At 63.0% G+C, this 57,671-nt stretch carries 47 protein-coding genes, 1 tRNA gene and 1 other RNA gene (1 of these 49 cut by a window edge); 33 read left to right on the forward strand and 16 right to left on the reverse strand.

Features of this window, described 5'->3' with window-relative positions; genetic code table 11:
- Window positions 1-144 precede the first annotated feature (144 nt).
- Genes V7116_RS04155 through V7116_RS04170 form a run of 4 tightly spaced genes read left to right on the forward strand, consistent with a single transcriptional unit; the run spans window position 145 to window position 3,473 of the window.
- On the forward strand, window positions 145-1,104 hold the full coding sequence (locus V7116_RS04155; RefSeq protein ID WP_324390621.1) for a hypothetical protein: 960 nt from the start codon (window positions 145-147) through the stop codon (window positions 1,102-1,104).
- Between the two features lie 34 nt (window positions 1,105-1,138).
- On the forward strand, window positions 1,139-1,915 hold the full coding sequence (locus V7116_RS04160) for an enoyl-CoA hydratase-related protein (protein ID WP_324390622.1): 777 nt from the start codon (window positions 1,139-1,141) through the stop codon (window positions 1,913-1,915).
- A 27-nt stretch (window positions 1,916-1,942) separates the two neighbouring features.
- Window positions 1,943-2,584, forward strand: a complete 642-nt coding sequence (locus V7116_RS04165) for a hypothetical protein (RefSeq protein WP_324390623.1) — start codon at window positions 1,943-1,945, stop codon at window positions 2,582-2,584.
- Window positions 2,571-3,473 carry a Nif3-like dinuclear metal center hexameric protein gene (locus tag V7116_RS04170; protein ID WP_324390624.1) on the forward strand — a complete coding sequence of 301 codons (903 nt, stop codon included), beginning with the start codon at window positions 2,571-2,573 and terminating at the stop codon, window positions 3,471-3,473. Before V7116_RS04165 ends, V7116_RS04170 begins: the two co-directional genes overlap by 14 nt.
- 106 nt (window positions 3,474-3,579) lie before the next feature.
- On the opposite strand, the gene V7116_RS04175 is transcribed toward V7116_RS04170, so the two are convergent.
- Both V7116_RS04175 and V7116_RS04180 read right to left on the reverse strand, forming a co-directional pair.
- Window positions 3,580-4,896, reverse strand: coding sequence for a carbohydrate ABC transporter permease (locus V7116_RS04175; RefSeq protein WP_324390625.1), 1,317 nt, complete (start codon window positions 4,894-4,896; stop codon window positions 3,580-3,582).
- Window positions 4,889-7,384 carry an ABC transporter permease subunit gene (locus tag V7116_RS04180; protein WP_324390626.1) on the reverse strand — a complete coding sequence of 832 codons (2,496 nt, stop codon included), beginning with the start codon at window positions 7,382-7,384 and terminating at the stop codon, window positions 4,889-4,891. The genes V7116_RS04175 and V7116_RS04180 overlap by 8 nt, the downstream gene beginning before the upstream one ends.
- A gap of 719 nt (window positions 7,385-8,103) precedes the next feature.
- Between V7116_RS04180 and V7116_RS04185 the strand changes: the two genes are divergently transcribed.
- The 3 genes from V7116_RS04185 (at window position 8,104) to leuS (ending at window position 11,661) form a co-directional block, all read left to right on the forward strand.
- Window positions 8,104-8,179, forward strand: a tRNA-Ala gene (locus V7116_RS04185).
- A gap of 192 nt (window positions 8,180-8,371) precedes the next feature.
- Window positions 8,372-8,506, forward strand: coding sequence for a hypothetical protein (locus V7116_RS04190; protein WP_324390627.1), 135 nt, complete (start codon window positions 8,372-8,374; stop codon window positions 8,504-8,506).
- Window positions 8,507-8,865: 359 nt separating this feature from the next.
- Window positions 8,866-11,661, forward strand: coding sequence for a leucine--tRNA ligase (leuS, locus tag V7116_RS04195; RefSeq protein WP_324390628.1), 2,796 nt, complete (start codon window positions 8,866-8,868; stop codon window positions 11,659-11,661).
- 348 nt (window positions 11,662-12,009) lie between these two features.
- On the opposite strand, the gene V7116_RS04200 is transcribed toward leuS, so the two are convergent.
- From V7116_RS04200 to V7116_RS04230, 7 genes are all read right to left on the reverse strand, one after another.
- Complete coding sequence (locus V7116_RS04200) at window positions 12,010-12,561, reverse strand: hypothetical protein (protein WP_324390629.1); 552 nt, start codon at window positions 12,559-12,561, stop codon at window positions 12,010-12,012.
- Between the two features lie 101 nt (window positions 12,562-12,662).
- Window positions 12,663-13,388, reverse strand: coding sequence for a class I SAM-dependent methyltransferase (locus V7116_RS04205; RefSeq protein WP_324390630.1), 726 nt, complete (start codon window positions 13,386-13,388; stop codon window positions 12,663-12,665).
- Between the two features lie 90 nt (window positions 13,389-13,478).
- Window positions 13,479-14,225 carry a Type 1 glutamine amidotransferase-like domain-containing protein gene (locus tag V7116_RS04210; protein ID WP_324390631.1) on the reverse strand — a complete coding sequence of 249 codons (747 nt, stop codon included), beginning with the start codon at window positions 14,223-14,225 and terminating at the stop codon, window positions 13,479-13,481.
- 48 nt (window positions 14,226-14,273) lie between these two features.
- An RNA gene (rnpB, locus tag V7116_RS04215) (RNase P RNA component class A) lies at window positions 14,274-14,643 on the reverse strand.
- Between the two features lie 46 nt (window positions 14,644-14,689).
- Window positions 14,690-15,184, reverse strand: a complete 495-nt coding sequence (locus tag V7116_RS04220; RefSeq protein ID WP_324390632.1) for a mismatch-specific DNA-glycosylase — start codon at window positions 15,182-15,184, stop codon at window positions 14,690-14,692.
- A complete protein-coding gene (serS, locus tag V7116_RS04225; protein ID WP_324390633.1) occupies window positions 15,184-16,626 on the reverse strand; it encodes a serine--tRNA ligase in 1,443 nt (480 codons plus the stop codon). The genes V7116_RS04220 and serS overlap by 1 nt, the downstream gene beginning before the upstream one ends.
- Before the next feature lie 129 nt (window positions 16,627-16,755).
- A complete protein-coding gene (locus V7116_RS04230) occupies window positions 16,756-16,899 on the reverse strand; it encodes a hypothetical protein (protein WP_324390634.1) in 144 nt (47 codons plus the stop codon).
- Between the two features lie 735 nt (window positions 16,900-17,634).
- Here V7116_RS04230 and V7116_RS04235 point away from each other — a divergent pair.
- The 21 genes from V7116_RS04235 to V7116_RS04335 all read left to right on the forward strand — a co-directional run bounded on the left by V7116_RS04235 (window position 17,635) and on the right by V7116_RS04335 (window position 47,224).
- Window positions 17,635-18,642 (forward strand): ABC transporter ATP-binding protein, encoded by a 1,008-nt coding sequence (locus tag V7116_RS04235; RefSeq protein WP_324390635.1) that lies wholly within the window; start codon window positions 17,635-17,637, stop codon window positions 18,640-18,642.
- Window positions 18,623-19,660, forward strand: coding sequence for an ABC transporter ATP-binding protein (locus V7116_RS04240; protein WP_324390636.1), 1,038 nt, complete (start codon window positions 18,623-18,625; stop codon window positions 19,658-19,660). The genes V7116_RS04235 and V7116_RS04240 overlap by 20 nt, the downstream gene beginning before the upstream one ends.
- Before the next feature lie 109 nt (window positions 19,661-19,769).
- Window positions 19,770-20,918 carry an ABC transporter permease gene (locus tag V7116_RS04245; RefSeq protein WP_324390637.1) on the forward strand — a complete coding sequence of 383 codons (1,149 nt, stop codon included), beginning with the start codon at window positions 19,770-19,772 and terminating at the stop codon, window positions 20,916-20,918.
- 34 nt (window positions 20,919-20,952) lie between these two features.
- Window positions 20,953-22,611, forward strand: a complete 1,659-nt coding sequence (locus tag V7116_RS04250; RefSeq protein ID WP_324390638.1) for a hypothetical protein — start codon at window positions 20,953-20,955, stop codon at window positions 22,609-22,611.
- Between the two features lie 155 nt (window positions 22,612-22,766).
- Window positions 22,767-23,885 (forward strand): ABC transporter permease, encoded by a 1,119-nt coding sequence (locus V7116_RS04255; protein ID WP_324390639.1) that lies wholly within the window; start codon window positions 22,767-22,769, stop codon window positions 23,883-23,885.
- 216 nt (window positions 23,886-24,101) lie between these two features.
- Complete coding sequence (locus tag V7116_RS04260) at window positions 24,102-26,174, forward strand: FHA domain-containing protein (RefSeq protein WP_324390640.1); 2,073 nt, start codon at window positions 24,102-24,104, stop codon at window positions 26,172-26,174.
- Between the two features lie 173 nt (window positions 26,175-26,347).
- Entirely contained in the window at window positions 26,348-28,861 is a 2,514-nt protein-coding gene (locus tag V7116_RS04265) for a DUF7408 domain-containing protein (protein WP_324390641.1), read from the forward strand.
- Window positions 28,858-29,832, forward strand: coding sequence for an ABC transporter ATP-binding protein (locus V7116_RS04270; RefSeq protein WP_324390642.1), 975 nt, complete (start codon window positions 28,858-28,860; stop codon window positions 29,830-29,832). Before V7116_RS04265 ends, V7116_RS04270 begins: the two co-directional genes overlap by 4 nt.
- Complete coding sequence (locus V7116_RS04275; protein WP_324390643.1) at window positions 29,829-30,770, forward strand: ABC transporter permease; 942 nt, start codon at window positions 29,829-29,831, stop codon at window positions 30,768-30,770. The genes V7116_RS04270 and V7116_RS04275 overlap by 4 nt, the downstream gene beginning before the upstream one ends.
- Window positions 30,771-30,801: 31 nt before the next feature.
- A complete protein-coding gene (locus tag V7116_RS04280; protein ID WP_324390644.1) occupies window positions 30,802-32,712 on the forward strand; it encodes a hypothetical protein in 1,911 nt (636 codons plus the stop codon).
- Between the two features lie 33 nt (window positions 32,713-32,745).
- Window positions 32,746-33,438, forward strand: coding sequence for a hypothetical protein (locus tag V7116_RS04285; RefSeq protein WP_324390645.1), 693 nt, complete (start codon window positions 32,746-32,748; stop codon window positions 33,436-33,438).
- A gap of 63 nt (window positions 33,439-33,501) precedes the next feature.
- The gene (locus V7116_RS04290) at window positions 33,502-34,491 is read left to right on the forward strand and encodes an AAA family ATPase (RefSeq protein WP_349258425.1); all 990 of its coding nucleotides are present in this window, start codon (window positions 33,502-33,504) and stop codon (window positions 34,489-34,491) included.
- A gap of 5 nt (window positions 34,492-34,496) precedes the next feature.
- Entirely contained in the window at window positions 34,497-35,117 is a 621-nt protein-coding gene (locus tag V7116_RS04295) for a hypothetical protein (RefSeq protein WP_324390647.1), read from the forward strand.
- 4 nt (window positions 35,118-35,121) lie between these two features.
- Window positions 35,122-36,051 (forward strand): ABC transporter ATP-binding protein, encoded by a 930-nt coding sequence (locus V7116_RS04300; protein ID WP_324390648.1) that lies wholly within the window; start codon window positions 35,122-35,124, stop codon window positions 36,049-36,051.
- Window positions 36,044-36,928, forward strand: coding sequence for a hypothetical protein (locus V7116_RS04305; protein ID WP_324390649.1), 885 nt, complete (start codon window positions 36,044-36,046; stop codon window positions 36,926-36,928). The genes V7116_RS04300 and V7116_RS04305 overlap by 8 nt, the downstream gene beginning before the upstream one ends.
- Window positions 36,929-36,934: 6 nt before the next feature.
- A complete protein-coding gene (locus V7116_RS04310; protein ID WP_324390650.1) occupies window positions 36,935-37,831 on the forward strand; it encodes a DUF58 domain-containing protein in 897 nt (298 codons plus the stop codon).
- Window positions 37,780-40,491 carry a glycosyltransferase family 39 protein gene (locus tag V7116_RS04315; protein ID WP_324390651.1) on the forward strand — a complete coding sequence of 904 codons (2,712 nt, stop codon included), beginning with the start codon at window positions 37,780-37,782 and terminating at the stop codon, window positions 40,489-40,491. The genes V7116_RS04310 and V7116_RS04315 overlap by 52 nt, the downstream gene beginning before the upstream one ends.
- A gap of 3 nt (window positions 40,492-40,494) precedes the next feature.
- On the forward strand, window positions 40,495-42,519 hold the full coding sequence (locus V7116_RS04320) for a VWA domain-containing protein (protein WP_324390652.1): 2,025 nt from the start codon (window positions 40,495-40,497) through the stop codon (window positions 42,517-42,519).
- The gene (locus V7116_RS04325) at window positions 42,516-45,416 is read left to right on the forward strand and encodes a VWA domain-containing protein (RefSeq protein ID WP_324390653.1); all 2,901 of its coding nucleotides are present in this window, start codon (window positions 42,516-42,518) and stop codon (window positions 45,414-45,416) included. Before V7116_RS04320 ends, V7116_RS04325 begins: the two co-directional genes overlap by 4 nt.
- A 99-nt stretch (window positions 45,417-45,515) precedes the next feature.
- Window positions 45,516-46,334 (forward strand): phosphodiester glycosidase family protein, encoded by an 819-nt coding sequence (locus tag V7116_RS04330; RefSeq protein ID WP_324390654.1) that lies wholly within the window; start codon window positions 45,516-45,518, stop codon window positions 46,332-46,334.
- Window positions 46,335-46,387: 53 nt separating this feature from the next.
- Window positions 46,388-47,224, forward strand: coding sequence for an aminotransferase class IV (locus V7116_RS04335; RefSeq protein WP_324390655.1), 837 nt, complete (start codon window positions 46,388-46,390; stop codon window positions 47,222-47,224).
- A gap of 6 nt (window positions 47,225-47,230) precedes the next feature.
- Here V7116_RS04335 and ilvC read toward each other — a convergent pair whose 3' ends face one another.
- Entirely contained in the window at window positions 47,231-48,232 is a 1,002-nt protein-coding gene (gene ilvC / locus V7116_RS04340; RefSeq protein ID WP_324390656.1) for a ketol-acid reductoisomerase, read from the reverse strand.
- Between the two features lie 226 nt (window positions 48,233-48,458).
- Between ilvC and V7116_RS04345 the strand changes: the two genes are divergently transcribed.
- From V7116_RS04345 to V7116_RS04355, 3 genes are read left to right on the forward strand one after another with little or no spacing between them, the layout of a single operon-like run.
- On the forward strand, window positions 48,459-49,049 hold the full coding sequence (locus V7116_RS04345) for an RNA polymerase sigma factor (protein ID WP_324390657.1): 591 nt from the start codon (window positions 48,459-48,461) through the stop codon (window positions 49,047-49,049).
- Window positions 49,049-49,609, forward strand: coding sequence for a hypothetical protein (locus V7116_RS04350; RefSeq protein ID WP_324390658.1), 561 nt, complete (start codon window positions 49,049-49,051; stop codon window positions 49,607-49,609). The genes V7116_RS04345 and V7116_RS04350 overlap by 1 nt, the downstream gene beginning before the upstream one ends.
- 59 nt (window positions 49,610-49,668) lie before the next feature.
- A complete protein-coding gene (locus V7116_RS04355) occupies window positions 49,669-50,664 on the forward strand; it encodes a polymer-forming cytoskeletal protein (protein WP_324390659.1) in 996 nt (331 codons plus the stop codon).
- A gap of 120 nt (window positions 50,665-50,784) precedes the next feature.
- On the opposite strand, the gene priA is transcribed toward V7116_RS04355, so the two are convergent.
- Window positions 50,785-53,721, reverse strand: a complete 2,937-nt coding sequence (gene priA, locus V7116_RS04360) for a replication restart helicase PriA (protein WP_324390660.1) — start codon at window positions 53,719-53,721, stop codon at window positions 50,785-50,787.
- Between the two features lie 57 nt (window positions 53,722-53,778).
- Complete coding sequence (gene amrB / locus V7116_RS04365; RefSeq protein WP_324390661.1) at window positions 53,779-54,621, reverse strand: AmmeMemoRadiSam system protein B; 843 nt, start codon at window positions 54,619-54,621, stop codon at window positions 53,779-53,781.
- A 120-nt stretch (window positions 54,622-54,741) separates the two neighbouring features.
- On the opposite strand from amrB, the gene V7116_RS04370 reads away from it, so the two are divergent.
- Window positions 54,742-55,743 carry an alpha/beta fold hydrolase gene (locus V7116_RS04370; protein ID WP_324390662.1) on the forward strand — a complete coding sequence of 334 codons (1,002 nt, stop codon included), beginning with the start codon at window positions 54,742-54,744 and terminating at the stop codon, window positions 55,741-55,743.
- 61 nt (window positions 55,744-55,804) lie between these two features.
- On the opposite strand, the gene V7116_RS04375 is transcribed toward V7116_RS04370, so the two are convergent.
- Together V7116_RS04375 and pdo are read right to left on the reverse strand one after the other, a co-directional pair.
- Complete coding sequence (locus V7116_RS04375) at window positions 55,805-56,077, reverse strand: GroES family chaperonin (protein ID WP_324390663.1); 273 nt, start codon at window positions 56,075-56,077, stop codon at window positions 55,805-55,807.
- Window positions 56,078-56,163: 86 nt separating this feature from the next.
- Window positions 56,164-56,814: a protein disulfide oxidoreductase gene (gene pdo / locus V7116_RS04380; RefSeq protein WP_442891760.1), complete on the reverse strand. Its 651-nt coding sequence runs from the start codon at window positions 56,812-56,814 to the stop codon at window positions 56,164-56,166.
- A gap of 239 nt (window positions 56,815-57,053) precedes the next feature.
- On the opposite strand from pdo, the gene V7116_RS04385 reads away from it, so the two are divergent.
- The gene (locus V7116_RS04385) at window positions 57,054-57,296 is read left to right on the forward strand and encodes a hypothetical protein (RefSeq protein WP_324390665.1); all 243 of its coding nucleotides are present in this window, start codon (window positions 57,054-57,056) and stop codon (window positions 57,294-57,296) included.
- 31 nt (window positions 57,297-57,327) lie between these two features.
- Here V7116_RS04385 and V7116_RS04390 read toward each other — a convergent pair whose 3' ends face one another.
- Window positions 57,328-57,591, reverse strand: a complete 264-nt coding sequence (locus V7116_RS04390; protein WP_324390666.1) for a helix-turn-helix domain-containing protein — start codon at window positions 57,589-57,591, stop codon at window positions 57,328-57,330.
- A gap of 22 nt (window positions 57,592-57,613) precedes the next feature.
- The coding region annotated (locus V7116_RS04395; protein ID WP_324390667.1) for a M23 family metallopeptidase crosses the window boundary (this coding region is incomplete at its 5' end): on the reverse strand, window positions 57,614-57,671 show 58 of its 399 nt. Its footprint extends 341 nt past the window's final position.

The raw sequence follows: 57,671 nt of genomic DNA on the forward strand, positions 1-57,671 counted from the left end.
GCCAGTCGATCGTCGTTGATGGCGGCGAGTGCATGTCATAACAGGGCAGAGCCGCCGGGAATTGTGGCGGCGGCGGAGTGTCCTGTAGAATACCCTTGGCAGGGTCTGGAATAGGGGGATGTGGCAGCGTGATAGTGAGGTCTAATGGCACGATCGCAGATTAAAATTATCGTAGACGATCGCGTGCGGCTGCTTTCGGCAGCGCTCGCTGCGACGAATTGGCCTGCGGATGAGCAGGCTGTGCACCGCCACCGAGCACATCTGCATGCCCGGCAAACAGGGGAGTGGGCCAAGCCCTACGCCGGACACCGTGCCGTCCGGCAGCTTGAAGCGCTGCTCGCAGAAGGGTACACGCTGGACGATTTGTACGGCTACGTCCTCGACCTGAGCTACCCCGACCTTGAGCCGCAGATCGTCTATCCGGCGTCATTCAACGGCTGGAGCGAGGCTCTGCTCGATTTCGCGCTGACGTCGGATCTCACCGGGTGGTGGGCCGCGAACGAAGTGCCCTGGCAGGCTGCGTGCGAGCAGGCGGAACAGGTCATCGGGCGGACGTCGGTTGCGGCGCTGTTGGACGCTTTCTGCGGGACCGTCCCACAGCATTTGTGCTTCATGCCGAACGTTTCTTATCCAAGCGAGCGGCAGATCGGCGTGCTCACGGGGGATACCCTGCTGTGTGTCGTGCCGCCGCCGGTCGCCTGGGGCGACAACGAGCCGTGGCCGTTTGATGACGACGCCGTGTACGTGCTGCGCTGCGCGTTCTCCGAGTACGCCCGCGTGCTGATGATGCACTCCATCCGTGACGCTCGGCTGAACAACGGCCAGCCGGTTGTCTGGGATGACATGCAGCTGCGGCTGTTCGTGGCGGGCGCGGTGGCCGTATTTCTCGATCAGGCGGTCAGCCCGCGCGAAGCTGGAGCCTACGTGCTTATGGAGCGCCGGGTAAATGGGCTGACGGCGCTCCCGCAGGTGGTCGAACAGCTCAAGCATTATCTGGCTGAGCGCGAAGCGGGGCACTACCGGCACTTTTTGGAGTACCTGCCGCGTTTTTCAGCGTTTGTCGAAGGTGTTACCAATAGGGCAGGCTCGTCCGGTACATCTTAAGCCGCGCGATGTGCGCTGTGAGGAGGGAACCGCGATGGATGAACAGGTTGTCCTGGTAGAACGCCCCGCCGACGGGGTTGGGTTGGTCCGGCTGAACAGGCCGCGCGCGCTGAATGCGCTCAACGGGCCGCTCATGTATGCGCTGATGGACGCACTCGACGCAATGGACCGCGATCCCGCGATCCGCTGTATGGTGATCACGGGTAGCGACCGCGCGTTTGCTGCCGGGGCCGATATCAGCGAGATGGCCCAGGCGACACCCGCCGAGATGGTCGAGATGGCCTTTATCGCCCGGTGGGAGCGCCTGCGCGCGATTCGCAAGCCCGTGATCGCGGCAGTGAGCGGTTTCGCGCTGGGCGGTGGCTGCGAGTTGGCATTGGCCTGTGACCTGATCGTCGCTTCCGACACGGCGGTTTTCGGCCAGCCTGAGATCAACCTGGGCGTGATTCCCGGCGCAGGTGGCACACAGCGGTTGGCGCGCACGATCGGCAAGGCGCTGACGATGGAAATGGTGCTCAACGATCGCCGCCTGACTGCCGCTGAAGCCGAGCGTTTTGGTCTGGTCAACCGTGTGGTCCCGCTCGCGGACTACCTCGATACCGCGATCACGATGGCGGCCCAGATCGCGGCGCGCGCCCCTGTCGCGGCGCAGGCGGCGAAGGACGCGGTGAACGTGGCCCTCGAAACGTCTCTCACGGCTGGATTGGCCTACGAGCGCAACCAGTTTTACGCGCTTTTTTCCACCCAGGACCAGAAGGAAGGCATGACCGCGTTCCTAGAAAAGCGTTCCCCCACCTGGAAAGGGAAATGATGCGCTCGCCCGCTGTGAGGGATCGCTGTGCCTGAACCGGACCGCATCCTCCTTCTGTGCACGGCGCACCTTCAAGCTGACTTTGATCGCTTCGCACGCCTCGGCACGCTGCTCCGTCGTGAGCGGCAGGCTGCGGCAGGTGCACCCGTATTCGTGCTGGATCTGGGCGACAGCGGTGCAGATGGCGTATGGCTCTGTCAGGCGACGGAAGGCCGCGCGCCGTTCGTCGTGTTGGACGCAGTGGGTTACGATCTGGCAGTGACGGGTAAGCTGGAAGGGAACGATCTCACGCCAGAGGCGCTGGAGATGCTGCGCGACACCGTGGCAATGACCCTGCTGCCGTGGCAGGCATCGGCGCGGCTGGCACGTGGCGATGTGGCATTCGAAGTCACAACAGGCGGCGGCGAGCGCAGCCCATTTGTGCGCCTGGATCTCGATCGCGCCACCGTGCCGGAACAGGGTTCGCCGCTGTCTGAGATTGGCGATGTGCCGCCGAGATCGCTGTTGCGTCTGGTGGTCGCATGGCCTGAGTGGCAGGGCAGAGACGTGGCGCTGCTTGACATCGACGCCGCGGCGCCCGATCCGGTGGTGCAGGCCGCCATTGATTTCGTGATGAGCGAAGCTCGTGCCTATGCGCAGCGCAAGGGGGAATCTCATGATTCAGGCTGATCTGGTACAGCGGTTGGACGACTTTTTCGACACGGCGGCGTACGACGAGCGTGGCCTGTGGACCGGCTTGTTGTCGCCCTCCGACGTGCAGATCTACGAAGCATTTGCTGAAACGGAGTTTCTTGAAGGTCCCTGGAACGGCCTGATGCTGGACAGCACCCAGGAGATCGACCGCGTGTACCTGTGCGTGTTCCCCGACGAGCAGGTGCTCGATGTCGTGCTGGCCACGGAACTGGAACGCGCCGCCCCGGGATCGCTCATCTTCGCCCACTATCCCGCCGATCTCGAAGAATCGGGGCGTGGATTTGTCGGCGTGCAGGAAGCCCAGATGGAAGCTCTGCGCGAGCACAACATCAGCTACTACTGCTGTCACGCCCCGCTGGACTGCCATCCTGAGATCAGTACGGTCGCGGCGCTGGCGAAGGCGCTCAAGCTGTCCGATATGGAACCGTTCGCGCCCGATGGAGGGCAGGTGCGTGGGCTGCACGGCAGGCTGCGTGATGCGGATTTTCCGGCGCTGGCGGAGCGTGTGGCCGAGGTCACGGAGCTGCCCGCGCTGCATTACAGCCAGGTGCGGTTTAACGCGATGCCGGTCGAGCGTGTCGCGGTGATTCCCGGCAGTGGCGAGCGCGCCGATTATCTGTCGTCCGTGCGGGATCTGGGCTGCGATACGTACATCACCGGGAGCTGGTGGCCGCGCGGAAATACGCCTGATGTGGCATCGCGCCAGTCCGACTTGCGCGAGCTGGTGCCTTCACTGCCGATGAACCTGTTGGGGACGTCGCTGTACGCCAGTGAAATGGTGGTCCTGCGCGACCAGATGCCGGCCTGGTTCCGCAACGCTGGAATTGAGGCGCGCTTCGTCCGCCAGTCGGACCCCTGGCGCTGATCTGCCTCGCCTCCCTGCGACAAAAAGAGCGGGTTCGCGCCCGCTCTTGAATATCACAAAATCTGTTTCTCTCCCGCTTGTTCGGGGCCCCGTTTTTCCCTCCGGCTTACCCCTTCAGCCCGGTCGTGGCGATGCCCTCCGTGAACTGGCGCTGCGCGATGAAGTAGATCACCAGCACCGGTACCAGCGTGATTACCGACGCGGCCATCAGCAGATGCAGATTGGCCCCCGCTTCCGAGGTGAACGCATACAGCCCGTAGGAGATGGGCCGCCACCTGTCGGAGAACGTCACCAGCAGCGGCCATTCCAGCGCGTTCCACGTGCCGATGAAGGTGAAGATCACCGTGGTCACGATGGCCGCGCGCGAAATGGGCACGACGATTTGCAGCAGGAACCGGAAGTGTCCTGCGCCGTCGATGCGCGCGGCATCCCAGAGTTCTTCGGGAATTTGCAGGAAGAACTGCCTCAACAGGAAGATGCTGAACGTGCTGGCGAGGAACGGCACGACCAGCGCGGGCCAGTTATCCATCCACGGCCAGGAGATCGGCCCGTCCACGGTCAGCGCATCGCCCAAACCCAGCGTGTTTTCCAATCCAATCGCGTCCACCACGTCGTACAACGGCTCCGCGATGGCTTTGCGGGCATCCGTGATGCCCCAATCGTCTTGTTTGGCCGGGAAGTCCTTGGTGAAGAAGTTGTGCATGTTGCTGACCGTGATGCGGTTGGGGATCAGCACAACCATCGTCGGAATGAAGATGGTCGCCAGGAACAGGCTGAACAGCAGGCTCCTCCCCGGGAACTCGATCTTGGCGAATGCATAGGCCGCCAAAATGGAGGTGAAAGTTTGCCCGATGATAGTCAGCGCCGCGATCTTCACGCTGTTGGTGAAGTAGCGCGAGAAGTTCGATTCGTCCCAGGCTTCGATATAGTGCGCCGCGCCGCCGACGACCACGTAGTGTTGGTCGGCAGTCCAAATCTGGTTGAGCAGCGGGAGATCGATGTGCAGGTACAGCTCCGCATACCCGATCTTCTGCGTGCGCAGGTATTCGTGCAGTGTCATGGCCTGCTGCCGCTGGCTGGACTCGATCTGCGAGCGCACCGATTCGAGATACGAGGGTAGATCGTCGTTTTCGAGGTAGCTGCCCATAGTGCGTTCGAGATTGGTCTGGGTCGTCGTGTGGAAGGAGATAAACTCGCCGCTGGGCAGGAACCGCCCGCGCACGATATCGCCCGTGCTTTGCAGCGACGTGCTGACCATCCACAGGAACGGCCACACGAAGATGATGGCCCCAAACGTCAGCAGGGTATACACCAGCACGCGGAAGGGATTGAAGCGCACCTTGCGGCGGACCGGCACGGTCGTCGCCAGGGCATTGGGCTGGCGGTCCTGAGCGGCCTGTTGGGTACGGGTTGTGCTAGCCATAGAACACCTGCCTCTGCGAGAGCCGGTTTTGCGTCATGGTCAGGACCAGAATCACGGCAAACAAGATGAACGCCAGCGCGGCGGCGTAACCGGGATCGTTCGCCGCGTAAAGCTGGTTGAAGATGTAGATGCTCATGGTGTCAACTTCCTGGCCCACGGCCTGCCCGCGCAGCACGTAAATGTGCGTGAAGGCCTTGAACGTGCCGATGATGGACAGCATGGTCAGGAAGAAGGTTGTTGGAGAGAGAAGGGGGATCGTGATGTTGCGGAAGCGCGACCAGCGTCCCGCCCCATCGACCTCTGCCGCTTCGTACAGCTCGCGGGGGATGGCGCCCAGTCCTGCCAGGAAGATCACCGCGTTGTATCCTGCGAAGACCCAGATGTTGTACAGGATGACCGTGAACAGCGCGAGGCTTGGCCCTTGCAGCGCGCCCGGAATGTGCAGCGGGTCGCCGCCCAGGATCTTCTCGTAAAACAGCCGCACGATGCCCGAAGGTTCGTTCAGCCACAGCAGCGGATCGACGCCGAAGATTTTGAGGACTTCGTTGGAGAGCGCGTTGGGCTTGCTGCTGAAGATGACCAGGAACACGGCGGCAGTCGCCACGCTGGGCGCGATGTAGGGCATAAAGTAAATCACCCGGAACATCGACTTGCCCCACGAGATTTCCGAAAACAGCAGGTGCGCCAATCCCAGGCCCAGCGCCAACTGGACCGGCACGGTTCCGATGGCGTACAGTGCCGTTCGCACAAGTGCGTCGAGTGTGTCCTGCGTGTCGCGCCCGGACATCGTGACCGTGCGCGGCAGCTCGCTGATCGTCAGCCAGCCGCCGACCATGAGCATCACCGCCAGTAGCAGCATCACACCGAAGCCGCGCTTGGTTTCCTGCTTCTGCAGGTTCTGCCACACGAGATAGGCCGCGCCAATGAGCAGCATGCCCGTGCCGATCAGGAACACCTGCGGCCAGTACATCAACTGCGCGGCGAGCGTATCGGTGCGCAGGTTGGCGCGGGGGGATTCGCCGGTTGCGGCCTGATACGCCAGTTTCAACTGGTCGTCGGTGAGCAGGTTGAGCGCGCTGGCAGCCTGCCGGTTGAGCTGGACGGCGCTGAACAGGTAGAGGAACAGGCCGATGATGGCGGCTCCCATCAAGACGCGTGTGATGCCCAGCCAGCGCCGCGCCTTGTGCTCTTCCTCGTCTAGCTGGTGGCGCGTGTGGTTGATGACCAGAATGTTCGCCAGCGCGACCAGAACGCCCAGCGCAGCCAGCATCTGGTTGCGCAGCGGCTGCGTATAGCCGCGTGCCAGAATGACGTTTTCACCGATATTGAGCGCGCTGTAGATTTGCTGTGTCGTCACCGACTGAGGATCTTCGGCCAGCAGGCTGAGATCGAGCGTTTGTCCCATCGGCAGCCCGGTGAGGGTGCCTTCTGTTTCGGTCCCATCCGGCAAAATGACCTTGATCGGCTGGTTGTTCGACAGCGCGACGGACAACTGTGATACCCGGTCTACGGCGACGTCGGGGAAGGCATCTGGCGCGACGGTCGCCTCGACCGTTTCGTCCCCGACTTTGACCTCGACGGTCACGTCGCCATCCACCACCAGCCCTGCGATGCGCGCGTCTTCGGCAGCAAGATCGACTTTGGTGTTCAGAATGTCCTGGTTGAAGATTTGCCCTGCGATGCGCTGTGCCTGCGCGACATCATCCTGCATCTGGTTGGCGGCGTAGACCGTCAGCAGGGTTGCCAGCACGATGAATGTGCTGGTCAGCAGGCTCGCCATGATCAGCGGCCCGCTTTGAATGCGCGCGAGACGGATAGCGAGGTAGTAGAGCAGCGCTGCTGCGGGAACTGCCAGCAGCAGCCAGCCGATCGTGCCCAGGTCCAGCTCGTGAATGAGCGCCGGACCGCCGATCCATACCACGCCAAAGGCAGCCAGCAGGCCCGCTGTGATGGCGAGACTGCGCTCGTGTCCGGCGAAGGCCCGGCCCTGCGTCTGATCGGCGGCGAAATACCCCGCCAGCGCCGTCAGCAGCAGCACGATCGTCACCCAGCCGATGCCCTCCGCGCCGGTCACGAGGTCGAAGGCCATGACCATCAGCCCCAGCGCGCCCAGCACGCCGCAGGCTACGTAATACCACGGGCGCGGACCGCCCGTTTGCCACGCGGCATACAGCGTGCGCCAGCTCCGGTAGCCCGCATAGAGCAGAATGAGGGCGACAGCGAACAGGATGATATAGGTCAGGCTGCCCATCGAGCGCACGTAGTTGCTCAGCCCAACGTAGCGGTTGGTCAGCGGCGAGCCGGATTTGAGGCTTTCGTAAAAGCCCATGATCACCGGCCACAGGCCGAACACAAACGTGACAATGGCGGCGGGCAGCACAAAGGTATAGCCGATTATCGCCTCGCTCAGTCTGCGACGGCGTTTGCCTGCGCGCAGATTGGCGTCGATCGCAGCAGGCGTGGGCGTGTTCCTGGTTTCGTCGGTCATTGGCGTCTTACATCCACTTAACGGCTCAGGCGCAGTTGTGCCACAGAAACTGGGTGGAAGGGCGGATGAATCTCTGGTGTGATTGTCTTTATGGAACAGTAAATTGACCTAAAACATGCATTAAAGATTTTTAAGCCGGGTAAAGAAGATTTAATGTACGGGGATAGAGGTAGAGTTTTGCAAACAGGTGAGGGCGGGGGAGTCGGCGTAAGTCGGGGTGCAAGGGAGCGGATCGGTACAGGCATGCGATGTCCCGTGCAAGTGACGGAACTGGGAGTCGTGTCGCAGCACTGCGCGCGTGGTTTAAGCATGAAGGGTCGCACCATGAATGGGACTAGGCCGCTTTCTGTGCTCCAATGTTACTGACGGACCCGCGCTTATGCAACCGTTTCTGTGCGTCCTGACCAAAATTGCGCTTTTCGCGGCGCTTCCAAAACTGGGCCGGAGAGAGGTATTTCAGGCGAAGCTGAGGCTTGACAATCGCCTGTGCTGCCGCTAGAATGTTTCCTACTTAACAATTGAGTTGTTCGTGCAAAAAAGCGCTGAACGGAAGTAGTAGGCCATCGTCGCAGTGAGCCGGGAGCAGTGGAAACCGGTGAGCGCCCACGACGAGCGCGAAGGCCGAACTCGTCCGGAAGCTGCGCGGCTGAACCCCAGTAAGCCGTGCCGGTAACGACCGTTATCCGTTATGAGTGGGTGGCACGCCACATAACACACCTGGGCCCGTAGCTCAATTGGGAGAGCGCCACAATGGCATTGTGGAGGTCAAGGGTTCGAACCCCTTCGGGTCCACCACTTTTTCATATCGCCACCAACCAGGGTGGTACCACGGAGTCCTCTTCGTCCCTGAATGTCAGGGATTAGTACGAAGAGGATTTTTATTATTTTCTGACAGTATTGTAGCCGATTTGGGGTTAGTCTCTTTATTATAAAGTAAAGCAGGTGCACTTTTCCGTACTGTAATGCTAGGCGCGAAAGGGATCATTGATGACCAAAAAGAAGCAGCCGACGCTTGCGGAACGTCTTCAGGAACTGCTTGAGTCGCTGAAAGGTGCGCTTACGCCGCGCCAACTTGCTCCTGTGCCGATCCCGGTGCGCGAGGATCCCTACCGCCGCCGCTGAGTAAACGCTCGACCGGCTGCGGTGCGATCGGTACCGCAACCAGGCACAGGCAGGGTGGGTTGGCGCTGAGCTGCCAGACCTTGCCGCAATATGCCTGTGCCCATTCACTGAAAGCCTACGGCCCAGCATCCCGGTAAGCATATGTTGATCGGGAGCCTGGGCCGTTGTGTTTTTTACGCCTGTTGCAAATGGGGAAGGAGCTGTGCATGATGAAAACGACCCTGTACAATTATGAGCCGCACTGCTTCTGCCTCCTCGCGGGCCGCCGGACTCACGGCGTTGTAGGCTGTATGTTGGCTGACGTTTCCCGGTGTGTTCGCTTCGATTAGAACTTAGCTGACTGGAGCACGAAAACAAGCATGGCAGACAAGTATACGCCGCAAGAAATCGAACCCCGCTGGTCAGAGCGATGGGAGCGCGAGGGCAAGAACCGTTCGGTGGTCGATCCTGACCGCGAGAAGTTCTACGCCCTGACGATGCTGCCCTATCCCAGCGGCGACCTGCACATCGGTCACTGGTACGCGATGACGCCATCGGATGCGCGGGCGCGGTGGCTGCGGATGCGCGGCTATAACGTGCTGTTCCCGATGGGCTTCGACGCGTTCGGCCTGCCCGCCGAAAACGCAGCGATCCAGCGCGGTATTCACCCGAAGATCTGGACGTATCGCAACATCGACAACATGCGCCGCCAGCTGCGTACGATGGGCGCGATGTTTGACTGGGAACGCGAGGCCGTTTCCAGCGATCCCGAATACTACAAGTGGACGCAGTGGTTCTTCCTGCAGTTCTACAAGTACGGGCTGGCCTACCGGCAGCGCGCGGCGGTGGACTTCTGCCCGCACTGCAACACGACGCTGGCCCGCGAGCAGGTCTGGGGCGACGACCGTCACTGCGAGCGGTGCGGCACGCCCGTCATCAAGAAGGATCTGGAGCAGTGGTTCTTCCGCATCACGAAGTACGCCGACGAGCTGATCGACGATCTGGACTGGATCAAGTGGCCGGAGCGCGTCAAGCTGATGCAGAACAACTGGATCGGGCGCAGCGAAGGCGCGCACGTCACGTTCCACACGGAGCAGGGCGATCCGATCACGGTCTTCACCACGCGGCCCGACACGCTGTGGGGCGCGACGTTCATGGTGCTGGCGCCGGAGCATTCGCTGGTGGACAAGATCACCACGCCGGAGCAGCGCGCCGCCGTGGACGCCTACATCGACGAGGCGTCGCGCAAGACTGAGATCGACCGCACCGCCGAAGGAAAAGAGAAGACGGGCGTCTTCACAGGCGGCTACGCGATCAATCCAGTCAACGGCGAGCGCATCCCGATCTGGATCGCGGACTACGTGCTGATCAGCTACGGCAGCGGCGCGATCATGGCCGTGCCCGCGCACGACCAGCGGGACTTCGAATTCGCGCGCAAGTATGACCTGCCGATCCGCATCGTCATCCAGCCGGAAGGCGAAACGGACCTGGACCCGTCCAAGATGACCGAAGCGTGGCCCGGCGAAGGCGTGATGGTCAACAGCGCTGAGTTCGACGGCACGTCCGCGCACAAGTCGAGCGACGGCAAAAAGAACGAGGCCGTGGGCGTCGTCACCAAGTGGCTGGAAGCGCGCGAGATGGGCCACGGCGCGGTGAACTACCGCCTGCGCGACTGGCTGATCAGCCGCCAGCGCTACTGGGGCGCGCCGATCCCGATGATCTACTGCCCGGACTGCGGCGTCGTGCCGGTCCCCGAAGAGGATCTGCCCGTGCTGCTGCCGGATGACGTGGACTTCCGCCCGACCGGCGAAAGTCCGCTGCGCTATCACGAGGGTTTCCTGAACACGACCTGCCCGGCGTGCGGTGGCCCCGCGACGCGCGAAACGGACACGATGGACACGTTCATGTGCTCGTCGTGGTACCCGTACCGCTACCTGTCGCCGCACTACGACGGCGGCCCGTTCGACCCCGAAGAGGGTGCGTACTGGCTGCCGGTGGACCAGTATACGGGCGGCATCGAGCACGCGACGATGCACCTGATGTACACGCGCTTCTTCACCAAGGCCATGCGCGACTGCGGGATCCTCGAGCCGACGGAAGCGATCGCCAAGGCTATGGGGCGCGACACGGAAGGCATGTACGACGAGCCGATGCTGGGCCTCTTCAACCAGGGCATGATCCTGGGCGAGCCGCGCGATGGCAATACGATCGTGGCCGAGGGTACGTTCGAGGGCGGCAAGCTGAACGCCGCCACCGTGCGCGTCGTGCCGAATATCGAGGATGCGCCCACAAGCAACGGGACCGACCGCGTGGTGGGCGAGGTGATCTCGCGCAAGGAACTGATCCTGAACGTAATGACGCCGGACGGCGCGTCGGTGGTAGTCGATACGGACGATAACACCACGTTCGAGGTCCCCGGCGTGGGCGCGAACGCGACCGTGGAGAGCATCCGCTATCACCTGGACGTCGAGAAGATGTCCAAGTCAAAGGGCAACGTCATCGCGCCGGACCAACTGGTGCAGGAGCATGGCGCGGACACGGTGCGCGCGTACCTGATGTTCGCCTTCGAGTGGGAAAAGGGCGGCCCGTGGAACAGCCAGGGCATCCAGGGGCCCAAGCGCTGGTTGAACGACGTGTGGGATCTGACGCTGAACGGCGCGCCGCAGGGCACGCCTGACGAGAAGGCCGACCGTGACCTGCGCCGCAAGGTGCACCAGACGATCCAGCGCGTCAATTACGGTCTGGAGACGTTCGGGTTCAACACGGCGGTGTCGGCGCTGATGGCCCTGCGCAACGACCTTCAAGCGGCGTACCGTGCGGCGAACGTCAGCGAGGGCGTGTGGAACGAGGCGATCGAAACGCTGCTGCTGCTGATGGCTCCGTTCACGCCGTTCGTCACCGAAGAACTGTGGACGAAGACCGGGCACGAGTACAGCATCCACGACCAGCGGTGGCCCGTCTACGACGAGGAAATCGCCGCCGAGGACGAGATTACGCTGGTAGTGCAGGTAAACGGCAAGGTCCGCGACCGCATCACCGTTCCGGCGGACGTGAGCGAAGAGGATGCCAAGCGGCTGGCGCTGGAAACCGACGGCGCGCAGCGGCACATGGACGGCAAGCCGCCGCGCAAGGTGATCTACGTCGCGCAGCGCGGCATGGTGAATATCGTCGTGTAGCGTTCGCGCTTCGCGTAGTCAAGAGCACAAGTACAAGCCGGGGCATCGTGGCGGAAACGTCACTGTGCCCCGGCTTTAGTTTGCTCCTTTTTTACATCAATGGGGACTCTACGCCGCTCAGCCCGACGATTTAAGTGTTTGATGGTCCAGTACGTCAGGGGCATGGCGCCGATAAAACCACTTACGGAACCGCAGTAGAAAGACAGGATTGCGTTCGCGATATTGCCAAATTCGGACGAAGGGTCTGTCAATTGCGTGAAAAGCAATATTAGCGCTGCTGAAAGCGCGATAGCGAGGATAAGGTATATCACCGCCGACTTAAAGATAAGGCTCATTTTCATTCACAGTCTAAAAATCATCGATGTAGTAACTGTAAATAATCAGCGTTCCGTACACGGGCATTGAGGCCAAACCGGGTGGATTCTCGCTGCGCCTGAAACTAGATGTCGAACTCACGCCAAGCCGGTAGATATCTTTTTGACTGGCATCAACCAGCGAAATGGTGATGCACTTATAATGATTTTTGTAGTGACAGAAACTCCTGTGCCCAATATTCCGTCCCTCAGACGCCGTGGGTATAGTATCCAGGTGCCCTAGCCCAGCGATTCGCCATGCTCCATATTCGTCTCCAGTTGTCAAAAACGGCGTCGCGAAGTCCTGATAGTAACGCGTGACTTCATCCAGCGATTCGGCACTCCAGTAATACACGCTCTTTTGTGCGGAATTCGCACCGTATGTTGACATGTCGCTGAACACCATCCGGGCGCCATCTATTACCTTGAAATTTTGCTTTATTTTCCATTCCCTGAAGGTGGGGATTCCCCAAAACGTGCCAAACAAAGCCACACAAGGGGCGAACATGATAGCTATGATGACAAATCTTGGAAGCCATTTCCGCATGCCGCCAATCCTCATGCTGTCAACTTACCTGGGGGCGATTGCAGTTTGCGGGGTGGAGTAAAAGCGGGCAGTCCTGCGACCGCCCGCCGCGTGAAGCGTCTCTACTTTTCCCCAATCGCAAACAGCATCGTCGCGCCGTGGATGCCGACCTCATCCAGCCGCCGCAGAAGCATGTCCGCTTCGGCCTGGATCGCGTCGAAGTTGGGCAGGTCTTTTGCTTTGTCCAGGTAGCGCGTGATCTGGCGTTTGGTGAACTCCGTGCGCGCGATGTCGGTCGCCTCGCCGTCGAAATCGGCATAGTCGAAGTACTCGACGCGGCTTAAACCCATGTTTTCGACAAGGACGACGATCTGCTGGCGGGTGAACGTCTCGGTGTGATCGATGCCCAGCGCGGCGTCGATGCGCGCCCACCAGTGATGCGCCAAAACGTGGGTCATCTGCGTTTCGGTCTGGTTGTCGGAATACATATCCCCGATCAGAACGTGGCCACCCGGCCTGAGCACGCGCATGATCTCGTCCATCACCTGCGCGGGATCGGCAAAGTGGTGCAGGGAGCGGGTCGTCGTCACCGTGTCGAAGCTGGCGTCGTTCAGTTCCAGGTGATGGGCGTCCATCCGCTGGAATTCCACGTCGTCGCTCTCAAAGACATTCTCGTCCTCGAAGGTGCGCAGCGTGATGTCCACGCTGTCCACTCCCAGGAACCACTCGTAATCCTTGAGCGTCTCCATCATCCACTGGATTGTGCTGCCGGTCCCTGTGGCGATGTCGAGCACGCGCCCGCCGGAAATCGCGCCGATGGCCTGATCGATCTGTTCTGCATCGTTCATCGTGCAAAGCCTCCACGGTAGGGTACAAAAATGCCCACGACTATTGTACGTGGGCAGCGGTGATTTCGCGTCAAAGTGGGGGAAACTGAGTTATTCCGCGTCGGCGTCCGGTTCGGATGACTCGTCCGCTGAGTCGTCAGGGTCGGCGGGGGCATCCAGGGCGAATTTGTGTCCTGAGCGGTGCTCACGCTCGTCGTCGGGGCCGCGCACGATGGTCACCGTGCCGTGGCCGAGGACGGAGTAGTAGCCTTCGGGATGGCACACCAGCGCCGTATTTTCCTCGATGCCGATCAGCGTGACGCCGTCGGGCAGGTCGGCCAGCAGACGCTCCGGTGTAAAGCGCATCCGCATGCTGTCATAGCGGGGCATGATCGCCAGATGGGGCGCGAGGGCGAGGCCCGGCTCCCATCCACCGTCCAGCCAGTACACCGCGCCGGTTACCATCGCAGTCGCGCCGACGCCGAACAGCGCGCCCTGGCGGTTCAGCATGTTTTGCAGCGACTTTTCGGTGTGCGTGCCGTGAATCTGCTCGACGAAGTAGACCGGACTGCCGTCGGTCAACACGATCGCGTCGGTTTTATCCAGGCCGCCATAGTTCGCAGCAGTGTTGGCCGAGAGCTGATCGGTGATCTCGACGTATTCGGGGAAGGTGGCGACACTCTGGAAGAAACGGCTGGTTTCCTGCGCGACCAGGATCGGTTTGCGCAGCTCCGCCAGCGGCACGATCGAGACACGCGGGCGGTGCTCGCCGCGAATCAGGCGCAGCCAGTCATAATGAAGCTGCTTATTTTTGGGCGTAAAGGCGTCGCCGCCGTGCAGGATGAGCGTGCCTTCCATCGAGGCTCCTTCATGTGGGGTCTGTGGTCGTCGAACACTGCTGGGTGAGACCCAAGTCGATCTATAAGCCGCATTCTGTACCCACCGCGCGTGCGGCGGGCGGCGATCATCTATCTGGGACGCCGGTTGCCCGGCGACTCAAGCGACCTACCCGGAACTGGTAGCGGGGCGGGCAGCCCCTCATTCCTGCTTGGTCTTGCTCCCGGTGGGGTTTGCCTGGCCGCTCGTGTCACCACGAGCGCCGGTGCGCTCTTACCGCGCCGTTTCACCCTCGCCCTGCACACGGCAGGGCAATACACTTCTCTGTTGCACTATGCCGTCGGGTCGCCCCGCCTGGCCGTTAGCCAGCACCGTGCCCTGTGGAGTACGGACTTTCCTCAGCCTGCACATGGCAGGCCGCGATCACCCAATCGACTTGAGCCTCGACGGGCTATTATACCATAGGCGGCAGGGCGCGTCGCCGGTCAGTCGTCCGCGACGAAGGCGGCGAGGGCGTGCCACGGGGATTCGTCCCAGAAGGCACGCGCCGCGCCTGAGGTGGAGGGCAGCACCCAGATCCGCGTCACCGCGACCATCTCCGGCTGCAAGCCATACGCGGGGATGCGGTGACCCAGGAATTCCTGCGCGGCGCGTTTTCCGGCGAATGCGACCACGCGCGGCTGGAACTGCTCGATCTTGGCGCGCAGGCCCGCCGCGTCGAAGTCTTCCGGGCGCAAGACGTCGTCGTTACCGACTGCGTTGGGAGCCATGCCGGTTAGGCCGAGGCCGTACTGGGTCACAGTCTGGAATTCGGTGGCGTCCAGGCGGCGGGGCGTGAACCCCGCCGCGTAGAGGATGTTCCAAAAGCGGTTGCCCGGCCCGGCATAAGGTGCGCCAACAGCAGCCGCGCGGGTGCTGGCGGCGGTGCCGACGAAGACGACCTTGAGGCCGGGCGCGAGCACATCGGGCAGAACGGGCATCAGTCGCTTTTCGCCCCCGGCTCGATGACTTCCAGCCCGCCCATGTACGGCTTGAGCACGGTGGGAATCATCACGCTGCCGTCACGCTGCTGGTAGTTCTCGATGACGGCGATCAGCGCGCGGACCATGCCCAGGCCGGAGCCGTTGAGCGTGTGCACGAAGCGCGGACGCGCGCCCGGCTCCGGGCGGTAGCGAATGTTGGCGCGGCGGGCCTGGAATTCCTCGGTGTTGCTGCATGAGGACACTTCGAGCCATTCCTGGCTGCCGGGGGCCCACATCTCGACGTCGTACTTCTTCGCGGCGGAGAAGCCCAGGTCGCCGGTGACGATTTCCAGGCGGCGGTAGGGGATCTCCAACATGGCGCAGACGTGCTCCGCCGCTTCGGTCAGGGACTCCAGCTCGGCGTAGCTCGTCTCCGGCGTGGTGAACTTGTACATTTCCACCTTTTCGAACTGGTGGACGCGCTTCAGGCCGCGCACGTCTCGTCCGGCGCTCATCTTTTCGCGGCGGAAGCAGGGCGTGTGGGAGACGTAATAGAGCGGAAGCTGGTCCGGGTCGAAAATCTCGCCCGCGTGCATGTTGGTCAGCGCGACTTCCGCCGTGGGCAGCATGTACAGCTCGGATTCCTGGTCGAAGTACACCACGTCACGGAACTTGGGGAACTGCGCGGAGCCGTACAGCGCGTCCTCGTGCACCATGAACGGTGGGTAGATCTCAGTGAAGCCGTGCTGTGTGGTGTGCACGTCGAGCAGCCACGCGATCATGGCGCGGTAGAGACGCGCACCCATGCCCTTGAGGATGTAGAAGCGCGTGCCGGACAGCTTAACGCCGCGCTCGAAGTCGATGATGTCCAGCGCCGGGCCGAGATCCCAGTGCGGCAGCGGATCGAAATCGAAGGCGCGCATTGTGCCCTGCGGCGTCCAGATCTTATTTTCCTCTTCGCTCGCGCCCAGCGGGACGGACTCGTGGGGCAGGTTGGGGATCCACAACTGCTGTTCGGTCAGGCTCGCCTCGACCTCTGCGATCTCCGCGTCCAGTTCTCCGACGCGCGTCCCCAGGCGCTTGAGGCGTTCGGTGAGGATGTCGAACGCGGCGGCAACGTCTTCCTTCGTCGCGTCGGGCAGATCGGCTTCGGCGGGTGGATTGGTCATGCCATCGAGTGCGGCGTCGATGTCGCCTGCTTCGAGCGCGGCGATCACGCGGTTCACAGCGGCGACGGTTTGCGCGGGGGTGAGCTGCTTGTTGCCCCGGAAGCGGCCCATCTGCTTGTTGAGCTGGTTGCGGTTGGCCTTGATGGCTTCCGCTTCGGTCAGCAGCTCGCGGCGGCGCTTATCGAGCGCGACGATCGTGTCGATGCGTGCGAGCGCGGTTTCGTCGTGCAGCTTGTTGATTTGTTCTTTGACCCACTCGGGTTTCTCGCGGATCAGGGCGATATCGATCATCGAAATGACTCCTGCTTGGTAGCTGGCAAGGCAAAACGCAAAAGATACGTGTGATGGTTCAGGTTCAAACGCGCGCTGCGGCTTACGACGGTTTGGCGGGCCAGAGAAAACCGGAGGCGCACGAGGTGGTCAGTCGCGCGAGTCGTCGCGGTGCGAACTGGGCGAGCGCGAGAGGTCCGCGTACAGGCGCAGCGCGGCCAGCGCCGACCCGATGATAATCGTGGCGAGCACGAGGCCGTCCCAGATTTCCGGTTTCATAAAGTCGAAGTGCATGGTGTACGCTCCTATCCAACCAACAAAAAATCCCCGCGCCTGGGCTCAAAAGCCAGGACGAGGGGACTCGTGGTGCCACCTGGATTTGTCCGCACCTCACGGCGCAGACCTCGGGGAGTCGCTGGGACTCACGCGCGGTAACGGGCGGACCCGGCCAGCCTTAGCGCACCTCGCGGTGGGGACGGCGGCAGCATATTGGGAGTGGACGCTGGCCTGGGGGCACTGCCGCCTCGCACCATCCGGCGGCTCGCTGAAAGTTGCCCAACAGGGGTGGCTCCATCAAAGCTGATGCAGTGCAGTGTAGCAAACGCGCCGGGCGCTGTCAAGACGGTTGAAACCGGTGTGAAGGTGCGAGTTTATGAGATTTGAAAAGAAAATTGAACCGATTGAGCACCTTAGCGATATGTGTAGTATGGGGGACGGTGAAACCAACGGTGTATGTGCTACACAGCCCTGCTGCGTGCCTGTTGGGCGAGTGCAGGCTGTGCCCTCAAAACAGGTAAAACATCATTGCCTGACAGGATGGATAAAGGGTACTCTCAATGGTCGGCGTGCGTTCGTCTGTCCGTGACGGAAAAGCTGGCGGCGAACGAGCGGTAACCTGGGAAAATCACGGCGGAATTTGCGGGGGCGGTGGCTTTCGCACATAATTTCGCCGTTTTGAGCGGCCTTGTTTCGAAGTGTGGCATCTCTTGTTGGTTCACCCTGCTAGAGTGCCAAGGGAGAGATTGCGTTTTGACCGTCTTAATGGAGGTCAAGAACCTCAGTACACGTTTCCATACTGAAGACGGGATCGTCCATGCTGTCAATGGGATCTCGTACGCGCTTCACGAAGGGGAAACCCTGGGTGTCGTGGGCGAAAGTGGCTGCGGCAAGAGCGTGCACGCCCTGTCTATTATGGGCTTGATCCCGCAGCCGCCGGGTGAAATCCCGACGGGTGAGGTGATCTTCCGTGGGCGCGATCTGCTGAAGCTGTCCAAAAACCAGCAGCGACTGGTGCGCGGTGCGGAAATCGCCATGGTGTTCCAGGACCCGATGACGTCGTTGAATCCGGTCCTGACGATTGGCCGCCAGATCACCGAGGCGCTGAAGCTGCACCTGGGCATGGACAACGAACAGGCGCGTGCCCGTGCCGCCGAACTGCTGACGATGGTCGGTATTCCTTCGGCCAGAGAGCGCCTGGACGATTACCCGCACCAGTTTTCGGGCGGTATGCGCCAGCGCGTGATGATCGCCATGGGTATTTCGTGCAACCCGCAGCTTCTGATCGCAGACGAGCCGACCACGGCGCTTGACGTAACGATCCAGGCACAGATTCTCGATCTGGTTCGCCGTCTGCGCGACAAGATCGGCATGGCGATGATCTGGATTTCGCATGACCTGGGCGTGGTGGCTGGTCTGGCCGACACGGTTCAGGTGATGTATGCGGGCTATATTGTCGAGCGTGGCCCCGTGAAGGATGTTTACGCCGACCCGCGGCACCCGTATACCATCGGCCTGCTCGGATCGCTGCCCCGCCTGGACCAGAAGAATGACCGGCTGTACTCGATCGAAGGTGCGCCGCCGGACATGCGCTATCTGCCCAAGGGCTGCCCCTTTGCCGCCCGCTGCCCGTATCGTATCGCAAAGTGCGATGAAAATCCGTCGCTGCTGCCGGTTGCTGGCGGTTCACCGGAGCATATCTCAGCTTGCTGGGTTGATGTTCGTAATAAGGAAGTAAAACATGAGTCAAGCTACGCCTAGTGTGCGCACGGCTACTGCCGCCGGTCCATCCGCGTCCACTAAACGGGAAGTCCTGGTTGAAGTCAAGGATCTGAAGAAACATTTCCCGATCAAGTCGGGCATCCTCGTCCAGCGCGAAGTCGCCGCCGTGAAGGCGGTGGACGGCGTATCGTTCCACATTTTCCGGGGCGAGACGCTGGGTCTGGTGGGGGAGTCGGGCTGCGGGAAATCTACCACGGGCCGCACGATCCTCCAGCTTTACCGCCCGACGTCGGGAAGCGTGAAGTTCGAAGGCCAGGAGATCAGCGATCTGAAGGGCGAATCGCTGCGCAAGCTCCGTCGTCAGATGCAGATGGTGTTCCAGGACCCGTATGCGTCGCTGAACCCGCGTATGTCGGTTGGGCGTATCGTGTCCGAGCCGCTGGTCGTGCACAACATTGGGTCCAAAAAAGAACGTGACGATCGCGTGGCGGAACTGCTCGAACTGGTGGGCCTGAACCCGTACTTCGTGAATCGTTACCCGCACGAGTTTTCGGGCGGCCAGCGCCAACGCATCGGGCTGGCGCGCGCGTTGGCGTTGAATCCCTCGTTTATCGTGGCTGACGAGCCGATCTCGGCGCTGGACGTGTCCATTCAGGCGCAGGTCGTGAACCTGCTCCAGAAGCTTCAGGACGAACTCGGCCTCACGTACCTGTTCATCGCACACGACCTGAGCATGGTTCGCCACCTGTGCGACCGTGTCGCCGTGATGTATCTGGGCAAGGTCGTCGAGGTTGCGGAGAGCGAGGAACTGTATACCAACCCGCTTCACCCGTATACGCAGGCGCTGCTGTCGGCAGTGCCGGTTCCCGATCCCATGGTGGAAGAGACGCGCCAGCGCATCATCCTGAAGGGTGACGTGCCCAGCCCGCTCAACCCGCCCAAGGGCTGCAACTTCAATACCCGCTGCCCGGTGTCCGTCGATGTGTGCTTCGACGAGGATCCGGAACTGTTGGAAGTGCTGCCCGGTCACTGGGTGGCCTGCCACCGCGTGATTTAGGGTCAATAGGGCCCACTTCTGCAGGAGCTACGAGCTTCCCGGAATAGTTATGAAGAGAGCCAGCAGTGGCTCTCTTCGAGCCGGGCTCGCAACTAGAAGGAGAGATGATATGGCTGTTGCCGAAGGCGCAGAACCAATCTCATTGCACGAAGAAGTTAAGCCGAGCGCGAGTCCTCTGCGGGACGGGTGGCGGCTGTTCAGCCGTAACAAAGCATCGGTTGTGTCGCTTATTCTTTTGGCGCTCATTTTTGGCGTTGCACTTACTGCTCAATTGTGGACCAAAGTCGGGCTGCTCGATGGACGCACAGGAGCCAGCGCGCGCCATACGATCAACCCGGCCAATGTCGCTTCACAGGACCAGTTCCCCGATCCGGGCATTTGCGCCCGCGACAATCAGGATCGCAATCCGTACTGGTGCAACTGGCTGTCGAAAGACGTGCTCGCTACGGTGCAGGATTCGTACTGCTACTATCCTGAGCCGGATACGACCCAGAAGCAGTGGTGCTATTTGCTGGGCGGCGACAGTCAAGGTAAAGACTGGCTGAGCCAGACGATCTACGGCGCGCAGATTTCGCTGGCCGTGGGTGTCGTTGGCGCGACGATGAGCCTCGTGCTGGGCTTGATTTATGGCCTCATTGCGGGCTTTTACGGTGGCCGTCTCGATAACCTGATGATGCGCATCGTGGACTTCATGTACGGTATTCCGTACCTCGTGCTGGTTATTTTGCTCCAGGTCTTCTTCACCCAGATTGCGCGTGAATATCAAGATGCCGGACGGAGCGGCTTTGTCGGGTTCGTGCTCGATCTGAACCAGGACATGGGCGGGCTGCTGTTCCTGTTCTTCGCGCTTGGGTCGTTGAGCTGGATCGGCATGGCGCGTCTGGCGCGCGGTCAGGTGTTGGCGTACCGCGAGAAGGAATTTGTTGAGGCGGCGCGCGCCGTGGGGGCCAGCGATCGCCGGATCATCTTCGTGCACCTGCTGCCGAACGTGATCGGGCCGCTGATTGTGTCTGAGACGCTGGCGATTCCCGGCTATATTTTCACTGAGGCGTTCCTGAGCTTCATTGGCCTCGGCGTGCAGCCGGGCGTGCCAAGCTGGGGCGCTATGATCAGTGAAGTGCGCGAGCGTGGTGCTTACTATTCCAACCGTCACCTGTTGATCGTGCCCAGCATCGCGCTGGTTCTGACGACCCTGGCCTTCAACTTCCTGGGCGACGGTTTGCGTGACGCCCTTGACCCCCGCCTGCGCGGCACGTAGGTCGAACATTCGCGTAATGAGGAGAACACTTAACGTGACCAAACAAACGACGCGTATTACCGGGGGACTGCTGCTGGTGGTGGTATCGATGCTGCTCGCCAGCCTGGCTTGCTATTCCGGGCAGATCCCCGGCGTATTCGAGCTGACTCCCTACTATACCGAAACGCCGCTGCCGCCGGTTGAGGGTGCACGTTTCCAGGTGGGCGACACGGCCCTGACGTCTCAGGAAACGCAGTCCCTGTTTAACCTGACGACGTATCCTGAGCCGCTGCAGCGCAGCCTGATCAACTCCAAGTCGATGTGCCTGCCGAATACCCCCGCGCGTGTGCTCTATGCGGGGCAGGGCGGAGACGGCAATGTGTACTATCTGGTGGAGTGCGGTGGGTCTGCCGGGTGGGCCGTCGATCAACGGCTGGCTGGGCCGCTGGAATTCACGACGGGCGAGCTTGCGCTGACGGTGGCGTCTGAAGGCAAGACCCAGATCCAGATGCTGGACAAGACGACCAACTTCCAGCCGGTTATGTTCCCGGCCTGTACGCCCGGTGCTGTTGTTTCGATCCTGGGGATCGAGGCGGTGGACGTGGATGGCGACGGCATCAAGGACGTGTTCTATAACGTGGACTGCGGTGCAGGTGCTGCTTATTTGACGGCGGAAAACCTGGCTGGCCCGTTGGAACTGAACAAGGGCGACCGCGCGCTGGCGATCCCGGCAGAGGGCGTGACCGACAACACGTACGATCTGGCGAGCGAACCTGCTCCTGTGACGAGCGAGAACGCCGTCGAGGGCGAGTGCAACGTCGGCTCGATCCTCACGACGGAAGGCATCCAGCTGGTCGGGGACACGGTGTACTACCAGATGGCGTGCGGTGAAATCGAAGGCTGGACGACGCAAGATGACTTTGTCGGTCCGCTGCTGTACGACGCGGGCGACAACGTCGTGATTTATATGCCTGCGATCCCGATCTATGAAGACGAGCTGCCGACGGCTGATACCGGCGACGAGGCGGCCAGCGATGAAACGACCGGCGAGGAAGCCGTGGTCGAACCGACGCCAGTTGAAGATACTACCGGGGACGGCACGACGACCACTGGTACCGAAGATCGCGTCGTGGTGCAGTACACGCCGCCGCTGGAACTGACCGACAACCCCGCTCCGGCTGTGTCGGATGGCGACGACGCGAATGTCGTGGGCCAGTGCCCGTCGGGCACGGCGGCGAACATCGAGGACTACACCGGCGCGGATACGGTGTACTACAAGATCACGTGTGAAACCTGCGCCGAAACGACGACCGACGAAAACGGTAACGAAGTCTGCGCGCAGTCGGTGACGAATGAAGGTTGGGCTCCGCAGAGGTATCTGCAGGGACCGCTGGCGTTCATGCCCGGCGATCACGTGATGTTCAAGGATGCAGGCGATACGGATGACGAGGGCAACCCCGTGGCACGTATCCCGCTCCAGCCGACGTACATCGTGGGCGCGAATACGCAGCTTGCGGGCCGCTGCCCGCTGGATGAAGGCGTGGACATCGTCGGCCTTCGTACCGAAAAAGACCGGACGCGCAACGCATTCAGCTTCTACTATCAAGTCCAGTGCCAGGGCGATCTCGCCACGGCGGATGGGTTTAATACGGGCGGCGCGGACACCGTTATCGGGTGGGCCAGCGAACGCAGCCTGGAAGCTCCGGCAGAATAAACTTGCGCATGGATAGCCCGGCGCGGTGTGTGCATCGCGCCGGGAAGAGGATATGAGAGATGAGTGCAACCGTATCAGAAAAACAGCAAGTGGGGACGCGGAATAGTATTTCCAGTGCCCTCGACTCGCTCTTCCGCTCCCTGGGTGGCGCGAGCATGCTCAAGTTCCTCATCCGGCGGCTGCTGGCGGCGATCCCGGTGTTGTTTGCGATCACCCTGGTTACTTTTGCGCTAACACACCTGCTGCCGGGCGGCCCGTTCGACGCGGTCGGCCAGCGCCGGATGCCCCAATACATGGTGCGCCAGCTCGAAGAAAAGTTTGGCCTCAACAAGCCGCTGTTCTTCAATACCTGGAACGATGGGTACTATCCCGACGGCGACAACTGGAAGATCATCGGCTACCATACCGAAACCAAGACGTTGGGTGGCAGCGAATCCGGCCAGGTGAACGAGGTTGACGAGAGAGTTCTGCGGATCGACCTGCTGGACTCGCAGTTCTTCAACTACGTGTGGGGCGCGCTGCACCTCGACTTCGGCCCATCGCTGAATATCGCGCTGCGCGACCAGGGTGTGATGGTGCAGGAGGAGATCGCGCGGCGGCTGCCGGTGTCGATGCAGGTCGGCGTGTTCGCGGTGGTCCTGGGCTTCCTGTTAGGCATTCCATTGGGCGTGCTGGCTGCTGTATACCACAACTCGTTTGTAGACTACTTCGCCATGTTCTTTGCAGTGATCGGACAGAGTACGCCTGCCATTGTGCTGGCGCCGCTGCTGATTATTATTTTCGCGGTCGAGCTGGGCTGGGTCCCGGTTATCGACCAACGAAACGTGTGGAGCAACGGGCCGGAGTTCACGCTCTACTACCTGCAAATTCTGGCGCTGCCGGTGATCACGCTTGGCGTGGGCATGAGCGCAGGCATCGCACGCCTGACGCGCGCCAGCTTGCTCCAGGTGCTGCATGAAGACTATGTGCGCACGGCGCGGGCGAAGGGTCTGCGCGAGCGCGTGGTGATCTACGTGCACGCGCTGAAGAACGCCCTGATCCCCGTGGCGACCATCCTCGGTCCCATGCTGGCGGCGGTGCTGACCGGTACGTTCGTGGTCGAGCTGATCTTCAGCATCCCTGGCCTGGGGAAAGTCTTCGTCGACAGCGTGACCGCCCGCGACTACACCATGATCATGGGCGTGTCGCTACTGTACTCGGTGTTCCTGATCATGGGGAACATTCTGGTGGACATCATGTATACGTGGCTCGACCCGCGTATCCGTTTCGACTAAACCGATCTACCCAACTTAACCTTGTGACAAACAAAGAGCGCAGGCGGCCGCCCGCGCTCTTTGCGTTGATCCTCCGCAGGGGAGCGGTGCTTGTGCATTTCACCCTTGCCGTTACAATTAACTTGGGTGCAGGCGTGTGATCGCACGATCCCCCTGGAACAGAACGGGTCGTGATGGTGACGGGGTGTTTCGTGGGTGGCTGAGGAGCAAACCAGGATGTTCTACGGCAGGATGGACATTTATTGGCCTGATGGTCCGGTCGAGAGCTACCGGCTCGAAAAACCGACTGTCGCCATTGGACGTTCAACCGGTAATGACATCGTGCTCGATACCACGGCGGTGTCGCGGTATCACACCACCATCTCATTCCGAGGCCAGCAAGCGGCGCTGGAAGATCTGGCGTCGGTCAACGGGACGTATGTGGACGGCGTGCGGCTGGCCGCCAACGAGCCTTATTCGCTGCGGGGCGGCGAAGAGATTCAGATCGGCGACGTGCGTCTGATCTTCCACCCGGCGGCGGAAGAAACCCTGGCTTCGGGCGATACCACACAGCGCATCGTGGTCACCCAGCCGACCTACCGCGTCGAGCTGGAAGGCCCGGACATGGCCGTCGCGCCCGGCGCGCACACACAGGCTACGGTGCGTATCGAAAACCTGGGCGACGAAGAAGATCACTATTTCCTCGAAATCGACGGGCTGCCTAAGGGCTGGGCGCGGATCGATCAGGTTGAACTCGAAGTGTCGCCCGGTGGTCAGAATCAGGCCGTTATCAGCTTCAAGCCCCTGCGCCGCAGCGAAAGCCTGCCCGGCGATCACCGTTTTATGGTGCGCGTGCGGTCCCGCTCGAACCCAGCGTATACGGTCGATGCTCCGACGACGCTGCACGTGCTGCCGTTCAGCGGGTTTGGCATGGCGCTGGGAACCACACAGCTGGTCGCTGGCGAACCTTTCAAGCTCTACGTGCACAATCAGGGCAACGCGCCGCTGCCGATCACCGTTCAGGGTGCGGATCGGGCGCGGCAGCTTCGTTTCCGCCCGCCAATGTCGCGGCTGACGCTGGCTCCGGGCGAGCGGCAGACCCTGAACGGTGTGGTGGGGTTGCGCCGCAGACGGTGGTTCGGCGCAACCCGCGAGCATGAATTTGCTGTTGTGGCCCGGTCGCATGATGCGGCGGGCTTTTCGGCGTCCGTGCCCGGCACGATGACCGAGGCGGGCGTTTTGCCGGGGTGGGTTCCCGTGCTGGCGATCCCGGCAGTGCTGCTGCTGGCGGCGCTGTTGATCGGCTTCGTCGTGCTGGTGCTCGATCGCGCGGGCGAACCGGAACCGACGCCCGTGCCGCCCGCGATCAACCGGTTTGAAGTGTCCAATGCGGCGCTGACGCTGGGCGACGTGACGGACGTGATCTGGGACGTGACGGGCGCGGAGGATCTGGTGCTGATCGTTGCGCAGGGGAATTCCGAGCGGCGGGTTCCATTGACGGCGGAAAACGCGCCGCTGCCGCTGACGTTCGACCAGACCGGGCAGTTCCACCTGACGCTGCATGCAACGCGCGGCGAGATGGAATCGACGGCTGAGGCTACCGTCGAAGTGCGCCCGGCGGTGACTCTGACCCTTCAGGCGGGCGAGACATCCACCCTCATTCGCAATGCGGAGCAGACGGTTACCCTGACGTGGACCGTCAACGGCGCACAGTCGGTGGAGGGCGGGGTGAATGTGCAGATCGAAAGTTCCGATCCGTCGCTGGCGCTACCGACAGGGGCGCTGCCTGCCTCCGGCTCACAGGATCTGACGGTCGTGCCGCAGGCTGGCGCGGTCGAGTGGCTGGTGACGCTCAACGCGACGGGGCAGGATGGTGTCGTCGCCAGCGTGACGCAGAAGCTGCCGATCGCCGATCCGGTTTGCGAGCTGACCGTGGCCCGCACGCTCGTGCGGCGTGGCCCAGGAGAGAGCTATCCCGCCGCTGCGCCGACGTTGGAGCGCGCCGCCAACGGCACGGCGCTGTCGCCGCTGGCACGCGATCCCTCGGGCGAGTGGCTGCTGGTTGAACTTGGCACGAGCGGCGAGGCGCGTACCGGGTGGGTCGTCGCTGTCGATTTTAACTGCACGAACGTCGATCCCGGCCAGTTGGTCGTCTCCGAGAACTACCCCGAGCCGCCTGTTCTGACGCCTTCTCCTACTGCCAGCCGCGTCCCGACCGGCACACCCGCTTCGGCGACGGCGACTCCGACGGGCGCAAGTGCGACGTCTACTGCGCGCCCCGCAGCTTCCCGGACGCCGACGGGGCCCTAAAAGCGGTTTTACGCGCGACCTTCTGTTAAAATATAGAACATCCGTTGTGTTTGTCCCCGGCGGCGAGCGTGCGTAACGCCGGGCAGCAAGTGGGTAGACGGTGAAATAAATCGACGTGCGCCGCGTATCATAGTGTAAACCGGATCTTGCGCCCACCGATGGAACCCTGACCGTTGAACCAACGTCTTAAGACCGTGAACCGTCCACTGACTGTCTGGCTTTTGCTCGTGATTCTGGCCCTGCCGATCCTGGTTGGGTTTGCACCCTCGCGCCAGGATCAACTCAGCGTCGATCTGTCGGTTAGCGCCGGGTACGATGGTTATTTCCGGCAGGGGCAGTGGGTCGCCGTGCGCGCGGAGATGGCGAATAACGGCCCAAGCCTGGACGGAATGCTGCGCGTGCGTTCCGGCGGGATCGGCGGGCTGGCGGAAACGATCTACCAGACGCCCGTATCGCTCGCTCAGGGTGTGCGCAAACAGGTTTTCCTGTACGTGTCGCTGGACACCACCGCGCAGCGCATTCAGGTGGAAGTGGTTGACGATAAGGGCGAAGTCGCCGGACGTGCGGACGTGCGGGTGCTGCTGGTCAACCGCAGCGACGTGCTGTACGCGGTTGTGAGCGAGTCGCTGCTGGGCGCGGTCGATATGACCGGGCTGATTCCGGGTACGGGCGAAGCACACCAGACCAACTGGCGGATCGAGCAGATTCCGCCGCTGGCTGATGCGCTGGCCGGGCTGGATGTGCTGATGTTCCACGATGTGGACACGGGTACGCTCAGCGCCGATCAGGTAGAGGCGATCCGGGCGTGGGTGCTGCAAGGCGGCCATCTGATCGTGGCCGGGGGCGAGTTCTGGCAGCGGACCACGGCGGGTTTTTCCGACTTGCTACCTGTTACATTGGAAGGCACGCGGCCCATCGAGTCGCTGGTCGGGTTGGCGGATTATCTGCGGGCGGACAGCGCTCCGCTGGACGGGGGCACGACGCTGACCCGCGCCACTGTGCGACCGGGGGCGCGAGCGCTCGTGACGCTCGACGGCGAGCCGCTGATCGTGCGCGACATGGTAGGCAGCGGAACGGTGGACTTTCTGGCGGTCGATCCGCAGACCGAGCCGCTGCGCTCGTGGGCGGATATGGACCGGCTGTGGTATACGCTGGTGGCAAGCGCCGGGCAGCAGCCAAGCTGGTTGGCGGGTAACGAAAGCTGGACGATGGCGCGCGAGGCGACATTGACCGCCTCCAATACGGCTCTGCCATCTTTTACGCAGTTATGCGGCTTTCTGGCTTTGTATATCGTGCTGATCGGCCCGGTCAACTATCTGGTACTGAAGCGGTTGAACCGCCGCGAATGGGCCTGGGCGACGATCCCGGCGCTCATTCTGATATTCAGCGTGCTGGCGTACACCGTAGGCTTCAATCTGCGCGGCAACGTGCCCTCGCTCAACCGTCTGGCGACGGTGATGGTGTGGCCCGATGCGGAGCAGGCGCGGGTCAACGGGCTGGTTGGCGTCCAATCGCCGCGCCGCACCACGTATGATCTTGCGGCGGCGGAAGGGGACACCCTGCGCACGCTGCCGGACGTGGGCACGGGGCTTGGCGTGGCCGCGACCGTGACCGAAGGGCAGCGTACCGTGGCGGAAGATGTGCCGATCGATGCGGGCATGTCGGCCAGCTTTGCGATGCGCGGCAGCATCCCCGCGCCGACCGTGGAAGGGCAGGCCGTGTGGCGGCTGAACGATGCAGGCACGGCACGGGTGCGAGGCACGGTGACCAACACGCTCGATTATCCGCTCGAAGGCGCGGCGATTCTGGTCAAAGGCGAGAGCCGCTATTTGGGCACGCTTGAGCCGGGAGAAACACGCAAGTTCGATATCTCGATTGGCCCGCAAGATCCCGGCCCGCTGGGATTGGGCCAGGACAGTTGGCTGTCCACGGTTTCCGCGCTGCCGTGGGGCTACAACGGCCTGGGGTGGTGCTTTACGGCGGACGGTATCGGGCTGACGATGTCGGACGTGATGCGCGGCGAGCCGTTCCCGTGCGAATCGAGCGGGATCGCCCGGCAACAGCAGGAACTCCGGCGGCGCTACCGGCTGTTGGGGGCGTTCGTGGTCGATTACGACGTCAGCGGCGGGCGCGGCAGCGGGGTGTATTTGTTCGGGTGGACGGATAATCTGCCGCTCGATGTAAACCTGCTGGACCGCCAGCAGAAGCAGGAAGATACCGCGCTGCTGATGGTGTCGCTGCCGGTGACGGTCGAGGGGACCAGCCAGCAGGTGGTCGTCCCGCCGGGATTGACGACGTGGAGCGTGGTGCGGGGCGGTGACGCGCGTACCGCGATCGATTTGACGCCAACCGGCTTCCAGCTTAACAACAACGAGCGCGCCGTGTTCGAGTTCATGCCGCTGCCCGACATGCGGCTGGCGCAGGTCGATGAGCTGACGATCGGTTTTTCGGCGCAGGGCGCGCTGAGGTTGGACGTGTGGGATTGGGATACGGATGCCTGGACCGAGGTGGAGGTCGATCCCAATACGAACAGCGCGACGATTTCGAACGCGGCGGCTTTCGTAGGCCCTGAAAACGCGGTGCGGATCAGGGTGCTGCTCGAAGATCCGACCTTGTTCAACGAGGTGGATTACCTCAAAGTGGGCTATCGCGGTGTATTGGCCGCCGCGCAGACGGAGCTGGAATGACGGTGGGCGCAGGCACAGCAGAAGAATTCATCATCGAGACTGATAATCTCGTCAAGACGTACGGCAAGCTGACGGCGGTCAACGGTGTGTCGCTGCGCGTGCCGCGCGGGGCGATTTACGGCTTCGTGGGGCCGAACGGCGCGGGTAAGACGACCACGATGCGCATCCTCACTACGCTGATTACGCCAACTTCCGGCACGGCGACGGTCGCTGGGTATTCGGTCACGCAGAACCCGCGTGAGGTCCGGCGCGCGATCGGGTATATGCCCGATTTCTTCGGCGTGTACGACGACATGAAGGTGTGGGAATACCTCGATTTCTTCGCGGCGTGTTACGAGATCCCCGAACGGGAGCGCCCGGCATTGGTGAACGACCTGCTGGCGCTGGTCGATCTGTCGCACCGCCGAGACGATATGGTGGAAAAGCTCAGCCGGGGTATGAAACAGCGGCTCAGCTTGGCGCGGACGCTGGCGCACGACCCGGAAGTGCTGATTCTGGACGAGCCTGCTTCGGGCCTCGATCCGCGCGCGCGCATCGAGATCCGCGAGCTGCTGGTCGAAATGGCGCGCATGGGCAAGACGATCTTTTTCTCGTCGCACATCCTGGCGGACGTGGCGGAGATCTGCACGCACCTCGGCATTATTGAGAGTGGGCAGATGGTGGCGCAGGGAACCGTTTCGGAGATCCGGCAGCAGCTTCTGCCCACGCGCGAGATCATCATCACGCTGCTGAACCGCACCGAGGAAGCCAAAGAGACGCTGATGAAGGTGGAGGGCGTCACGGGCGTGACCGATCTGCCGACCGAGCAGGGGCGCGGGCGCATTCGTGTGGACTTCAGCGGAAGCGACGAGGCGGTGAGCCAACTGCTACTGGCGCTGTCGAGCCAGAGCATCCCGGTGGTCAGCTTCTCGGAAGAAACGCGCGACCTTGAATCGGTCTTCATGCGCGCGACGAAAGGCATTGTGTCATGAGCGCCGACGTTGGCGTGACGCCGCCCGCCCCGGCGCGGCCCCGGCTGCTGCACGGGCTGACCGATAACCCGGTCATTCTGAAGGAACTGCGCGGGCGGATGCGCGGCGCGCGCGCGTTCGTGGTGATGACCATCTACCTGCTGCTGCTGGGGGCGTTTACGGCGCTTGTGTACGTCGCGGTGGCCGAATCGACGTTGACGGTGGGCGCGCAGGTCAACGTGGGCGAGATTGGGCGCACGCTGTTTACGGGCGTCGTCGGGATCGAGATGATGCTGGTGGCGTTTATCGCACCCGCGTTCACGGCAGGTGCGATCAGCGGCGAACGCGAGCACCAGACGTACGATCTGCTGCGCACGACGCTGCTGGCGCCGTCGCGGCTGGTGCTGGGCAAGCTGCTGTCGGCGCTGTTGTACGTGCTCCTGCTGCTGCTGGCGGCGATCCCGCTGCAAAGCATCGCGTTTTTCTTTGGCGGCGTGGCCGAAACCGAGGTGATCCTCGCGTTCCTGATCCTGTTCATGACGGCACTGCTGTTTTGCACGATGGGGATCTACTTCTCGTCGCGGACGAAGCGTACCATGTCCGCGAGCGTGCTGACCTATTCGGTGGCGAGCTTCATCACGTTTGGACTGCCGCTGATCCTGGGCAGTATCGTGCTGGTGCTGGGCATTACATCGGGCGGGGCCGTGCCGTCGAGCAGCGAGGCTTTGCTCGTTTACCTGTTCGGCTTTTTACTGTGCACCAACCCGGCGGTGACCGCCGTGCTGACCCAGTACGTGCTGCTCAACGAACACACCCTCGGCTTTTTTTCGTATACATTATCAGGTGGCGAAACGATCCCGCTCATTTCGCCCTGGATTCCCTTTGTGCTCATTTACGCGGGGCTGACCGTGCTGTTCTTCGTGCTGTCCGTGCGACGCGTCCGCATGATCGAAAACTGATGCCGCGCCATGCGGCCTTGAGGTAAGCGTCATGGCGATCAATGCTGCCACCCTGGAACAAACCGGGACCTACCTGGAACGCCGCGTCCGGCGGTGGGATCGACGCCTGCGGCTGGTGCAGAGCGCGATCTGGCTGCCGCGCGGGCTGATCGCGGGGTTGATCGTGGCGGTGGCGCTGGCGTCCGTGGCGCGGACGCGGGTCTGGCTGCTGCCGCGCGACGTTGCGCTGCTTTCCGGTGCGGTGATCGCGGCGGCGGGACTGCTGGCGCTGCTCGGCGTGTGGCTGCGCCCCCAACCGCTGCCGCGCCTCGCGCGGACGTTCGACCGGCGCTTTGGCCTCAAGGACCGGGTAAGCACCGCGCTGGAACTGGTCAGTGGATCGATCCTGGCGGTCGAGTCGATGGCGGAGCGCCAGCTTGACGACGCCGTTCGTACGGCGTTGGGCGTGAATGCGGCGGCGCGGCTGCCGATCCGCGTGCGGTGGCGGGAGTTGATCGTGCTGGTGGCGCTGGCTGGGGCACTGGCTTATTTGCTGTTGGCTCCCAATCCGCGTGCGGACGAACTGCGCGCGCAACAGGCGCTCGATGCCGCGCTGGCCGAACAGGCGCAGGCGCTGGACGCGACGATCGAGGAGATCGAGCAGGACGGCCAGCTTACTCAGGCGGAAAAGGACGCGCTGACCGAACCGCTGAAAGAAGCGCGCGATACGCTGAACCAGCAGGACGTCACGCAACCGGAAGCGGTCGCGGCGCTGGCGGAAGCGGGACAGTCGCTGAAGGAACTATCTGATGGGATGCTGCCGGAGCAGCAGCAGGACTACGAACAGGCGGCGCAGTCACTCGATGGGTCGCAGATGACGCAGCCGCTTTCGGATGCACTCAGCGCGCCCGATCTCCAGCAGGCGGCGCAGGCCTCGGATCAGTTGGGAGAGGCCGTCGATCAGAACGAACTCAGTGAGGCGGAACGTGAAGATCTGGCGAACCGTCTCGATCAGGCCGCGGATGCTCTGGAGCAAAGCAATCCGGCTCTGGCCGAGCAAATGCGCAAGGCCGCCGACGCACTGCGCGAGGGTGATACACGCGCAGCGCAGGACGCGTTGAGTCAGGCGGCGGAAGCACTGCGCGAACAACAGCAGCAGCTTGACCAGTCGTCGCTTTCGGAGCAGGCGCAGTCGGCGCAGCAGCAGACCTCCAACAGCCAGCAGCAGATCGCGCAGGCGGGGCAGACGCCGCAAGATGGCCAATCCGCGCCGGAGACCGGACCGGGGCAGCAGAGCGCCCAACAGCAAGGCAGCCAGACCGGGCAGCAGCAGGGACAGCAGCAAGGCCAGAGTGCCCAGGAGGGTGAACCGGGCGCAGAAGGTCAGGCGGGGTTGCAGTCTGAGGGTCAGAACGGCGACGCGCAGGCGCAGGGTGAGAGCGGCCAGTCGTTAGGCAATGAAGCGCAGGGGGGCGAGGGCGAAGGCCAACCGCAGGGCGCCGAAAGCGAAGGCCAGGGCAGCAGCGGCGCGCAGCAGGGCGCACAGTCGGGCGAGGGCGCGTCGGGAGATGCGCAGCAGAGTGCGTTCGGCGCGGGGCAGGGCGAAGGCGGCGCGGGCAACGACGACACCTCGGGCGTCCAGCAAGATGGCGCGATGCAGCCCGGCGGCGGATCGGGCGACACGAGCGGCGACCCGGGCGACTACGAGTCGCCGTACAATCCATCCACGATTGGCGGGCAGAGCAGCGATCAGGTGGACGTGGGCGGCGAGGTGACCGATCCCAACGCGCTGCCGGTGCAGCAAGGGGAGTTCGGCCCGAACCCCAGCGGCGAATCGTCCCTGTCGTATACGGGTGTCTACGGGAATTACCAGGGCGCTGTGAGTGACGCGCTCACCAGCCCGCGTATACCGCTCGGTCAGCGGGACGTCATCCATGATTATTTCTCAGCGCTGGAGCCTTGAGGCCCGGCACACAGCACAGAAAGAACAAAACCCGTGAGTAGTAGGTCAGTCCGGTGGAGAAGCCTTAGCCTGATCCTGTTAGCGGCGGTTGGTCTGTCGGGGTGCATTCAACCCGCATCGACCGAGACCCCGCCCACGGCAACCGCGCCCGTCATTATCCAACCGCCGACGGCGACCCTGGCCGCGGACGGAATGCCCGCCGCGCCGGATACTGCTGCCGCCAGCGCACCGACCGCGACGACTGCCGAAATCGTAGCGCCTCCCGCCGCACAGCCGTACGTCGAGTCGTTTGTGCTTGCGCGGGGACAGGCCGCAGTCGATCTGGTGGTGTGGGGCGATGCGCAGCTTGGTCCGGATCGTCTGATCGGGTTTTCGTATACCGAGGCGGGCGGTTTTCCGTGTTCCGGCTTCCTGCTGGTTTCAGCGACGGCAAACAACGGCGCGATCGCCTGTGCTGTCGATCCGGCATCGACCGCGCTGGCAAGCACGTCTTACATTTCCACATCGGACGGACAGCCTTACACCATTGTCTTTGGGCGCGTGACCGATCCGACGATCACGGCGCTGGCGGTGATCTTCGACGACGGCAGCAACCAGACCGTGGGCCTCAGCGCGGGCGGTTACATGGTGCTGCACGCGGACATCGTGTCGGTCGTTGTGATCACGGCGATCAATGCCGAGGGTAATACCGTTATCGACAATATTCCGCAGATCCCGGCCAGTTAATCGCGCACACCGCGCAGAGCCGGAGATAAATGGATTTCGGGTAAGGATGGGACGATGAGCGACATGACGGCAGTGCAGAGCATCAGCATCGATGATTTCCACCAGACCGCAGACGCCATCCTGGCCGAAGTGGGCAAGGTGATCGTCGGCCAGGATGAGGTCGTGCGGCAGGTGTTGATGTGCGTGATCGTGGGCGGGCACGCGTTGCTCGAAGGCGTGCCGGGCCTGGGCAAAACGATGCTCGTGCGCACGCTGGCGGATGTGCTCGATTTGAAGTTTGCGCGGGTCCAGTTTACGCCGGACCTGATGCCCGCCGACATTCTGGGCACGAATATCATGGAAGAAGGCGAGGACGGGCGGCGTATGTTCCGCTTCGAGGCGGGGCCGGTGTTCGCCAACCTCCTGCTGGCGGACGAAATCAACCGCGCGACGCCCAAAACGCAGTCCGCGCTGCTGGAAGCCATGCAGGAAAAAACGGTGACGGTCGCCAATCATCGCTACCAGCTCGATCAGCCGTTTTTCGTGCTGGCGACGCAGAATCCGCTGGAAATGGAAGGTACCTATCCACTGCCGGAAGCACAGCTCGACCGGTTCCTGTTCAAGATCGACGTGTTGTTCCCGTCCGCAAGCGAGCTGGTCGAGATCATGGGCCGCACCACCGGCCTGGGCTCGCCGCACGCGAGCATCGCTGCAAACGGCGCGCGCATCCTGGCAATGGGCGACTTGGTGCGGCAGGTCCCGATTGCGACGCACGTCAGCGAGATGATCGCGCGGCTGGTGATCGCTACCCATCCCGACAGCGAGGACGCATCCGATCTGGTGCGGCAGTATGTGCGTTATGGGTCGAGTCCGCGTGGGGGGCAGGCGCTGGTGCTGGGCGCGAAGGTCAATGCGCTGCTGGAAGGGCGCTACAACGTCGCGTACGAAGACGTGCTGGCCGTGGCTGCGTCTGCGCTGCGCCACCGTATCCTGCTCAATTTTGAGGGGCAGGCGGAAGGCGTTTCGACCGACGACGTGATCGCGGACCTGCTGGCTCGCGTTCCGGTTGAGTGATGCCGATGACGACCGTCGATCTGCTCCAACGCTTATTCACTGCGCCGGATCCTGATGATGTGTGGAAGCTTCACCCGCTGCTGCTCGCGTGGGACGATCCGCGTGCAGATACGGCGCGAGACTTGGCCGGAAACTTTTACACTTACCTGTGTGCTGTACGCAACAAGCTGACGTCGCTGCACTATAACGAGTTCGCGGTGGCGTTGTCTGCCGGGGCGGCAGGCATGGCCGTGCTGAGTGATGCCGTCGAAGGGCTGCGTGACGCGCCGGAACAACTGCTGGGCAGCGTACTGCTGGGCGGGCTGTCGGGCGCGTTGGAGACGCTGGCCGCGTACCAGTATGTGAGAGCGTGGGGGCCGGACTATTTCTCGGCACACGAGACAGCGGCCTGGGCGCTGTATGGCGCGTTGTGGGATCTGTCGGTGGGGCTGCGACCCGACCTGGATACGGGTGCGCGCGCGATACTGATTGAATCTCTGCTCGCGCCGGTGCGCGATCCCGATCTGCCGGGCAGCATCCGCGCGGCGGTCGTGGTGCGGCTCTTCCAGGTGCTGCTGGCGGTCGCCATGCGGCCCCTGCTCGACGCACAGGCTGTGCCGCAAGTGTCCGAACGGGTGGAAGGATAGAGTCGTGGAATCGCAGCCTGCCATTCATATCGAGCATCTCGTCAAAACCTTTGGCGGCCTACGCAAGCGGAAGCGCATCCAGGCCGTGCGAGACATTAGCTTTGAAGTTCCCGCCGGGACGGTATACGGCTTTTTGGGGCCGAACGGCGCGGGCAAGACGACCACGATCCGCATGCTGCTGGATCTGATTCACCCTACGCGCGGGGATGCATACATCTTCGGGCAGCACGTACACCGCAATCACGGCGTGCTGCGGCGTGTGGGGGCGATTGTCGAAGGCGCGATGTTCTACAACTTCCTCAGCGCGCGGCGCAATCTGGAAGTGTTGGCGCGCACAGGCGATCACTACGACGCGGCGCGGATCGATTCGCTGTTGGAGCAGGTCGGGCTGACACCGCGCGCAGGCCAGCGCGTCAAGGGGTATTCCACAGGCATGAAGCAGCGGTTGGGGCTGGCGGCGGCACTGCTCAGCGATCCGGACCTGCTGATTTTGGACGAGCCGACGAACGGTCTCGACCCGAGCGGGATGCACGAGATCCGCTCGTTTATCCGCGATCTGGCCGACAGACAGGGCAAGACGGTGTTTCTGTCCAGCCACCTGCTGGGCGAGATCGAACAGATCTGCGACCGGGTGGCGATCATCAACAGGGGGCAGATCGTGCGTGAAGGCGTGGTCGCGGATCTGTTGGCGGGCAAAGTGCAGCTTCATGTGGAAGCCGACCCGATCGCGCAGGCGGCGGCGCTGCTGAACGAGCGGTGGCCGGTCGTGTCGGTGAACGGCGGGCTGGATATCACCGCCGCGCGCGAGGATATGCCGCACATCGTCCGGCGGCTGGTGGAAGGCGGCGTGGACGTCTATCAGGCGGTCAGCCAGCGGCAGACGTTGGAAGATTATTTCCTGGCCGTGACAGGGGATGGACCCGCTCATGATTAACCTGTTCCGGGCCGAATGGGCCAAAATCAACGGAAACCGCTGGGTATCGGGCTGTATGATCTGGATTTTTCCGATCGGCGCGGTGGCGATTATGCTGCTGCTGGGCGTGATCATGGCATTTTCATCCGCCACGCGAGCGTCGTTTGCCACCGATAATTCGGGCTGGAACGACATGCTGGTGGGGACGTGGAGCATCCTCAATAACCCACTGGGTCGTTTGCTGCTGCTTGGGTTCACAGCGGTGATCTTCGCAGGGGAATACCAGTGGAGCACGTGGAAAAACGTCGTGCCGCGCAGCCGCCGCGTGTCATTGATCCTCACAAAATTCTTCACGTTGGGCGTGTTCGTGGTATTCGCGTTCGTGATCATGTCGATTTTGCTGGCGGTGGGCTGGGGCATCCTGACGTGGATCGCGGGAGGGCACTATGGCCCGCGTGTCACGATGGATGTTGTGCGCGACGTGGCGGGTGATTACGGGCTGGCAGCAGGGTTGGCGTTCATCTCAACGCTGATCGCAGCCGGATTTGCGGCGCTGGCGGGGATGCTGACGCGATCGATCCTGGGCGGGGTGCTGGTCAGCTTCGCCGTCACGTTGGGCGAGGCAGCGTCGGCGATTGGGCTGAGTATCATCGCGTTTTTCCTCGACTGGGCCCCGGTGCTCAAGCTGTACCGGTTCACGCCGACGTATAACCTGCTCAACGTCAACGAGTGGATCGTGAACCATCAAGCTGTCGTGATGGATATGTCGTACGGTGATACCAAACACGTTGTGCTGTCGAACAGCATGGAGTTTTCGCTGCTGGCGTTGGGGGTGTGGATCGTTGGGTTAATCGCACTGACGGCATACTGGTTCCAGCGGCAAGACGTTACCTCGTAGGGCGCTATGGCTGAGCGATTTTTCGACGAAAAGACGCTGCGCAAACTGGACCGGCTGGTGCTGGTCGCCAATCAGGTGCGCGCCGGGGCAATCAAGGGCGAGCGGCGGTCGGCGCGGCGCGGCACCAGCATCGAGTTCGCGGACTATCGCAACTATGCGCGCGGCGACGATCTGCGCCGGTTGGACTGGAACATCTACGCGCGGCTGGATCGCCCGTACATCAAGCTGCTGGAAGACGAAGAAGATCTGGCCGTGCACATCATTGTGGACGGCTCCGCAAGCATGGACTGGCCGCGCGCAGGCAGCCGCGAGCAGCATAAGTTTCTGTATGCCTGCCGGGTGGCGGCGGGGCTGGGCGCGATTGCGTTAAGCACGGGCGACCAACTGAGCTTCAGTATGATGCGCCAGGATGGAATCGGGCGCTGGGGACCGTTCCGAGGGCGCGGACAGGTGCTCAACCTGCTCGGCTGGCTGGAAAAGCAGCGCACGCGTGGGCTGGTCGAGCTGAACGAGGCACTGCGGGACGTGGCCCGACGCACGACGCGGGCCGGGCTGGTGGTCGTGCTGACGGATCTGATGTCGCCGGAGGGCTATCAGGACGGGCTGCGCGCGCTGCAAGGGCGTGGGCACGAGGTCGCGCTGCTCCAGGTGCTGTCGCCGGATGAGATCGATCCGCCGGTGATGGGCGATCTGAAGCTGATCGACGTGGAAACGGGCATCCCGCAGGAAGTCAGCATCGATGCGGAGATGCGCGCGCTGTACCTGGAACGTTTTCAGGCGTGGCAGGCGGAAATTGGCATGACGTGCGCGCGGCGCGGCATTCATTATGCGATGGCACAGACTTCGACGCCGTGGGAGCAGGTGATTTTATCGGATTTGCGGCGGGCGAGCGTGGTTCGCTGATGGGCGTGACACGCGACAGCAGACCCCTGCGGGGGACATTGGCGATCCTGGTCGTGGTGCTGATCGCCGCGTTTGGGCTGCGCGTGTGGGATCTGGGCGAGCCGAGCGTATGGCACGACGAGGCGTGGTCGATCCGGGCGATCCGCGATCCTATTCACACGCCGGACGACAATACGCCGCCGGTCTATTACGCCGCCATGCATCTGTTATGGCTGGGCGCGGGGGACAGCGCCTTCGCGCTGCGGCTCGGCTCGGTGCTGATCGACCTGATCACGGTGGCGCTGGCGGCACATCTTGCGCGACGGTGGGCGAGCCGCGATGGGGCGATTCTGGCGGCGATCCTGTTCGCGCTGTCGCCGCTGCTGTGGGCCTACGCGCGCGAGATCCGTGCCTATGTGGTCGTGCCGCTGCTGGCGCTCGTGCTGCTGCGGCAGACTGACGTGCTGCTGACGCCGGGAAAACGGGCCTCGTGGCGGGTGTGGCTGGCGGTGCTGATTCCGGAGCTGGTGCTGCTGTACACGCATAACCTCAGCGCGCCGGTGATCGCGTGGCTGAACGTGGTCATGATCGCGGCGTGGGGCTGGGAACGGCAATGGCGGGCGCTGGCGATGTGGCTGGGGAGTCAGGCGGCGCTGCTGGTGCTGTATTTGCCGTGGCTGTTCGGGCAGTCTCCAAGCGGGACGCCGCTCAATTCGCCGCCGGAGATCGGCCTTGCGCTGGTGTGGAAGATCTGGCAGTCGTATTTTGCGCCCGTGCCGGTGCAGATCGGCGCGGACAACGCGCTGATGATCGCCAGCGCCTTGATGGGCGCGGCGGCGCTGGTGAGCGTCGGCGCAGTGCTGGCGTGGGATCGCAGCCGCCCGGCGCTGCTGGTGCTGTCGCAGGCGGCCCTGCTGCCCGTATTTTCGACGGTGGAACTGCTGGCGGCGCACATCGATTTCCACCCGCGCTACTATATTGTCGGCGTCCCGGCGGCGCTGCTGCTGATTGTGCTGGGCGCGCACAGCGTGCCAAGCCTGGATCTGCGGCGGCTGGCGGTCCCGGCGGGAATCGCGCTGGCGTTTGGCGCGGCGACGGCGAGTTTCATCCCGCTGTTTGATACGCCGCGCTACCAGCACGATGACTTCCGCGCGCTGGGCGAATATTATGCGCGGCTGCCGGAAGACGCGATTATCCTCGTACCGTACGGCTGGGAGCCTGCGCTGGAGGAATATTACATCGAGCGGCTGGACATCCAGGCGGATGTATTGGGGATCGATCTGCACAGCGGCGCGCAGACGGCCATCGACGCGATCAATGCTGCGCTGGCGGCGCGCACGCTGCCGGTGCATGTGGAACTGCTGACGTGGTACCAGCTTCCGGCGGACGTGCGCGGCATGTACCCGTGTTTGCTCGAATCGGCGGGCGCGCGAGACGGCGACGCGTTCACCGTGCAGGGCATCACCACGACCGGATACCGCATCGAGCGGCCCGTCGCACTGGTGGATCTGGCCGTCGATCCGGTCGAGTATGGGCGCGTGGCGCTGGCCGGGGCGGCGTTCGGCGGCGAGACGACGATCTGCCTGCGCACGGAATGGACGCAGTCCCAGGCGAGCGACCGGGATTGGCGGGTGGCGGCGCGGCTGCTGACGACCGATCCGGCAGGGTGGGTGATTGCGCGGTCCGATGGTGACATCCGGCGCGACGATCAGGCGGCCAGCTCGGAATGGGAGCGCGGCGACCGGGGCGAAGGGTACAGCCTGCTGCGGCTGCCGCCCGGTACACAGCCGGGGGACTATGCGCTGCAGCTCAACGTGTACAGCGCACAGGAGCCAGACGGGATCGACCGGCTGGTGAACGGCATTCCGTCCGGGCGCGTGACGGATCTGGGCACGGTGGCGCTGGACGGGGCGACGAGACTGCCGTTCGATGCTGTTCCGTATGCAACCGAGATCCCGGTGAGCGAGGGCGTTACATTGGTAGGCTATGATGTGCCAGGCGGGGAGGCGTTAACTCCCGGCCAGAATCTGCGTATAACCCTGTACCTGACCTCCGCGCTGGATCAAACGAGCGGAACGCTCGATCTGGGCGGCGATGGATGGTCGATGTCAGACCCGATCCGCGTGGTTGCGGGCTCGAACCTGGATCTGCACGACTTCGTGATTCCCGCCGAGGCAAATGGCGCCGTGACGCTGAGACTCGTGCCCGAAGACGGCGAACCGGTCGCGCTGGAAACCTGGACGGTCGAGCCGAGCGATCACCTGATGGCTGCGCCACCGTTCGACGTGGCGGTGGATGCGGCATTCGGGGATCTGGCGACGCTGGCAGGATTCACGATAGAAACATCGAACATTCGCGCCGACGCGCCGCTGGATCTGACACTGGTGTGGCACGTGGACGCGACGACGAGCACGTCGTATAAAGTGTTCACGCACCTGCTGGACGCGGATGGCGTGGTGGTGGCGCAGCACGACGGGTATCCCGCAGACGGGGATCGCCTGACGACCGGGTGGGTGCCGGGTGAGTATGTGGTCGATGCGCACGCGTTGGACTTCGAGCGCGACTATCGCGGCTCCGCCCAACTTGAGGTCGGCCTGTATAACCCGGATACCGGTGAGCGCGTGATCCTCGCCAACGGAGCCGATCATCTCATTCTGCCGGTTGAGATTACGGTCGAATAACCCATGTTCTCATCGCTTTCGTTTCTGACTCCGCTGGCGCTGGCTCTGGCCGCGCTGGCGATCCCGATCATCCTGCTGTATATGCTGCGCCTGCGCCGGACCGAGATGCAGGTGTCGAGTACATTTTTGTGGCAGCAGCTCGTGCGGGACCGGGAAGCGAACGCGCCGTGGCAGAAGCTGCGGTTGAGCTGGTTACTCCTGCTGCAACTGCTGATCCTGTTTGCGCTGGTGCTTGCGCTTGCGCGGCCCTTCGTGGAGGTCAAGACGATCACCACGGGGCGGATCGTCCTGCTGCTGGACGCGTCCGCGAGCATGACCGCGACGGATGTCACGCCGAGCCGATTCGCCGCCGCGCGGGATGTCGCGCTGGACATGGTGGACACGCTCGGACCGGATGACACGATGACGGTGATCCGCGTGAGCGACGTGCCGGAAGTGCTGGCGGCGGCTTCGCGCGACCGGTTGGTGCTGCGGAACGCGATCGAGTCGGCGGAGGCAGGTGCGGTCAGCGCGGACTGGCAGGCGGCGCTGACGCTGGCTGCCGCGGGCGGGGTCGGCGTGGACGCGCTGAAAGTCGTGCTGGTCAGCGACGGCGGGCTGCCGCCCGATCTGCCGCCCATCCCCGGTGACGTGCGGTATGTGCCGGTGGGGCGGTCGGACAGCAATCTGGCAATTTCGGCGCTGGCGATGGCAAGCCTGCCAGGGGAGCCCCCGCAGTTGTTCATGCGCATCACGAATTACGGCGACACGACGATGGACGTGATCGCAGACGTGCGGTTGGATGGCAGCGAGTCGATTTTCTGGGCGTACCGCTACACCATCCCCGCGCAGGGCAGCATCGACATCAACGACGTGGCGCTGCCGGAAGACTTCGATACGATGGCGGCAGAGCTGACACTGCCCGCCGGGGCGTCGGGACGCGATTACCTCGCAGCGGACAACGTGGCCGTTGCGGCGCGGGACCGGTCCGGCACCACGCGCGTGCTGCTGGTCATGCAGGACGAAAACCTGTTCCTGCGCCAGATCTTCCGCAGCTTGCCACAGATCGAGCTGGTCGAGGCGCAGGTGGGCGCCCCACTGCCGCAGCAGGCATTCGACCTGTACGTGTTCGACCGCTGGCTGCCGGATACGCTGCCGGATGGCGACCTGCTGCTGATTGATCCGCCGCAAGGGACGGACTTCTTCAGCATCAGCCCGTCGCGGCCCGCTGAAGACAACCTGACGGTGAATGTCGAAGATCCGCGCATGGTCAACGTCGCGCCCTATGCAAGCAGTATCACCTTGGGGCAGATCCGCCCATTGAGCGACATCGAGTGGGCGACGGTGCTGGCGCGCGTCGGCGACCAGCCGGTGATCGCTGCCGGGGAAGTCGAGAACCGGCAGGTGGCGCTGTTGGGGTTTGATGCGCGCTATCCGAATACCGATCTTGTGCTGCAGCCCGCATGGCCGATCCTGATCGCGGAGCTGGCAAGCTGGTTTTCGCCCGCGCAGGCGATCGATGTTACGGAGAGCCTGTCGCCGGGCACGCCTGTCATCGTGCACTTTGTGGAGGCTTCCGACCGGGCGGTGGTCACGCGACCGGACGGCGGTACGAGTGCGCTGGATACGACGAGCAGCACTGCCGTGTTCGCGGACACGCTGGAATCGGGCATTTACCACGTCACACTCTATGCGGGGGATCAGGTCGTGCGATCCGAACCGTTTGCGGTGAACTTGTTCGACGACGCAGAGAGCCGGATCGCCCCGGCCAGCAGTGTGACACTTGGCACGGCGACGATCACGCAGGCGGCGCGGCAGGAAACTGGCCGCCGCGAGTGGTGGCCGTGGGTCGCAGGGCTGGGGCTGGCCTTACTGGTGGCGGAGTGGTGGATTTATCACCGGACGCGCCACCGCCTGCCGCGCGCGGCATTAACCGGCGGTAGTTCTGCCACGCCAAAACTGAGAGAACGGGCGCGGGCGCTGTTCGAGCGGCGCAACCGCCGTGCGAGAGCCGGGGGCCGCCCCCTGGGTGCGAGGCGGTTGCGATGAGCTTTACGAATCCTGGCGCGCTGTGGCTGTTCCTGCTGCTGCCCATCTTCGCGGCGATCGGGTGGCCGCGCTTCGCGTACCGCCGCACGCGGGATACGATCAGCCTGATCATTCGCCTGCTGCTGGTTGCGCTGCTGATCGTCGGGCTGGCGGGGATCCAGGTGCAGCAGACGGCGGATAACCTCGCGGTGGTGTTTCTGGTAGACGTTTCGGACAGTGTGTCGGCGCAGCTGCGCAGCGCGGCGCTGGATTACGTGCGCGCGGCGTCGGCCACGATGAGCGAGCGCGATCAGGCCGCGGTGGTGCTGTTCGGAGCGAATGCGCTGGTCGAAATCCCGATGACGGACCGGCTGGAGCTGGTTCAGGCGGGAGCCGATCCGGTGCGGCTGAACACGGATCTGGCAGAGGCGATGCGGCTGGGGCTGGCGCTGTTCCCGGCGGACGCGGCGAAGCGCATGGTGATCCTCAGCGACGGCAAGCAGACTGTGGGCGACGCGGCGGAAGTCGCGCGGCTGGCGGCGGCAACAGGGGTACAAATCGACGTCGTGCCGCTGATTGCGACGGACGCGGTGGAGGGCACTACTGAGCCGGAAATCCTGGTGCAGAACGTCAGCGTGCCCGCGACGGTCAACGAGGGCGAACAGTTCGACCTGACGACGACGATTTTCAGCAACCGCGCCGATGCCGCCGCAGAAATACGCGTCCTGTCGTCGGGTGAGGTGATCGTACGGCAGGATGTGACGCTCCAGGTGGGCGAAAACACGTACGTGTTCCCCGATCTCAGCGTGCCGACGCCGGGCTTCGTGGATTTCCGCGTGGTGGTGGAGCCGCGCGGCGCGGATACGTTCTACCAGAACAACGAGCTTTCGGCGTTCACGGAGGTCACCGGGCCACCGCGTGTGCTGGTGGTTGCCAGCGATGTGCGGGAAGTCGAGTCCTTGCAGGCGGCGCTGGAAGAAACGGGGCTGCAAGTGGACGTGCAAGGACCGCGTGATCTGCCGATCGGGTTGGCGCCGCTGAGCGCTTACGACAGCATCGTATTGGCGAACGTCTCCGCGACGGAACTGGGCGCCGACCGGATGCGCTATTTGCAGGCGTATGTGCGCGACCTGGGCGGCGGTCTGGTGGCGGTTGGTGGACCGGACAGCTTCGGTGTGGGCGGCTACTTCGAGACGCCGATCGAGGAAACGCTGCCGGTCGATATGCGCTTGAAAGACCAGCAGCGCATCCCGCAGTTGACCATGCTGTTTGTCATCGACCGTTCGGGCAGTATGGAAGTCGCCAGCAGCAGCGGCGTGTCTAACCTGGAACTGGCGAAAGAAGCGGTCGTGCGGTCATTTGACTTGTTGAATAACAACGACCGCACGGGCGTGCTGTCGTTCGACGTGTCGGCCTATTGGGTGCTGCACCTGCAGGACCTGGGTGACGGGGCGAACCGCGACCAGATGCGGGCCGAAGTTGGTGCGCTACGGCCCGGTGGCGGCACGAATATCCGGCAGGCGCTGTTGGCGGCGGATGAGGTACTGCGGACCGATCCGTCTACGTTGAAACACATCATTTTGCTGACGGACGGCGGCGCGGACCAGAGTGGCATCGAAGCGACGGTCGATCGCATGTACCAGAACTACGGCATCACGACCTCGGTAGTGGCCGTGGGGCGCGATTACGTCGAATGGCTGCAGCAGGTGGCGACGGCGGGGCATGGGCAGTTCCATCTGGCGAGCGACGTTTCGACCATCCCGGCGATCTTCACGTCCGAGACTCTGCTGGCGACGCGCTCGTATATTTTCGAGGACGATTTCCGCCCGGCGCTGACGGCTACGCATCCGATTTTGCGCGGCATCGACAGCGTGCCCCTGCTGCACGGCTACGTGGCGACCTCGCCCAAGGAGACCGCCACGATGATCCTGACCGGGCCGGAAGACGACCCGATCCTGGCGGCGTGGCAGTACGGGCTGGGGCGCTCGGTGGCGTTCACGTCCGATGCGTCGTCGCGGTGGGGCAGCGACTGGATAGCCTGGGATGGGTATTCTGATTTTTGGAGTCAGGCGATCCGGTGGACGATCACCGAAGGCGCGGCGAGCAACATCGAGACACGCGTTGAGCAGCGCGGCGAGCAGGCTGTGATCGTGACCGACGTACGCGACAGCAACGGCAATTACCTGAACGGCATGCAGCTCGATGCGGCGATCGTCGGCAGCAACCTGGAAACGGCGACCGTACCGCTGCAGCAGACCGCGCCCGGGCGCTACGAAGCCACTTTTACGCCCGCGCAGGAGGGGTCGTACTTCATCACGGTGGCCGGCGCGCCTTCGGAAGACGAGGGCAGCGGTATCATGCAAACGACCGGCTGGGTGATGAGCTATTCCTCCGAATACCGGGTGGGGAGTGAAGACGACACCAACCAGTCGCTGGGGCTGCTGAATACGATCGCGCGGACGACCGACGGCGCGTCGCTGGCGGGTGATCCCGAAGACGCCTTCGCGCACGATTTGCACCACGAGCGCGCGGCGCAGCCCCTGTGGCCCGCGTTTATTCTGGCGGCGCTACTGCTGTTCCCGGCGGACGTGGCGGCGCGGCGGTTGGTGATCGGCTCGCGCGAGGTGGAACGCGTGCGCGGGGCGGTGGGCGGCGTCTTCACGCGGCGTACCAGCGAAACGCAGGCGCTCACCGAGGAGCGGTTCGGGCGATTGATGGACGCCAAAGGCCGTGCGCGATCGGTGCAGCCGGGTCCGGACCTGCCGCCGGCGCAGGAATCCGCGCCTGTTGAATCACGACGGCCCGCTGTACCCGACGCTGCGCCGAAACCCAAGCCCACGCCACCGCCGGAGGGGGGCAGTCTTGCCGCGCGGTTGATGGAGCGCCGCCGCCCGTCGTCGGACAAAAAAGACGAGTAAAGCGGCCCTCTGCCTCTTGAATCTTCCCGTTTATAAGCCGCAACGAATAGGACAAGTTCAATTCCCTTGCTCAAAGTACTGGTGACAGGCTCAAAATGGATGAGGTGGCTGCGATGGGCGATCGCGGCGCTGGCGCTGATGGGGTGCACTCTGGCACGCGGTGTTTCCGATCTGGCGACCAGCGCGCCGTCGCCGCTGCCGCCGACGCCGACACGTGCGCCGACCGTCCCCCCTGAGACGGGATGGCAGAGTATTGCGCCGGGGATCGAATACCGCAACGAGCGGGTCACTCTGGTGGGCGGCGGATCGTTTACGGCGGTCGAGGTGCGGATCGATCCGGCGCTGGTGACCTTTCGCGTGCACTACAGGCCGGGCGACGCGCTGGGCATAAACGGGTGGAGCGAGCAGATTCCTGACGCGGCGGTGATCGTCAATGCGGGGTTTTTCGACGAAGCCGACCGGTCGATGGGGCTGGTGATCAGCGATGGACAGGTCAGTGGTGAGTCGTTCGCGGGATTCGGCGGCATGTTCCAGGTGGATGCGTACGGCGCGCGGGTGCGCTCGCTGGTGAGTGAGCCGTACTACGGCGAAGATCTGTATCAGGCCGTGCAGGCCTTTCCGATGCTAGTCGAGGCAGGCGGGATCGCCGCGCCGCAGGGCGACGGCTTCAGCGAAGGATCGCGGCGCACCGTTGCCGCACAGGACCGAACCGGGCGTATCCTGTTCATCGCCGTGCCGGTGGCGTTCGTGTCGTTCGCGGATCTTCAGGCGTGGCTGCTGGCCAGCGATCTGGATGTATCGATCGCGTTCGCGCTGGACGGCGGAAAATCTACCGCGATGGTCATACGCGGGCCCGATCCGCAGACGTTTCCCGCGCTGGATGGGCTTCCCGCCGTGATCGCCGTGTACCCTTCCTGATGGCGGCGCGTCTGCTATAATCGGGCGGTCTGCTTCATTGGGGGAGGGTGATTATGCAGCATACGGAATCCATTCCTGTTTCCATTCTTGGCCCTGAGGGGCTGTCCCCCGCGCCTTACCGCGCTGCGTCGCTGGCCGAAGCCGTCGTATACGAACCGAACGGCGTATATACGGTCGCGCGGACGTTCTTCCGCACCAGAGCCTTGCTGTTCGACGCGCACCTCGATCGCCTGGAAGAATCGGCGCGTTTGGCTGGAATTCTTCTGGATCTGGACCGCGCACGGCTGCGCGCCGCCCTGCGCGAGATGATCGAGGTGGCAGGGTATGCCGACACTAAGTTCCGCATCACCGTGCCGGAAGCCGATCCCGCACATCTGTACCTGTCGATCGAGGCGCTTCAGCCGGTCGATCCCGTCCTGCTGGCGAATGGGGTGAACGTCGCGCTGGTCCCGATCCGGCGCGCGACGCCCCAGATCAAGACGACCGTGTGGATGGAGCAGCGGCGCGGCACTGCGTCGGCGCTGCCGGGCGGCGCGTATGAAGGCGTGATGCAGGACGATCGCGGCTGTGTGCTCGAAGGGCTGTCGAGTAATTTTTACGGTGTGCTGGCCGGTGTGCTGCGTACCGCGGGCGATGGTGTACTGGCGGGCATCACACGAAAGGCGATTTTTGAGATCGCGCCCGATGTGCTGCCGGTCGATTTGACGCCCATTTGCCGCGAAGACATCGGGCGGCTGGACGAGGCGATGCTGACCAGCAGCGGGCGCGGCGTCGTGCCGGTTACGGCGATTGACGGTAAGCCGGTCGGCAGCGGGCGCGTGGGGCCGGTCGTGCAGGCGCTGATGGCCGGATATGGGCAGTGGACCGAGGCGCACGCCGAGCCGATCTAGACGGGATCAGGCGTTTTCGTCGTCCGAGCGGTGCATCTCGTCGAGTACCTCACGCTCGTACTGCCAGAAGGGCATGTTCGATAGGCGGCGGCGCAGCGCTTCGAGGCGCGGGTACCCGTCGGCAAACTCGGCGGCCCATTCCTGAGCGAAATTTCCATAGCGGATCGAATCGAGAATCGTTTCCATCTGGCGGGTGAGCTTGACTTCTTTGAAGCGCTCGATGCGCGAGAGTGTGCCATACTGGTGGGTGAGGGAGTGCATGCCCATGCTGGGCAGGATGCCGCTTTCGGCCCACTTGGAGATGATATAGCCCAGTTCGCCGGACAGGTAGAGGCTGCTGAAGATCGCTTCGGGCGGAAAGCCCTCCCGGTTGAGGACGTCGATCGCGGTTTGCAGCACGCTGTGGATGGCGGGCATGAGCGCCTGCTGGCAGAACAGGTCCAGCTCGGTTTCCTGTTGGAAGGTCATTTCGATTGCGCCGCGATGCAGTGCGCCGAGCGCTTTGGCGATAGCGAGCACGCGCGGCCACGCCTGGCCGGAGGCGTCCTGCGCGACCGAAACGAAGCTGGGAAACCCGGACCCGGCGACGTAGCCGTCGCGCACGGCTTCACCGACCGTTTGGGGCGAGACCAGCACAACGTCTACGAACGGCGGCGGCTCGATGAAACCGAACGTGATGTTATAACCTGAGGCAAAGACGAGCGTGTCGCCGGGCTTGAGGCGCGGCGCAATCTCGATGAGGTAGACCTGGGGGGCCAGCTCGTCGGGAACCAGAACCAGGATCATATTGGAGCGTTCGGTCGCTTCGGCAATCGAGACGACCTCGAAGCCGTCGCGGTAGGCGTGAACCGCATAGCTGTCGTCGGGATTGCCAATCAGCACCGGGAACGCGCTGTCACGCAGATTCAAGGCCATTGGCCTGCCGAGGTTCCCGTAGCCCAACACGGCAATACGCTTGTCGGTGAGCAGCCCAAGATTGGCGTCTGCGTCGCGGTAAATGACGGCCATGCTGTTTTTCCTCTCCGGCGGTCGGGCATTGGGTGGAAACGGGTATGCTGCGTGGAACTCCGCGCATTCTACCCCTATTACGGCCTTCCTGACCAGTCCGGATCGAAGATGAGGGGGAGAAAATACAGTGGAATTATTCGATCTGCGCAACAACTCGCGGCGGTTTGCGTATATCATAGTGGGTAGGGTTCAACTAACGCAGCGTCACCAGGTAGGGTAAGTGACTGTGAGCGAAGAAACCGAGCTCCTGTTGGTGCAGCGAACGCTCGCAGGCGATCAGCAGGCCTTTGGGGAGCTTGTGCAACGATTCGAGCGCGATGTGTTTAACCTGGCATATCGCATGTTGAATGAGCGGACCGAGGCGGAAGATGCCGCACAAGAGGCGTTTTTGCGCGCCTATGCGAATCTGGAGCGCTACGATACTGCACGCTCGTTTAAGACGTGGATTCTTTCCATCACGTCGAATCACTGCATCGACCGGCTGCGCCGGCGGCGGTTGGTCTGGCTTTCGCTGGAAGACGAACCGCTAATGCCACATCCCGCGCTGACGAGCGATATTCCGGGGCCGGAAGAAGCTGCGCTGACGAACGAGCGGAATTTGCTGGTGCAGGATTTGCTGGATGATTTGAATCCTGAATATCGTCTGGCGGTCGTCCTGCGCTACTGGTACGACCTGTCGTATGCGGAAATTGCTGAGATGCTCGATACGACCGAAAGTGCGGTCAAGAGCCGGTTGTTCCGCGCGCGGCAGGTGCTAGCGGAACATCTTGATGCGCAGCATGCGTCGGCGCTCAATCTGGTAGCGGAAGGTTCTTAATGGTGAATGACCCGTCGAATCTGCAACGTCGTATGAATCAGGCGCTCGATCAAGCGCTTTCGGAGTCCGAGTTCGAATCGCTTCAGGAGCAGCTTGCCACCTCCAGGGACAATTCCGAGCAGTGGCAGCGCATGCAGCAAGTCGATCAACTGCTGCGCACGACGCCGCTGGTTGGGCCGTCGTCGGGTTTCGCCGCACGCGTGATCGCGGCAATTGAGCGCTTGCGGTTGGATGAGCTGGCAGATCGCCAGATCAGTGTGGGGGTGGCCCTCGGCTTGATGGCTGCGGCGCTGCTGACGATCCCGTTTCTGTCGGTGGCGCTGATCGTGTTGGTCAGCACGCTTAGCAGCCCCTCGACGGTGACCGCGCTCTTTCAGGGCGTGACGTCGGGGACGAGCTACGCAATCGACCTCGTCGTGGATCTGATCCGCGTGATGAGAGACCTGGCAACCGATACCCCGATGGTCCCCGCACTGCTGACAACAATGATCCCGCTCGGTATGGTGTGGGCGTGGTTGCTGTGGTATCTGTCTGGCCGGACGCGGGTTAAAGCGGAGTAGCTGCACCGGCGTGAACAGAGGGTTGGCGCGGGTAGTGGTGGAAACGAGTTGGTAACGAGATGACAGGGCGAAAGCGGCGAGTACTTATCGTAGGTGCAGCGGCAGTTGGGGCGTTCATCCTCGGTGTTCTTCTGCTGATTGCGGTCGCGCTCGGCGCGCCCGATTTGAGTGGATTCAGCTTCCACGGAACGTTCACACTGAACAGCAGCGAGCAGCGCAGCGGCGATCAGGTGGTGTTTGCCAATAATGCGTATCTGCGCCCTGACAGTGTGATCGACGGAAACACGACACTGATCGCCAACCATGTCGAGATGGAAGGTCGCGTTGACGGGGATCTGGTGGTCATCGCCAACGAGCTGATCCTGGCCGATACCGCCCAGGTGACGGGCGATCTGTCGGTATGCGTCAAGACACTCGACCAGTCGCCGGACGCGCAGATTATGGGCACCTTGAAGCACGAATGCAGCGAGGGTGAACGGGTGACTGTCAGCAGCGCGCTGGATTCGGGACGATCCGGCTGGCGGGGCACGTTTTTGTTCCGGCTGGGCAGCTTCTTTAGCAACACGCTCTTCCTGGGCGGGCTGGCCGCACTGGCAAGCGCGATCTTCCCTCAGCGCATCGGGCGTATTTCGGCCACCGCGCGGCGCTCGCCGGGGCTGATGGGCGGCGTCGGCTGCCTTACTGCCGTCGTGGCAATCGGCCTGACCATCGTTTATGCGCTGTCGCTATTCCTTATCCTGCCGATCATTCTGCTGCCGTTCGCCATTCTGGGCTGGCTGACGCTGGCGCTGCTGGCGGGGCTTGGCTGGTTCGCGCTGGCCTCCGTGACCGGTGAGTTTGTGCTGCACCGCCTGGACATGAACGAGCAGCCGCCGCTGGTGATCGCCGCCGTGGGTGGGATCGCGCTGGGCCTGTTCGTGAACGTGTGGAGCCTGTTCTGGTTCACCGGATGGATCGGCGCGATTGTGTCGGCAGTGGTCGGTTCGGTGGGGCTGGGCGCGGTGATGCTGACGCGCATCGGCAGCCAACCGTATCCGCGTGCTGGCGAATCGTAGGGATCAACGAAGAGCAGAAGCTGATGTGAACTTGAAAGGGTAGGACAACTAGTCCTACCCTTTTTTGCTGCCGCTGCACAAGGTCAGTTGTATGGAAAGGTGTACCCGGGCTGCTTCCGGCTAGAGCATATCGACCGGATCGATGTCGATCAGCCATGCGTCGGGGCGGTCGATGCCGCTCAACACAGCAGCGGGATCGGGGCTGCGCAGGACGAGATGCCAGCGGTAGAGATTGTTCCGCTTGGCGAAAAAACACGGAGTCGGCCCGATGATCTCGGAAGCGGTGTACTGCATGCCGGTGATGTGGTTTTGCAGCGTTTGAGCCGCAAAACGCGCTTCCTGTTCGGCGCGCTGAGCCGTCTCGTACTGGAAAACCACCCGTGCCAGACGCCGGAACGGCGGATACATCTGCTCGCGGCGGAACTCAAGCTCCTCCTTGAAGAACGTTTCGTAATCGTGCCCGGCGGCGGCGCGGATCGCGTAATGTTCGGGCAGGTAGCTTTGCAGAATTACGTGCCCGCCGAGCGCGCCGCGCCCTGCACGGCCCGCGACCTGCGTCAACAACTGGAACGTGCGCTCGCCCGACCGGTAATCGGGCAAACCGAGCGCGGTATCCGCTGAAATGATGCCGACGAGCGTGACGTGCGGCAGGTCCAGCCCTTTGGCGACCATCTGCGTGCCGATGAGAATATCCGCGCGGCGCTCGCTGAAGGACTTGAGGATCATCTCGTGTGCATCGCGCCCGGTGGCGGTGTCGCGGTCCCATCGGATCGTGCGGGCGTGCGGAAAAGTGGTCTGCACGGCGGATTCGATCAGTTCCGTGCCCTGGCCGAAATGCTTGATCTTCGTACTGTGACATTCCGGGCAGACGGAAATCTGGTCGTGCGTATAGCCGCAGTAATGGCATACCAACACCTGCTGAGGGTCGTGGTAGGTGAGGGGCGTGCTGCAGCGCGGGCAGTTGGCGATGTAGCCGCAGTTCCGGCACATGACGAAGGTGGCCGTACCACGCCGGTTGAGGAACAGAATCGTTTGTTCGTGCCGCGCGAGTACCTCTGTGATCGCGGTGTGAAGTGGGCGGCTGAAGATGCTGCGGTTCCCGGCGCGCAGTTCCTGGCGCATATCCACGATGCGCACGTCAGGTAGGGCGGCGCTCATCGCGTCCGAGGCGCTGGTTGGCTGGTAGCGGGCGACCGGCGCGTTGAGGCGACGCGTTTGCTCGGCCAGCCGCTCGCGGTGCGCGATCACGCGGTCAGGCAGATGCAGCAGCGTGTACTGGTTTTGCGTCGCGCGGTAGTACGTTACTACGTCGGGCGTGGCGCTGCCCAACAGCACGGTTCCGCGCGTAAGCTGCATCATTTTGATCGCCGTTTCGCGCGCGTGGTAAAAAGGCGGAGTGATCGGCGCGGAGCTTTTGTAGCTGTCGTCGTGCTCCTCATCCAGAATGATCAGGCCCACATCGGGCAGGGGCGTAAACAATGCCGACCGCGCGCCGACGATGACGTGCAAATCGCCGGAGCGGGCGCGCCGCCAGGTGTCGTAGCGTTCGCCCACGCTGAGGCCGCTGTGGACGACCGACACGCGGCCTGGAAAGCGGGCGGCGAAGCGATGGATCGTCTGGGGTGTGAGCGAAATTTCGGGAACGAGCACGATCGCCTGACGACCCTGTGCCAGAACGTGCTCGACGGCGCGCAGGTAGATCTCAGTCTTGCCGGAACCCGTGACGCCGTGCAGAAGGAATACACCCGACGTATCCGGGCGCGGAGAGACGCGGCCCCAATGCACGGTGTCCATGTAGCGCTGGATGGTGTTCCACGCCTGCGCCTGCTCGGTGGTGAGGGGCGGCGCGAGGACCGGCACGTACTCATGGTCTACGAGCGGATCGCGCCACGATTCAGCTTCGCCCAGGGTCACGAGGCCGTCATCGGCCAATCGCTGGAGCCGCACCAGGGTCGCGCCCGTTTTGGCGTAAATTTCGCCGACGTTCACCGGATCGGGTTCGTGTACCAGCGCGTTGAGGATGTCCAGATAGGGCTGGCTGCCGCGCAGATCGATGATGCGCTGCTGCGCGTCTTTGGGCGAGATCGCCAGCTCGACCCAGGCCGGTTCTTCCGAGCGCCGGACGGTCGTAACCTCCTCAAGTTGGGCAACAATTGGTCGATTCAGATCGCCGAGCGGGACGGCTCCGCCTGCTTTGAGCAGCTTACGCAGCAGTTTGGCTTGAGCAGGCGCACGCGCATACATGGCGCTGGCGAGCCGCGCTTCGATCTCGTCGTTGGGCACGGCCAGTTCGATCCACGTCTGCCTCGGCTCGATGATGACTTCGCCGGATTTGGCGAGGGCCTTGACTGGGGTAGGCGTGCAGCCGACCGCAAGACACAGGGCGCTGAGCTGCATGCGGTGGCCGCGCGCGGTGATCAGCGCTTCGAGGATGTTGGCGCGGCGGGATTCGCTGCCGATGCGCGGGGCGATATCTTTCACGCGCGAGGCGGGAATCGCCAACTGGACGGTGCGCACCATCTTCGGCTTGACGTCGGGGGAATCGAGCACCGGTTCCTGTTCGACCACACCGCGCTTGACGAGGGCGGTCATCGAGGACTGCCAGTTTGTCTGGGGCAGGGAGTGGGTCAACTGCCGCCCACGCAGCGGTCCGCGACGTTTGAGCAGGCCCAGGATGCGCTCCTGGACGGTGGAAAGCGATCCGTTCGAGTCCTCTTGGAGCAGCGTATAGAGAAAATCGCCGCGCTTGGCAAGTCCGGGGGGCAGCATCAGCCAGAGACACGCCGCCAGCGGGGTCAGCGATTCGGCAGAAAGCCAGCGTGCCAGCTCGATTTGCACCGGGGTGACCACGGGCAGCGGATCGATGCGCTCCAGGATGGGCTTGGTTTCGGGGATGTCTACACTGTCTACCAATGCGACCACGATGCCGGTCGTGTGCGCCGTGCCAAATGCAACCTTGACCAGATGGCCGGGCGCGATCTTTCCGGCTAATTCCGGCGGGATGTGGTAGGAGAACGTGCCGCTTACACGGCGATTCACGGCGACTTCGGCAAACATGGCGCGGATTTTCCCCGTCGAGTGCTCGGTCAGGCTGCGGCGATCAGGATGTGCGTGTTACGCGGTGGTGGAGTCATAGAACAGGGCCGCGCCGTATCCGACGACCTGGCTCATGTCGCCTGTGGTGTCGCCGGAGGTGGCGTAACCGACGACCTGAGCAGCGTCCGCGCCCAGCAGCCGCGCTGCGATCATGACAGCGGCCAGCGCGCCGCGCCCGCACGCGAATCCGGTTCCCTGGTGCTCCGCCTCGATCACGGCGGCGGGATCGAATGCTTCGACCGCATCAAGCAGTGTGTGGTCGAGCGTGTGGGCGGTCGGCTGCGGGTAAAAGTGGGACAGATCCGAACTGGCGACTAGCAGCGTGCGGCGGTCCGCCAGGACCTCGGCCAGCGCGCGCCCGATCGCCTGCGCTGCGTCGAGCGACTGGTCGATCAGGGCGAGGGGCAGCAGGGCGAAACCGGGTTGTAGCGTCCGCTGCAAAAAGGGCAGTTCGATTTCGATAGCGTGCTCAGAGTCGCGCTGTACCGCGTGCGTCGGAACGCGCGCCGTAAACGCGGACAGGGCGCTGCGATCGACGGGCACCGTGCCGAGCGGCGTTTCATATGCATCGTGTCCCGTAGTCAGCAGCGGCGCGGCATAGGGATAATGCGATGGGCCAAGCACGGCCACGACGTCCACCGCCAGATCGCGCACGGCCTTATAGGCGCAGGCCGCCACGGGGCCGGAATAGTAATGCCCTGCGTGCGGTGCCAGCAGCCCGATCACGCGGCCCTGAACGTCTGGGGGTGGGGCGTCGTCGAGGTACCGGTCAATGTTCTGCGCAAGCTGAGCGGGCTGGGCGGGATACCAGCGGCCTGCCAGCGGCGACGGACGAACGTTTTGAAACGCAGCGGCTGTCATATCAACTCACTATAGGACATATGTGCAACTAGTCCCAGTATTTTACCGCGCTTGAGGCGGAATCACCAGAATTGCGCGTCACGATATAATCCATTTTATAGCGTTCAGGAGGTCAAATCTATGCGCCAGTTCTCGATCTCGACACGATTGGGTCTGCCATCCCCTGTATGGCCGTTTGTGTTCGCCGCGCTGGTGCTATTCGCGCTGGCGGCGCTGTTTGTTGTACCGTTTGCGCTGCCGCTCGGCGGACCGGAGCCGCGCGCTCCGTCGGATCTGGCGGATGAGAACGGCGCGTTTGCAACCGTGGATGGCGTGACGCTGTACTATACGCACCTGCCGGGCGACAAGGGTCCAGTGGTGCTGGTGCACGGATTTGGCGGGTCAACGGTGACGTGGAATGGTACCATGACGGCGCTTGCCGGGGCGGGATATGAGGTCTACGCGGTCGATCTGGCCGGGTACGGGCTGAGCGAAAAGGGCTGGACGATCGACTATCGTGAGTCGGCGCAGGCCGCGCGCGTATTGGGGCTGATGGACGAACTGGGAATTGACCAGGCCGCGTTGGTAGGGCACTCCATGGGGGGACGGGTGGTAACACTGATCGCGCTGGCACATCCCGAATGCGTCAGCGGGTTAATCCTGGCTGCGCCCGCACTGGCGGGGCAGGGCGACGGTGGGATCCCGATTCCAGGTTGGCTGTTGAACGTGTCTGTTGTGCGCCGGTGGGCGCAGATCGCGCTGCGGCAGATCGGGCCGGATCTGGTACCCGATTTGCTGCGGGATGCCGCCTACGACGACGCGGCGATTACGCCCGATCTGGTGAGCGGGTATCAGCGCGCGCTCGATACGCCGGGATGGGATCTGGCGCTGTTGGGCATCACGCGGGATGGCGGGACATCTGCGCTGCCACGCCCCTTAAGCGCTCTTGCGCTGCCCGTGCTGCTGGTGTGGGGTGCGGAAGATACATGGGTTCCGGCGCTTGAAGGGGACGCATTAGCGGCGGCACTGCCGGATACCGAATACATTGTGCTGGAAGGGACGGGGCATTTGCCGATGCATGAGGCGCCAGAGGCATTCAACACGGCACTCCTTGATTTTCTGGCGCGCTGGGTGATCGGTTAAACGCGAGCAGCCGGGATCGTCCCGGCTGCTCGTGGCGTTCACTATAAGGGCGGGCGATTTGCTAGTCGTTGAAGCGGGCGAGCACGTCGCTTTCGTCCATTAGCAGGTACGTCTTGCCGTCCAGCTTGATCTCGGTGCCGGTGTATTTGGGGAACAAGACGCGATCCCCCACCTTGAGATCGGTGGTCATTTCTTCCGAACTGCCGACAGCTTCGATCGTGCCCTGCTGGGGCTTTTCCTTGGCGGTCTCGGGCAGCAGGACGCCCCCCGGAGTCTGCGACTCGCCCTCCATCGGCAGGACAAGCACGCGCGCGCCCAGAGGTTCGATCTTCATCTTATCAGCCATCCTTAGAATCTCCTTCTTCGAGTCCTTGAACTCAACCAGTCGGCCATCAAAGGCCACATAGTGCCACGGCGGGCTTATGACCGCTGCGCGGCAGCCTTGAGCTTGTCAAGCAGCATCCGCTCGGGAACCGCACCCTCGACGTAAACTTCTTCGCCGATGACGGTGCGCGGCACGCCCATCACATGATAACGATTGCCCAGGTGCGGGAACTCGGTGACCTCCACCATATCGGCGGTGATCTTGGGCGACGCGTATGCCAGCATGTGCGCGAGCGACACGGCGCGCGGGCAGTAGGGGCAGGTGGGCGTCACGAATACCTGGAGGTGGAGCGGTTCATCGAGCGCTTCCAGAAACGCCAGCGTTTCCTTTTCCAGCTCGACCGAGCCTGCACCTACCAGCAGGATCGCCTCCAGGAACGAGGTAAACTCGTAGCCGGAGGGGATGCCGTAGAAGCGGATGCCAAAATCCTTGTCGCCTTCGAACACGGCGATGGCGGGAATTTTGTCGATGTTCAGCGACGCGGCCAACTCGCTGTCGGCCTGTAAATCGTGGATTTCAAGCGTCACAAGGTCAGACAGGGCCGAAACTTCCTCGGCAATCTGGCGCGTTTCCTTGCAGTAGCCGCATTCAAATTCCTGCGTGAACAGGTGCAGCGTCACGGGAGTGCTAACCGTCGAAAGCAGTTCGCGTACCTGATTCTGGGTGTCGGTATCCATTAAACTCATGGGAGCCGTTGCCTCGCTTGTCTAGTGAATAAGGTTCACCCAGTTAGATGCAGCCGGACGCATTTGGTTGTGTATTTTGGTCCTGAAAGATTTCACTGCGCCATTCGTTCGCGTCACTTCATCCATCATAACGAACCCGCGCCCGGCTGACTAACAGAATCACATTAGAGTCGCCGCTTGCGCCGGAGTATAATGGGCGCACGACACTTCAGTGGATGGTAAAAAGGGGAGAAATTCACTTGGACATACTTGAGACGCTGCTTGGCCGTGATCGGCCTCGGGATAGTGGACTGTTCGACCGGCTGGGTAATTTGTCGCGCTGGATTATTGGCTGTGGCTGCCTGCTGGTCGTGGCGATTGTGGCGGGCGTGGCGCTGCTCGTGGCGGGCGTGGTGCAGTTGGGCGATCAGGCGATTCCGCTGCTGATCGTCATCGGCGTGATCGTCGCGGCGGTGTTTTCGCTGGTCCGGCTGCAATTGTAACGTGGCATTTCATCGACGTGACAGGGGCCGCTCAGGAGCGGCTCTTGCGCGTTTTACGCTTGTCCTGGGCCGGGCTGGACGAGTGCATTTCGGACGATTCAAGCAGATCCAGGATGGCCTGCCCGGTGATGAATACGCGTCGCAGTCCTTCGGGCTGGCTGGCCCGCAGTTGACCGGATGCCAGCAGTCGCTTGACGGTGCTCAGGCTGACGTCGAGGATCTCAGCGACTTCTTCGCGCGAGTAAATTCGCAGCGGGACGATCGGCGGACGTTCGGTGTGGTCCCGGTTCGGCATGACGATGTAAACTCCTCGACGGTTACGGAAAACTCTGGCGAACCCACTGCATCGGATCGACCTGAAGGCCGCTGACCCAC

The sequence above is a fragment of the Aggregatilinea sp. genome, from assembly GCF_036822615.1.
In the GTDB taxonomy this organism is placed as follows: domain Bacteria; phylum Chloroflexota; class Anaerolineae; order Aggregatilineales; family Aggregatilineaceae; genus Aggregatilinea.

Bases quoted from the DNA above. Each gene is read 5' to 3' on its own strand.
- V7116_RS04155 (WP_324390621.1), top strand. From the start codon at position 145: ATGGCACGATCGCAGATTAAAATTATCGTAGACGATCGCGTGCGGCTG.
- V7116_RS04160 (WP_324390622.1), top strand. From the start codon at position 1,139: ATGGATGAACAGGTTGTCCTGGTAGAACGCCCCGCCGACGGGGTTGGG.
- V7116_RS04170 (WP_324390624.1), top strand. From the start codon at position 2,571: ATGATTCAGGCTGATCTGGTACAGCGGTTGGACGACTTTTTCGACACG.
- V7116_RS04175 (WP_324390625.1), bottom strand. From the start codon at position 4,896: ATGGCTAGCACAACCCGTACCCAACAGGCCGCTCAGGACCGCCAGCCC.
- V7116_RS04180 (WP_324390626.1), bottom strand. From the start codon at position 7,384: ATGACCGACGAAACCAGGAACACGCCCACGCCTGCTGCGATCGACGCC.
- V7116_RS04190 (WP_324390627.1), top strand. From the start codon at position 8,372: ATGACCAAAAAGAAGCAGCCGACGCTTGCGGAACGTCTTCAGGAACTG.
- leuS (WP_324390628.1), top strand. From the start codon at position 8,866: ATGGCAGACAAGTATACGCCGCAAGAAATCGAACCCCGCTGGTCAGAG.
- V7116_RS04200 (WP_324390629.1), bottom strand. From the start codon at position 12,561: ATGCGGAAATGGCTTCCAAGATTTGTCATCATAGCTATCATGTTCGCC.
- V7116_RS04205 (WP_324390630.1), bottom strand. From the start codon at position 13,388: ATGAACGATGCAGAACAGATCGATCAGGCCATCGGCGCGATTTCCGGC.
- V7116_RS04210 (WP_324390631.1), bottom strand. From the start codon at position 14,225: ATGGAAGGCACGCTCATCCTGCACGGCGGCGACGCCTTTACGCCCAAA.
- V7116_RS04220 (WP_324390632.1), bottom strand. From the start codon at position 15,184: ATGCCCGTTCTGCCCGATGTGCTCGCGCCCGGCCTCAAGGTCGTCTTC.
- serS (WP_324390633.1), bottom strand. From the start codon at position 16,626: ATGATCGATATCGCCCTGATCCGCGAGAAACCCGAGTGGGTCAAAGAA.
- V7116_RS04230 (WP_324390634.1), bottom strand. From the start codon at position 16,899: ATGCACTTCGACTTTATGAAACCGGAAATCTGGGACGGCCTCGTGCTC.
- V7116_RS04240 (WP_324390636.1), top strand. From the start codon at position 18,623: ATGAGTCAAGCTACGCCTAGTGTGCGCACGGCTACTGCCGCCGGTCCA.
- V7116_RS04245 (WP_324390637.1), top strand. From the start codon at position 19,770: ATGGCTGTTGCCGAAGGCGCAGAACCAATCTCATTGCACGAAGAAGTT.
- V7116_RS04255 (WP_324390639.1), top strand. From the start codon at position 22,767: ATGCTCAAGTTCCTCATCCGGCGGCTGCTGGCGGCGATCCCGGTGTTG.
- V7116_RS04260 (WP_324390640.1), top strand. From the start codon at position 24,102: ATGTTCTACGGCAGGATGGACATTTATTGGCCTGATGGTCCGGTCGAG.
- V7116_RS04270 (WP_324390642.1), top strand. From the start codon at position 28,858: ATGACGGTGGGCGCAGGCACAGCAGAAGAATTCATCATCGAGACTGAT.
- V7116_RS04275 (WP_324390643.1), top strand. From the start codon at position 29,829: ATGAGCGCCGACGTTGGCGTGACGCCGCCCGCCCCGGCGCGGCCCCGG.
- V7116_RS04280 (WP_324390644.1), top strand. From the start codon at position 30,802: ATGGCGATCAATGCTGCCACCCTGGAACAAACCGGGACCTACCTGGAA.
- V7116_RS04290 (WP_349258425.1), top strand. From the start codon at position 33,502: ATGACGGCAGTGCAGAGCATCAGCATCGATGATTTCCACCAGACCGCA.
- V7116_RS04295 (WP_324390647.1), top strand. From the start codon at position 34,497: ATGACGACCGTCGATCTGCTCCAACGCTTATTCACTGCGCCGGATCCT.
- V7116_RS04305 (WP_324390649.1), top strand. From the start codon at position 36,044: ATGATTAACCTGTTCCGGGCCGAATGGGCCAAAATCAACGGAAACCGC.
- V7116_RS04310 (WP_324390650.1), top strand. From the start codon at position 36,935: ATGGCTGAGCGATTTTTCGACGAAAAGACGCTGCGCAAACTGGACCGG.
- V7116_RS04320 (WP_324390652.1), top strand. From the start codon at position 40,495: ATGTTCTCATCGCTTTCGTTTCTGACTCCGCTGGCGCTGGCTCTGGCC.
- V7116_RS04325 (WP_324390653.1), top strand. From the start codon at position 42,516: ATGAGCTTTACGAATCCTGGCGCGCTGTGGCTGTTCCTGCTGCTGCCC.
- V7116_RS04330 (WP_324390654.1), top strand. From the start codon at position 45,516: ATGAGGTGGCTGCGATGGGCGATCGCGGCGCTGGCGCTGATGGGGTGC.
- V7116_RS04335 (WP_324390655.1), top strand. From the start codon at position 46,388: ATGCAGCATACGGAATCCATTCCTGTTTCCATTCTTGGCCCTGAGGGG.
- ilvC (WP_324390656.1), bottom strand. From the start codon at position 48,232: ATGGCCGTCATTTACCGCGACGCAGACGCCAATCTTGGGCTGCTCACC.
- V7116_RS04350 (WP_324390658.1), top strand. From the start codon at position 49,049: ATGGTGAATGACCCGTCGAATCTGCAACGTCGTATGAATCAGGCGCTC.
- V7116_RS04355 (WP_324390659.1), top strand. From the start codon at position 49,669: ATGACAGGGCGAAAGCGGCGAGTACTTATCGTAGGTGCAGCGGCAGTT.
- priA (WP_324390660.1), bottom strand. From the start codon at position 53,721: ATGTTTGCCGAAGTCGCCGTGAATCGCCGTGTAAGCGGCACGTTCTCC.
- amrB (WP_324390661.1), bottom strand. From the start codon at position 54,621: ATGACAGCCGCTGCGTTTCAAAACGTTCGTCCGTCGCCGCTGGCAGGC.
- V7116_RS04370 (WP_324390662.1), top strand. From the start codon at position 54,742: ATGCGCCAGTTCTCGATCTCGACACGATTGGGTCTGCCATCCCCTGTA.
- V7116_RS04375 (WP_324390663.1), bottom strand. From the start codon at position 56,077: ATGAAGATCGAACCTCTGGGCGCGCGCGTGCTTGTCCTGCCGATGGAG.
- pdo (WP_442891760.1), bottom strand. From the start codon at position 56,814: ATGAGTTTAATGGATACCGACACCCAGAATCAGGTACGCGAACTGCTT.
- V7116_RS04390 (WP_324390666.1), bottom strand. From the start codon at position 57,591: ATGCCGAACCGGGACCACACCGAACGTCCGCCGATCGTCCCGCTGCGA.